The sequence below is a fragment of the Arthrobacter sp. Soil_N43 genome, assembly GCF_057655195.1.
Window position 1 is genome coordinate 1 of record NZ_JBDGML010000065.1, and the last position, 46607, is coordinate 46607.

Annotated in this window: 40 protein-coding genes and 3 tRNA genes; 36 read left to right on the top strand and 7 right to left on the bottom strand. The window is 66.1% G+C overall.

Going from position 1 to position 46607, the window contains the following annotated elements; all coding sequences use genetic code 11:
- The 5 genes from AC3A3W_RS05950 to AC3A3W_RS05970 all read left to right on the top strand — a co-directional run.
- On the top strand, window positions 1-138 hold a 138-nt coding region (locus tag AC3A3W_RS05950; protein ID WP_487441166.1), incomplete at its 5' end, for an aldehyde dehydrogenase family protein.
- Window positions 139-177: 39 nt separating this feature from the next.
- On the top strand, window positions 178-870 hold the full coding sequence (locus AC3A3W_RS05955) for a GntR family transcriptional regulator (protein WP_487441104.1): 693 nt from the start codon (window positions 178-180) through the stop codon (window positions 868-870).
- A gap of 195 nt (window positions 871-1065) precedes the next feature.
- Complete coding sequence (locus AC3A3W_RS05960) at window positions 1066-1716, top strand: GntR family transcriptional regulator (RefSeq protein ID WP_487441105.1); 651 nt, start codon at window positions 1066-1068, stop codon at window positions 1714-1716.
- A gap of 205 nt (window positions 1717-1921) precedes the next feature.
- Complete coding sequence (locus tag AC3A3W_RS05965; RefSeq protein ID WP_487441106.1) at window positions 1922-2959, top strand: hypothetical protein; 1038 nt, start codon at window positions 1922-1924, stop codon at window positions 2957-2959.
- A gap of 373 nt (window positions 2960-3332) precedes the next feature.
- Complete coding sequence (locus tag AC3A3W_RS05970) at window positions 3333-3899, top strand: dihydrofolate reductase family protein (protein ID WP_487441108.1); 567 nt, start codon at window positions 3333-3335, stop codon at window positions 3897-3899.
- 54 nt (window positions 3900-3953) lie between these two features.
- Here AC3A3W_RS05970 and AC3A3W_RS05975 read toward each other — a convergent pair whose 3' ends face one another.
- From AC3A3W_RS05975 to AC3A3W_RS05990, 4 genes are all read right to left on the bottom strand, one after another.
- Window positions 3954-4544: a dihydrofolate reductase family protein gene (locus AC3A3W_RS05975; protein ID WP_487441109.1), complete on the bottom strand. Its 591-nt coding sequence runs from the start codon at window positions 4542-4544 to the stop codon at window positions 3954-3956.
- A 103-nt stretch (window positions 4545-4647) separates the two neighbouring features.
- Window positions 4648-4720, bottom strand: a tRNA-Lys gene (locus AC3A3W_RS05980).
- Window positions 4721-4836: 116 nt separating this feature from the next.
- Window positions 4837-6054, bottom strand: coding sequence for a PQQ-dependent sugar dehydrogenase (locus AC3A3W_RS05985; RefSeq protein ID WP_487441111.1), 1218 nt, complete (start codon window positions 6052-6054; stop codon window positions 4837-4839).
- Between the two features lie 58 nt (window positions 6055-6112).
- On the bottom strand, window positions 6113-7042 hold the full coding sequence (locus AC3A3W_RS05990) for a sunset domain-containing protein (RefSeq protein ID WP_487441113.1): 930 nt from the start codon (window positions 7040-7042) through the stop codon (window positions 6113-6115).
- 154 nt (window positions 7043-7196) lie between these two features.
- Here AC3A3W_RS05990 and AC3A3W_RS05995 point away from each other — a divergent pair, with 154 nt between their 5' ends.
- The 22 genes from AC3A3W_RS05995 to AC3A3W_RS06100 all read left to right on the top strand — a co-directional run bounded on the left by AC3A3W_RS05995 (window position 7197) and on the right by AC3A3W_RS06100 (window position 34627).
- On the top strand, window positions 7197-8117 hold the full coding sequence (locus AC3A3W_RS05995; RefSeq protein WP_487441115.1) for a LysR family transcriptional regulator: 921 nt from the start codon (window positions 7197-7199) through the stop codon (window positions 8115-8117).
- A 146-nt stretch (window positions 8118-8263) separates the two neighbouring features.
- The gene (ilvD, locus tag AC3A3W_RS06000; RefSeq protein ID WP_487441117.1) at window positions 8264-9985 is read left to right on the top strand and encodes a dihydroxy-acid dehydratase; all 1722 of its coding nucleotides are present in this window, start codon (window positions 8264-8266) and stop codon (window positions 9983-9985) included.
- Between the two features lie 418 nt (window positions 9986-10403).
- Window positions 10404-12311 carry an acetolactate synthase large subunit gene (locus AC3A3W_RS06005; protein ID WP_487441119.1) on the top strand — a complete coding sequence of 636 codons (1908 nt, stop codon included), beginning with the start codon at window positions 10404-10406 and terminating at the stop codon, window positions 12309-12311.
- Window positions 12312-12313: 2 nt separating this feature from the next.
- Complete coding sequence (gene ilvN / locus AC3A3W_RS06010) at window positions 12314-12826, top strand: acetolactate synthase small subunit (RefSeq protein WP_055796055.1); 513 nt, start codon at window positions 12314-12316, stop codon at window positions 12824-12826.
- A gap of 82 nt (window positions 12827-12908) precedes the next feature.
- Entirely contained in the window at window positions 12909-13934 is a 1026-nt protein-coding gene (ilvC, locus tag AC3A3W_RS06015) for a ketol-acid reductoisomerase (RefSeq protein ID WP_487441122.1), read from the top strand.
- Window positions 13935-14060: 126 nt separating this feature from the next.
- Complete coding sequence (gene serA / locus AC3A3W_RS06020) at window positions 14061-15650, top strand: phosphoglycerate dehydrogenase (protein WP_487441124.1); 1590 nt, start codon at window positions 14061-14063, stop codon at window positions 15648-15650.
- A gap of 202 nt (window positions 15651-15852) precedes the next feature.
- Window positions 15853-18648, top strand: coding sequence for an ABC transporter permease (locus tag AC3A3W_RS06025; protein WP_487441126.1), 2796 nt, complete (start codon window positions 15853-15855; stop codon window positions 18646-18648).
- Window positions 18645-19400: an ABC transporter ATP-binding protein gene (locus tag AC3A3W_RS06030; RefSeq protein ID WP_487441128.1), complete on the top strand. Its 756-nt coding sequence runs from the start codon at window positions 18645-18647 to the stop codon at window positions 19398-19400. Before AC3A3W_RS06025 ends, AC3A3W_RS06030 begins: the two co-directional genes overlap by 4 nt.
- Window positions 19401-19435: 35 nt before the next feature.
- Entirely contained in the window at window positions 19436-20995 is a 1560-nt protein-coding gene (metG, locus tag AC3A3W_RS06035; RefSeq protein WP_487441129.1) for a methionine--tRNA ligase, read from the top strand.
- Between the two features lie 362 nt (window positions 20996-21357).
- Window positions 21358-22035 carry a hypothetical protein gene (locus tag AC3A3W_RS06040; RefSeq protein WP_487441130.1) on the top strand — a complete coding sequence of 226 codons (678 nt, stop codon included), beginning with the start codon at window positions 21358-21360 and terminating at the stop codon, window positions 22033-22035.
- Between the two features lie 75 nt (window positions 22036-22110).
- Complete coding sequence (locus AC3A3W_RS06045; protein WP_487441131.1) at window positions 22111-22902, top strand: class F sortase; 792 nt, start codon at window positions 22111-22113, stop codon at window positions 22900-22902.
- A 75-nt stretch (window positions 22903-22977) separates the two neighbouring features.
- Window positions 22978-24030 (top strand): 3-isopropylmalate dehydrogenase, encoded by a 1053-nt coding sequence (locus AC3A3W_RS06050; RefSeq protein ID WP_487441132.1) that lies wholly within the window; start codon window positions 22978-22980, stop codon window positions 24028-24030.
- 101 nt (window positions 24031-24131) lie between these two features.
- Entirely contained in the window at window positions 24132-25244 is a 1113-nt protein-coding gene (locus AC3A3W_RS06055; protein ID WP_487441134.1) for a branched-chain amino acid aminotransferase, read from the top strand.
- A gap of 133 nt (window positions 25245-25377) precedes the next feature.
- Entirely contained in the window at window positions 25378-26175 is a 798-nt protein-coding gene (locus tag AC3A3W_RS06060) for an MBL fold metallo-hydrolase (RefSeq protein WP_487441136.1), read from the top strand.
- Between the two features lie 66 nt (window positions 26176-26241).
- Window positions 26242-27018 (top strand): fumarylacetoacetate hydrolase family protein, encoded by a 777-nt coding sequence (locus AC3A3W_RS06065; protein ID WP_487441138.1) that lies wholly within the window; start codon window positions 26242-26244, stop codon window positions 27016-27018.
- A gap of 130 nt (window positions 27019-27148) precedes the next feature.
- Window positions 27149-28672 carry a glutamate--tRNA ligase gene (gltX, locus tag AC3A3W_RS06070; protein ID WP_487441139.1) on the top strand — a complete coding sequence of 508 codons (1524 nt, stop codon included), beginning with the start codon at window positions 27149-27151 and terminating at the stop codon, window positions 28670-28672.
- The gene (locus AC3A3W_RS06075; RefSeq protein ID WP_487441141.1) at window positions 28672-29427 is read left to right on the top strand and encodes an HAD family hydrolase; all 756 of its coding nucleotides are present in this window, start codon (window positions 28672-28674) and stop codon (window positions 29425-29427) included. The genes gltX and AC3A3W_RS06075 overlap by 1 nt, the downstream gene beginning before the upstream one ends.
- Window positions 29428-29758: 331 nt before the next feature.
- A tRNA-Gln gene (locus tag AC3A3W_RS06080) sits at window positions 29759-29830 on the top strand.
- Window positions 29831-29961: 131 nt separating this feature from the next.
- Window positions 29962-30037, top strand: a tRNA-Glu gene (locus AC3A3W_RS06085).
- Between the two features lie 126 nt (window positions 30038-30163).
- Window positions 30164-31219: an acyltransferase family protein gene (locus AC3A3W_RS06090; protein WP_487441143.1), complete on the top strand. Its 1056-nt coding sequence runs from the start codon at window positions 30164-30166 to the stop codon at window positions 31217-31219.
- Window positions 31149-33014 carry a dynamin family protein gene (locus tag AC3A3W_RS06095; RefSeq protein ID WP_487441145.1) on the top strand — a complete coding sequence of 622 codons (1866 nt, stop codon included), beginning with the start codon at window positions 31149-31151 and terminating at the stop codon, window positions 33012-33014. Before AC3A3W_RS06090 ends, AC3A3W_RS06095 begins: the two co-directional genes overlap by 71 nt.
- Window positions 33011-34627: a GTPase gene (locus AC3A3W_RS06100; RefSeq protein WP_487441146.1), complete on the top strand. Its 1617-nt coding sequence runs from the start codon at window positions 33011-33013 to the stop codon at window positions 34625-34627. Before AC3A3W_RS06095 ends, AC3A3W_RS06100 begins: the two co-directional genes overlap by 4 nt.
- A gap of 20 nt (window positions 34628-34647) precedes the next feature.
- On the opposite strand, the gene AC3A3W_RS06105 is transcribed toward AC3A3W_RS06100, so the two are convergent.
- Both AC3A3W_RS06105 and AC3A3W_RS06110 read right to left on the bottom strand, forming a co-directional pair.
- Entirely contained in the window at window positions 34648-35196 is a 549-nt protein-coding gene (locus AC3A3W_RS06105) for a DUF1697 domain-containing protein (RefSeq protein ID WP_487441147.1), read from the bottom strand.
- 67 nt (window positions 35197-35263) lie between these two features.
- Complete coding sequence (locus tag AC3A3W_RS06110) at window positions 35264-35983, bottom strand: IclR family transcriptional regulator (protein WP_043420062.1); 720 nt, start codon at window positions 35981-35983, stop codon at window positions 35264-35266.
- A gap of 111 nt (window positions 35984-36094) precedes the next feature.
- On the opposite strand from AC3A3W_RS06110, the gene leuC reads away from it, so the two are divergent.
- The 6 genes from leuC (at window position 36095) to AC3A3W_RS06140 (ending at window position 42655) form a co-directional block, all read left to right on the top strand.
- The gene (gene leuC, locus AC3A3W_RS06115; RefSeq protein WP_309987158.1) at window positions 36095-37549 is read left to right on the top strand and encodes a 3-isopropylmalate dehydratase large subunit; all 1455 of its coding nucleotides are present in this window, start codon (window positions 36095-36097) and stop codon (window positions 37547-37549) included.
- A 9-nt stretch (window positions 37550-37558) separates the two neighbouring features.
- Window positions 37559-38161, top strand: a complete 603-nt coding sequence (gene leuD, locus AC3A3W_RS06120; RefSeq protein ID WP_487441149.1) for a 3-isopropylmalate dehydratase small subunit — start codon at window positions 37559-37561, stop codon at window positions 38159-38161.
- A 215-nt stretch (window positions 38162-38376) separates the two neighbouring features.
- Window positions 38377-39702: a UDP-N-acetylglucosamine 1-carboxyvinyltransferase gene (murA, locus tag AC3A3W_RS06125; protein ID WP_487441151.1), complete on the top strand. Its 1326-nt coding sequence runs from the start codon at window positions 38377-38379 to the stop codon at window positions 39700-39702.
- 9 nt (window positions 39703-39711) lie between these two features.
- Window positions 39712-40458, top strand: coding sequence for a lysophospholipid acyltransferase family protein (locus AC3A3W_RS06130; protein ID WP_487441153.1), 747 nt, complete (start codon window positions 39712-39714; stop codon window positions 40456-40458).
- Entirely contained in the window at window positions 40455-41507 is a 1053-nt protein-coding gene (locus tag AC3A3W_RS06135; RefSeq protein ID WP_487441154.1) for an NAD(P)H-dependent glycerol-3-phosphate dehydrogenase, read from the top strand. The genes AC3A3W_RS06130 and AC3A3W_RS06135 overlap by 4 nt, the downstream gene beginning before the upstream one ends.
- A 2-nt stretch (window positions 41508-41509) precedes the next feature.
- Window positions 41510-42655: a D-alanine--D-alanine ligase family protein gene (locus AC3A3W_RS06140; RefSeq protein WP_487441156.1), complete on the top strand. Its 1146-nt coding sequence runs from the start codon at window positions 41510-41512 to the stop codon at window positions 42653-42655.
- Window positions 42656-42728: 73 nt separating this feature from the next.
- Here AC3A3W_RS06140 and AC3A3W_RS06145 read toward each other — a convergent pair whose 3' ends face one another.
- Complete coding sequence (locus AC3A3W_RS06145; RefSeq protein ID WP_487441158.1) at window positions 42729-43286, bottom strand: DUF3515 family protein; 558 nt, start codon at window positions 43284-43286, stop codon at window positions 42729-42731.
- Between the two features lie 103 nt (window positions 43287-43389).
- On the opposite strand from AC3A3W_RS06145, the gene AC3A3W_RS06150 reads away from it, so the two are divergent.
- From AC3A3W_RS06150 to AC3A3W_RS06160, 3 genes are all read left to right on the top strand, one after another.
- Window positions 43390-44415 (top strand): thiamine-phosphate kinase, encoded by a 1026-nt coding sequence (locus tag AC3A3W_RS06150; protein WP_487441160.1) that lies wholly within the window; start codon window positions 43390-43392, stop codon window positions 44413-44415.
- Window positions 44416-44437: 22 nt separating this feature from the next.
- Window positions 44438-45475, top strand: a complete 1038-nt coding sequence (locus AC3A3W_RS06155; RefSeq protein ID WP_487441161.1) for a DAK2 domain-containing protein — start codon at window positions 44438-44440, stop codon at window positions 45473-45475.
- Window positions 45472-46607: DEAD/DEAH box helicase (locus AC3A3W_RS06160; protein ID WP_487441163.1), on the top strand; the 1136-nt coding region annotated here is incomplete at its 3' end. The genes AC3A3W_RS06155 and AC3A3W_RS06160, both read left to right, overlap by 4 nt.

Genomic DNA, 46607 nt, shown 5'->3' on the forward strand with positions numbered 1-46607 from the left:
GTCGGACTGAACACCGGCTTGGTTTCCAACCCGGCGGCACCCTTTGGCGGCGTCAAGCAGTCCGGGCTGGGACGCGAAGGCGGCAAGATTGGCATCGAAGAGTTTCTTGAGATCAAATACGCGGCGCTGGCTGTCTAACGAATATGTAGTATGCGATCGCTGATTGAGGGTATATCGATGGCCGCAACGGAAAGACAATTTGTCCTGGAAGGAAGACCCACCGCGCAACTGATCGCCGATCAGCTGCGCGAACAAATCGTCCGCGGGTCCATCCGGCCCGGGCAACAGATCAACGAATCCCTCTTGGCGCGCCAGCTTAACACGTCCAGAGGTCCTCTCCGGGAAGCCCTACAACGCTTGTGCCAGGAAGGGATCCTCATCAGCCGGCGCAACTATGGAGTGTTCGTCTTGGAAGTTGAAAGGCATGACCTGAGAGAGATCTACGAGCTTCGTGAGTCCCTCGAATCCGCCGCCGCCAGCAGGCTGTTGGAGGGCAGCCCGAAGCAGATCCAAGACACCTGCGAACTGCTGAAGGAAGTTGTGGGGGAAATGGCGAAGCACGTGGCCGCTTCCGACTGGCAGACCATTGCAGGGCTTGATATGCAGTTCCATTCATGCCTCGTTGCCGGCATCGGAAATTCTCGTCTTATCCGGATCTACAAGACGCTGGCGGCTGAATCAAGAATGTGTATCCTCAACCTGGAAGTCTCCTACCCAAGGGTGGACCTCCTGGTAGAGGAACACCGCAACATCCTGGACCTATTGGAGGCAGGCGACAGGGATGGACCCCTCAAGGCCATCAAGCGGCACATGCAAAAAGCCGTTGAGGACCTCACCGCAACTCAGCGGGACAAGCCCCTCTATGCCTGAACACTTCTCTTGGCAGCAGCTCCAAACGCCAGGAGGGCGGGCCGTTGGAGTCCGTTGCAGGACTCGAACCTTCTTGAGTTCTGCAACGACCACCGTAGTTGTCGACCATCACAAACCCTGATCCGGCAGTACCGTGGGGCCGCCTAGGCCGGAACGGGCGACCTGTATAATCGACAATCGACAAAGGAGGCGGCGATGGACCGCAAGTTCAAGTGGCAAGAACAGCGGACCACGACGCCCGATGGTGTCTACCGCGTGCTCCGTACTGCCATCCTGGACGGAACTGTGCCTCCCGGCGAACAGCTGCGTGAGACCCACATTGCTACTGATCTCGGGATAAGCCGATCCCCACTACGAGAGGCGCTGACCAAGCTTGAAGAGGAAGGACTAGTCGTAAAGATCCCCTTCCGGGGATCGTTCGTTGTGGAGGTGAGTGCTCGCGACGTCGCCGAGATCGCATCCATCCGCATACTTGTCGAGCCTTACGCTGCTGAGCTCTCTGCAGAAACGCTCCGCGGTCCTGAGCGCCTTCGCTTGAAGCAAACCATCGAGGAACTCTACCGAGCCACAGACACCAACGACATCCCGGCCAGCATTGACGCCCACCTGCGCTTCCACAGGCTCTTCTACGAATTTTCGGGGAACGCCGCCCTGCAAAGCCTTTGGAACGGTTGGGAAAACAAGCTGCGTCTCTACCTCGCGGTCGACCACCGTACTTACAACGACCTCCACGACATCGCTGTTGAGCACGAGAAATTGGCGTCACTTGCTTTAGAGGGTGACATCGAGGGCTTCCGCCAAGAGCTGGTCAATCAATTCCAAAACGCGCTCCGGGCCGAACCCTAACCAGGGATGTAGCACGCCCGGAGATCAACATAACGAGAACCCTGAGGACCGGCGTTCGGTGGTGTGGGCGTGTCCAAGAATGAGGGGCGCGCCGGGAGCCAATGGGAATAGATGATCGATACTTCATTTCTGGAGTGCACGTACGACAGTGTCTTCCCGTCCCGAGGACCTCTGACGACGCGGGAAAAGGTCTAGTCTCGGACGTATGAGCAGCGATCCCGTGCCTGGGACGAGGTTCCCGGACGCTCCGTCTTACGATGTGCACCGCCGCGTCGTGGAGACGTATGCGCGCGACCTCCCGAGCAGCAACAGCCTGCTGGACGCCCTCGCCAAGCGGACAAGCCGCGGGGGGCGCAAGGCCGAGTTCGAGTTCACGGCCACTCCATACAACTTTTGCGAGGTCCTCTGCGTGGTGTCCCCGGAGACTGCGGTGGCCCTGCTCGACGCGGGCGTTACGACGGCGGACGAGGCCGTCGCGTTCCTCGAAAAGCAAGGGCTCGACGACCTCGTCGAGGACAACCACGACGCCGCGGAGGCCGCGCTCCGCTGGTCGGCGATGCCTTCGGAAGTGCTCGACCGCTTCCAGCACTCCCCCCTGTCCTTCTATGAGGACCCGGAGGGCTTCGGGGAGAAGCTGGGGGAGGACCTGCTCGGCAAGCTTCGGAGGAACAAGACGGTCTGGGCCGCCGTGCAGGAGCGCAGGATCGATCTTCGAGACATCCTCCAGATCGGCATCTCGCGGTTCCTCGACGCCGAGGACGACGAAGGTACCCTCAGTGGGCTGCTGGCCAGCCTGAAGTCGGGCTCGGATCAGCCGGTCCGGGCCGAGGACATCGGCGGCTGGATCGAGCGGTTCGGGATTGGGCTGGGGACCCCGAACGAGGTCAAGACGGGCCTCTACCGGCTCGCGGTACGGTTCGGCGGCGACTTCGCCGCGCAGATCCCACGGGATGCCCGCACCATGAGGCTTGCCAGCGGCCTCTCGCGTGCCGCCCACGGCGAGAGGCGCGGTCTCGACTTCGAGCGGCGCCTGATCCTGTTCGGGGCGGAGGTCTTGGCCGGGGCCTCGCGGGCGGTAGGGCTGTCAACCTTGCCGGACGAGCACGGCCTGATGTTGCTTGCCGACGCGGGGATTACGGCCGCGCAGGCAGCCGAGGGGTACCTGAGGGGGATGAGCGCGGCCCAGATGGTCGCGGTGCACCGGGACGGCACTATCCCCGGCGTTTCAGACGGCTGGATCTGAGTTCGCGTCAAACGGAAAAGCGCGCATTATGCATGGTGCAGGCAACGGGTAGCCACGCCCCACACCGTGAGCTCGGCCAGGGCCGGGACGCCTACACTACGGCACCTGGGTCCACGGGTCGCCCGGCGAGGCGCGGTGCCACGTCTGTCGGTGGCCATCCGATTCGCGCGCGACGTCGGTGAGCCAGAGTGTAGTGTCGGGGTCCCATCCTCGCACCATCGAACCCTCAACGGGCGAAGGCTCTATTTGCCTGAAGGAGAACGCACAGGTTAAACCGTCAGCGGCAACGCCCTACTCCGCCGGATCCGGGAGTGCTTCACTGAAAGGTACGACGACGGCCACGCCGCCTTTCTCCGCCACCGGAGGTACTCGAATGCGCAAGATCATCCTCATGATGTCGGTCTCCTTGGACGGATTCTTCGAGACGGCCGACCGGGACATCAGCTGGCACCTCGTGGATGACGAACTCCTCCGCCACTTGAACGAGCAGTTCCGGACGATGGGAGCCTTCATGTTCGGGCGCGTCACCCATGATCTGATGGCAAAGTACTGGCCGACTGCCGACCAAGATCCGGACCTCTCGGCGGAAATGGTTGAGTTCGCCGGGATCTGGCGCGAGATGCCCAAGTTCGTCTTTTCACGGACCCTCACGCAGGCAAACTGGAATACCACGGTGATTCACGACGTCGTGCCGGAACAAATCGCGGAACTGAAGGCGCGGCCCGGCGGCGACATTGCCCTGAGCGGCGCCAATTTGGCCTCCACCTTCATGCGGCACGGCCTGATCGACGAATTCCGGATTCTCGTGCATCCCGTGGTCCTGGGGCAGGGCAAGCCGCTGTTCGCGGCCCCTGATGTCCGGATGGACCTCAGGCTCGAGGAGGCGCGGACATTCGGCAACGGCGTGGTTTTACTCTACTACGCGAACGACGTCGCCTGAGGGGCCCAGCAGCCAGTACCGGCTGAGGCTGCAAGGCTATCGAGCCTCGGCTGTTCAGCGGATGACCCGATAGCGCACGTGGGTGACGAAGCGGGTACCGCGGACTTCCGTCTGCTCCAGTTTGACGTCCCCGACGCCGTCCAGCAGCCGCTCGCCCGCTCCCAGGAGGATGGGCGCGGTGTGGAGCCGGAGCTCGTCGATCAGCCCCGCCGAAAGGTATTGCTGGACGGTCTGCGCTCCTCCGGCAATGGCCACGTCCTTGCTGCCGGCGGCCTTCCGCGCCTGGGCCAGCGCCGATTCGATCCCGTCGTTCACAAAGTTGAACGTGGTCCCGCCCTGCATCTCCAGCGGCTCGCGTGGATGATGGGTCAGAACGAACACGGGCGCGTGATAGGGCGGCTCCTCACCCCACCATCCGCGCCATTCCTCATCCCACGTCCCGGGACCCGCAAACATGTTCCGTCCCATGATGTAGGCGCCGGCCGCGAGGATGCCGTCGAGCTCGGCTGCGTTGGACTCGGCGTCTTCGAACATCCACCTGTGCAGGAGCTCGCCGCCCTCACCCAGGGGGTCCGCCAAAGTTTGGTTCGGCCCGGCGAGGAAGCCGTCGAGGGAGATGGTCAGATCGCACGTGACTCGGCTCATGCGCCCATCATGCCACCACTGTGCGGTCCGGGTCCTGTGGCAATTGGGCAAAACGAAACCCCGCCTTCAAGGCGGTGGCCTTGAAGACGGGGTTTCTCATCTGTGCACCCCCCGGGACTTGAACCCGGAACCCATTGATTAAGAGTCAATTGCTCTGCCAATTGAGCTAGAGGTGCATCTGCTGTTTCGTTCAACCGCGGGCTTTGTTTCCCTCGTTGACCTCCGCAACGACATGAAACTCTACACGAACTTTTGGCCGGTGTGAAATCGGGCCCCGGGCGGCATTGTGCGGCTAGCCGGACAGGCTCAAAATCAGCACAGAATCAGGGTTTCTGTTGTTGGTCAGCGCCCACAGTTCCCCGTTCGGGGCCAACGAAACGTTCCGGATACGGCCATATTGGCGTGTGAAATAGGCCACAGGACTTCCGGCATTTTCGCCCTCCAGCGGAACGGTCCAGATCCGCTGGCCGCGGAGGGCGCCCAGGTACGCCGTGTTGCCGACGATCTCCAGGCCGCTGGGGGACGACTCGGCCGTGGAGGGCCAGACGACTTTGGCGTCGATGAACCCCTGGCGGCCGGGCGCGCCGGTAACTTCGGGCCAGCCGTAGTTTCCGCCTGGCTGGATCAGGTTGAGTTCGTCGTTGACCTCCGGGCCGAACTCGCTGGCCCAGAGCCGGCCCTCGCTGTCCCAGGCGAGGCCTTGGACGTTCCGGTGGCCCAGGCTGTAGACGGGACTGTTGGGGAACGGATTTCCGGGCGCCGGCTTCCCGTCCCTGGTGAGCCGAAGGATCTTCCCGCCCAGGGCGTTCCGGTCCTGCGGCTGTTCGCGGCGCTGCGAATCGCCGGTCCCCACATAGAGGTAGCCGTCGGGGCCAAAGCGGATCCTGCCGCCGTTGTGCGTGGACGCTTTGGAGATGCCGGAGAAAATGACCTGCGGCTCGCCGAGCTGCAGACCGCCGCCTGTTCCGGTGTCCTCGAGGCGCAGCCGGGCGATCCGGTTGTCCTCGGCCGCAGTGAAGTAGACATACAGGAACCTGTCGGAGCCGTAGCTGGGGGACAGGGCCAGGCCCATGAGCCCGCCTTCACCGCCGGGAACGACGTCGGGCACTTCGCCGATGGTGCTGATCTGGCCGTTCCGCACGGATTTCAGGAGTCCGGAATCACGCTCGGATATCACCGCCGTCCCGTCCGGCAGGAACACCGTGGACCAGGGCAGCTGCAGGCCCTCTATCGTGGTGCGGACCCGGGGCACCCCGGGCGTGGTTGCAGCGCCTGTTCCGGGACTCGCCGACGCCGTCCCCGGAGTTCCGGCAGCGCTCGCGGTCCCCGTCCCCGGTGTCACGGCAGGCGACGGGCCGTTCCCTCCCGCGGGCCCGGCGTCTGCTCCGGTGCAGCCCGCGAGCACGAGCACCATAGCCACCGCCGCCGCGCCCACTCCGGCGGGCATTGACCTGCCGGAGCCGGTCTGCTCGGCTCCGGCAGTGGTACTGCGCGTCCTGTTGGTCATCATGGTCCTGCCCGCCCCGGGTTGCCTGGTGTCTATCAGTGGTCCGTCGTGAACCGCGCTGTCAGCGTCTGGTCCTGCGGGGAGCCCGGAACCCTGCAGCCTCGGCGTGCGCGGGGGAGAGGAACCACGTGTCCGCGCGCGCCTCCTCATAGCCTGAACTGTCCTCGTCGTAGTAGGTCATCGATCCGGTATCGGCCTTCACCGTGTAGCCCTCGGGCCCGCTGCCGTCCGCTGCGGAGGCCGCTGACCCCTCACCGTAGGGCTGCCCTGCAGCATCCGCCACCCCTGCGAGCTCCTCGCTGACTGGTACCGTCGCCGCGGCCGCGGCTTCCAGGTGTCCGGCAGGCTCGGCAACGTGGCTGGCGTCGGACTCGGTGGCAGCTGATGACTCCATCCTCTGCCGGGTCTCGGCCTCCGCATCCACATCCTCCGCAGCCGCCGATTCGGCTCCGGGCAGGGTCGGGGCGTGCGGCTCGGTGTACTCAGGGTGATGAGCGGGCGCGGCCTGAGTGGCCGCTGCAGCCTCCGCAGCCGGCGGGTGCGCTGCCGGCGCTGTTCCGGTCCGGGCGCTGGATTCCGACCATTGCGTGTCCCACTCGGCCTTGTCCTCATCGTCCTCCCAGTCATCGACGTCGCCGCCGGAGGGAGCGTGGGTCCCGGCGGCCGGCCGCGGGGTGGCGGCGTCCCAGGATTCGATGTCCGGTTCCACGTCCTCGGGGTTCGCCTGGCCCGGTCCGGGGGATTCCGGCCGGACGGGTGCCTGTTGGGGTGTCGGTGCCGCTGCCGGGGCGGACTCGGCAGCGGCAGGCCCGGCAGCGGCGGGCCATACGCCTGCAGCCGGGGCACTGGATCCCTGGAGCGGAGTGGTATTTACCTGGCCGGTCCCGTTTGCGTCGCTGGCTCCGGCGGCGCTGCCCGAATTGCGGTTCAGCAGCCACCAGACGGCGGCAATGATCAACACGATAACGATGACCCAGATAATCCACTCCATAGCAAAGCCCTTCTGTCGAAAACGCGAGGTTGCCGTTGCTTGACGGTACGTCGCTGTCAACATGGCTGTCTAGGTTTGTCAATGCCGGCCCCGGTCCGGACGGCACCGCCCGGTGGAATTCACCGGTCCACCTGCGGTGACGTAGCCTCGCTTCATGGACTTCAAGCGGCTCCGGATACTGCGGGAACTGGGGGACCGCGGCTCGGTGGGTGCCACGGCCGAGGCTCTTGGAGTAACGCCGTCGGCGGTTTCCCAGCAGCTCAAGACGCTTCAGGACGAACTCGGAGTGGCGCTGATCGCGAAGTCCGGCAGGGGCGTCCGGCTGACCGAGGCAGGCTCCGCCATGGCGCGCGCGGCGGCTGAAGTGGCGCTGGCCATGGCACGGGCCGAAGCGACGGTGGACACCTACCGCAAGGGCTGGCAGACGCAGGTCAAGGCTGCCTTCTTTCCCAGCGCCGCGGAGATGCTGCTTCCGGGCCTCCTGCACCGGGTGGCGGCAATCGGCGGACTGCGGTTTGAAGCCCACCTGGAGGATCCCGGGGTGGCCGGATTCGCCGGGCTTGCGGCGGATTACGACATCGTCCTGGCTCACAGCGTGGACGGCCCGGAGGTCTTTGCGCGGCGCGGTCTGGTGGTGGTGCCGCTGCTGAACGAACCGCTGGACGTGGCTGTCCCGGCCGGCCATGTGCTGGCTGAGAAAGCCAGCCTGACCGCCGAGGACGTTGTGGGATTTCCGTGGATGGGGGTTCCCGAAGGATTCCCGTTCGATACCGTGCTCCGCCAGATTGAGGCGCAGGCCGGCGCGACCGCGTTGCGTGCCCAGCTGTTTGCAGACCTTCGGGTGCTCGAGGCCCTCGTCAGCGCAGGCCACGGACTGTCCCTGCTCCCTCGCTACACGTCGTCGGGAAACCAGGGACGGGGCTTCGTCCTCCGCCCCCTGACCGGCGTCACGGCGCGCCGCAGCATCGTTGCCCTCACCCGGCCGGACGTGGCAGCGCGGACCACCATCCGGCTGGTTCTGGACATGCTCCAGGCGGAGGCGCAGCAACTGGCGGATGAACTGCCGCCCGCGTGACGCCGGCCACGCCGGCGGAAGAACGCCCGCCGCTATTCCATTATTTGAGACGGTAGTCCACCATCTGGGCGAAATATTCCCGGAATTGCGGTGAACGGCCTAGCTCGTGTCGTTGGCCCCCCGATCGGAGTCATAGACTTTGACCCATGAGTGAGGACACCCTGATCGAAACCGACAACAAGCCTGACATTAAGCCCCGGAGCCGGGTTGTCACTGACGGCATTCACGCAGCTCCTGCGCGCGGCATGTTCCGTGCAGTGGGGATGGGCGATGATGACTTCGCCAAGCCCCAGATCGGCGTCGCGAGCTCCTGGAACGAGATCACTCCCTGCAACCTTTCCCTGAACCGGCTGGCCCAGGGCGCCAAGGAAGGCGTCCACGCAGGCGGCGGGTTCCCGATGCAGTTCGGCACCATCTCCGTTTCCGACGGCATTTCCATGGGCCACGAGGGCATGCATTTCTCGCTGGTCTCCCGCGAGGTCATCGCCGACTCCGTGGAAACCGTGATGCAGGCCGAACGCATCGACGGTTCAGTGCTGCTGGCCGGCTGTGACAAGTCGCTGCCGGGCATGCTGATGGCCGCGGCACGCCTGGACCTGGCCAGCGTGTTCCTGTACGCCGGGTCCATCATGCCGGGCTGGGTCAAGCTGGAGGACGGCTCCGAAAAGGAAGTCACCCTGATCGACGCCTTCGAGGCCGTCGGTGCCTGTGCCGCGGGAAAGATGAGCCGCGAGGACCTGGACCGCATCGAAAAGGCTATCTGCCCGGGCGAAGGCGCCTGCGGCGGAATGTACACGGCCAACACCATGGCCTGCATCGGCGAGGCCCTGGGCATGTCCCTGCCCGGCTCGGCTGCCCCGCCCTCGGCAGACCGCCGCCGCGACGAGTTTGCCCGCAAGTCCGGCGAAGCCGTGGTGAACCTGCTGCGCCTGGGCATCACTGCCCGCGACATCATGACCAAGAAGGCGTTCGAGAACGCCATCGCGGTGACCATGGCATTCGGCGGCTCCACCAATGCCGTCCTGCACCTGCTCGCCATCGCCCGCGAGGCCGAGGTCGAGCTGACACTCGATGACTTCAACCGCATCGGGGACAAGATCCCGCACCTGGGCGACCTCAAGCCCTTCGGCCGTTACGTGATGACCGACGTCGACAAGATCGGCGGCGTGCCGGTCATCATGAAGGCACTGCTCGACGCCGGACTGCTGCACGGCGACTGCCTCACCGTGACAGGCAAGACCCTTGCCGAGAACCTCGCCTCCATCAACCCGCCGGACCTGGACGGCAAGATCCTCCGCGCGCTGGACAACCCGATCCACAAGACCGGCGGCATCACCATCCTGCACGGTTCCATGGCGCCGGAAGGCGCCGTCGTCAAGAGCGCCGGCTTCGACGCCGACGTCTTCGAAGGGACGGCGCGCGTGTTCGAGCGCGAACAGGGCGCCCTCGATGCCCTGGACAACGGTGAAATCAAAGCCGGTGACGTCGTGGTGATCCGCTACGAGGGTCCGAAGGGCGGCCCGGGCATGCGCGAGATGCTCGCGATCACCGGCGCCATCAAGGGCGCGGGACTGGGCAAGGATGTCCTCCTCCTGACCGACGGGCGCTTCTCCGGCGGCACCACGGGCCTGTGCATCGGCCACGTCGCTCCCGAAGCCGTCGACGGCGGCCCCATCGCCTTCGTCAAGGACGGTGACCGGATCCGCGTGGACATCGCTGCCCGCAGCTTCGACCTGCTGGTGGACGACGCCGAGCTTGAGTCGCGCAAGGAAGGCTGGGAGCCGCTCCCGGCCAAGTTCACCAAGGGCGTCCTGGCCAAGTACGCCAAGCTGGTGCACAGCGCCTCCACCGGCGCATACTGCGGGTAGCGGGCGATGCCTTCCCCTTGCGTGAGGCGCTGAGCGCCTCACGCAAGGGGCCCCTCGGCATCACCCTCATTAAGCCCTGCCGCCTACGTGGTGAGGCTACGGTCCGGTCCCACCGTTGAAGAGGATCAAAAAGTGGACAATGATGTCCACATGGTGAGATCGCGTTTCGCTTCGTTGACACGCATCCCGCCAGAGGGAAAACTGAACGCATGATCGCATTCGTTACCGTCGGCACCGCTCTGGGTGTATCCGTCGTCCTTACCAAGCGCGTGGCTCCATAGCCCGACTGGTAACGAACTGTCACGCGCAACCCCTCGAAGAGCCGCCAGGCTGAGGGGTTTTTTTATTTTCCAGCGTGGCAGCTGTTTGAGCTTTCATGCAGCACCACCCAATCCAAGATCCACTAAGGAAGAGTCCGATGAGCAAAGGATCGCCGATCAGCCCCTCGCTGATGGCTACTAAGTCCGCTGGAGCCCCCAAGGCTCCGGAACGCGCCGACCGGACGGCTGAAACCGCCGTCGGCGCCGACACTGCTGCAGCCGCCTCTCCTGTCCTTGGGCCGAACAACGTCGTACCCCCGACTGTGATGACCGGCTCAGAAGCAATTGTCCGTTCGCTCGAAGAACTCGGCGTCGACGACATTTTCGGTTTGCCCGGTGGCGCGATCCTGCCCACCTACGACCCCTTGATGGCCTCCAAAATGAACCACGTTCTGGTCCGTCACGAACAGGGAGCCGGCCACGCCGCGCAAGGCTACGCCATGGTCACCGGGCGGGTGGGCGTCTGCATCGCCACCTCAGGCCCCGGTGCCACCAACCTCGTCACCGCCATCATGGATGCGCACATGGATTCCGTTCCGCTCGTGGCCATCACCGGCCAGGTCTCCAGCGGAGTAATCGGCACCGACGCGTTCCAGGAAGCCGACATTGTGGGCATCACCATGCCCATCACCAAGCACTCGTTCCTGGTGACGGACCCCAACGACATTCCCCATGTCATGGCCGAGGCCTTCCACCTCGCCTCGACAGGGCGTCCGGGGCCGGTCCTCGTCGATGTCGCCAAAGACGCCCAGCAGGGCCAGATGACCTTCTCCTGGCCGCCGAAAATCGACCTGCCGGGTTACCGTCCGGTGGTCCGCGGCCACAACAAGCAGGTGCGTGAAGCCGCCAAGCTGATCGCGGCAGCCAGCAAGCCCGTACTGTACGTTGGCGGTGGTGTCGTCAAGGCCCACGCTGCCGCTGAACTGCGTGAACTCGCGGAACTGACCGGCGCCCCCGTGGTCACCACGCTGATGGCCCGCGGCGTCTTCCCGGATTCGCACCCCCAGCACGTCGGCATGCCGGGCATGCACGGCACGGTCTCGGCCGTGACTGCCCTGCAGCAGTCGGACCTCCTGATCACCCTGGGCGCACGCTTCGACGACCGGGTCACCGGCGTGCTGAAGACTTTTGCGCCGAACGCCAAGGTGATCCACGCGGACATCGACCCTGCCGAGATTTCCAAGAACCGCACCGCCGATGTCCCGATCGTCGGCTCGGTGAAGGAAATCATTCCTGAGCTGACCGAAGCTGTCCGGACACAGTTCGGCACATCCGGCACCCCGGACCTGGCCAGCTGGTGGGCCTTCCTGAACAACCTCAAGGAAACCTATCCGCTGGGATGGACCGAGCCCGAGGACGGCCTCAGCGCACCCCAGCGCGTCATTGAGCGCATCGGTGCGCTGACCGGGCCCGAGGGCATCTACGTCGCGGGCGTCGGCCAGCACCAGATGTGGGCGGCGCAGTTCATCAAGTACGAGCGCCCGCACGCCTGGCTGAACTCCGGCGGCGCCGGCACCATGGGCTATGCGGTTCCCGCCGCCATGGGCGCCAAAGTGGGGGAGCCGGACCGCGTGGTCTGGGCCATCGACGGCGACGGCTGCTTCCAGATGACCAACCAGGAACTGGCCACGTGCGCCATCAACAAGATCCCCATCAAGGTTGCTGTCATTAACAACTCCTCGCTGGGCATGGTGCGGCAGTGGCAGACACTCTTCTACGAGGGCCGCTACTCCAACACGGACCTGAACACCGGCCACGAGACCATCCGGATCCCGGACTTCGTCAAACTCGGTGAAGCCTACGGATGCGCGTCTTTCCGGTGCGACCGTGACGAGGACATCGACGCCACCATCCAGAAGGCCCTGGAAATCAATGACCGGCCCGTGGTCATCGACTTCGTGGTCAGCCCCGACTCCATGGTGTGGCCGATGGTGCCCGCCGGGGTCAGCAACGACCAGATCCAGGTTGCCCGCAACATGACCCCGGAATGGGAAGAGGAGGACTGATCATGAGCCGCCACACACTGTCCGTTCTGGTCGAAGACAAGCCCGGTGTGCTGACCCGCGTGGCCAGCCTTTTCGCCCGCCGCGCCTTCAACATCAATTCACTGGCCGTCGGCCCCACGGAAGTTCCGGGCATGTCCCGGATGACCGTCGTCGTCGATGCAGACGGTGACCTGATTGAACAGGTCACCAAGCAGCTCAACAAACTGGTCAACGTGATTAAGATTGTTGAACTGACTTCCGAATCTTCCGTACAGCGCGACCACATCCTGGTCAAGGTACGTGCGGATGCCGCAACTCGTCTGCAGGTGACCCAGGCCGCAGACCTGTTCCGCGCTTCAGTGGTTGACGTCTCCACAGACTCCGTGGTCATTGAAGCTACCGGCCACCCCGAAAAGCTCACGGCACTGCTGTCGGTGCTGGAGCCTTTCGGTATCCGCGAAATTGTGCAGTCCGGCACCCTGGCCGTTGGACGGGGATCCCGCTCCATGAGTGACCGGGCGCTGCGCTCCGCTTAGGCACTGCCCAAGCGGCACGCTTCGCCTGTAACCGCACCACCACACCTATCTACAACAAATCCACTCACGAGGAGTTAAGCAAGTGACTGAAATGTTCTACGACGACGACGCAGACCTGTCGATCATCCAGGGTCGCAAGGTGGCCATTGTCGGCTACGGCTCCCAGGGTCACGCCCACGCGCTGAACCTGCGCGATTCCGGCGTCGACGTTGTGATCGCCCTCAAGGAGGGTTCGAAGTCAATCGCCAAGGCGGAGGAAGCCGGCTTCAAGGTCAAGAACGTTGCGGACGCCGCCGAATGGGCCGACGTCATCATGATCCTGGCACCGGACCAGCACCAGCGCGCGATCTACAACGACTCCATCAAGGACAAGCTGACCCCCGGCAAGGCCCTCGCCTTCGCCCACGGTTTCAACATCCGCTTCGGCTACATCCAGGCTCCGGAGGGCGTTGACGTCATCCTGATCGCCCCGAAGGCTCCGGGCCACACGGTCCGCCGCGAATTCGAGGCCGGCCGCGGCATCCCGGACATCATCGCCGTGGAGCAGGACGCTTCCGGTTCCGCGTGGGAACTGGCCAAGTCCTACGCCAAGGCCATCGGCGGCACCCGCGCCGGTGTCATCAAGACCACCTTCACCGAAGAGACCGAAACGGACCTCTTCGGCGAGCAGTCCGTCCTGTGCGGCGGCGTGTCCCAGCTGGTCCAGTACGGTTTCGAGACCCTGACCGAGGCCGGTTACCAGCCGCAGATCGCCTACTTCGAGGTGCTTCACGAGCTCAAGCTCATCGTTGACCTCATGTGGGAGGGCGGCATCGCCAAGCAGCGCTGGAGCGTTTCCGACACCGCAGAGTACGGCGACTACGTCTCCGGCCCGCGCGTCATCACCCCCGAGGTGAAGGAAAACATGAAGGCTGTCCTCGCCGACATCCAGAGCGGCGCGTTTGCCAAGCGCTTCATCGAAGACCAGGACAACGGCGCCGTCGAGTTCAAGGAACTGCGCGCCAAGGCAGAGCAGCACCCGATCGAGGGTGTCGGCCGCGAGCTGCGTTCCCTGTTCTCCTGGCAGCAGCAGGACCAGGACTACGTAGAAGGCTCCGCAGCCCGCTAAGGCTGCACGCCTGGCGCCATACAGAGCGCAACAGTGAGGCCGGGTTCACACTTAACAATGTGAGCCCGGCCTTTCCGTCAGCCTAGACTTGATTTATCCCCAGGACTGCTATGCAGAGGATCAGCCGTGTCAAAACCCGTAGTACTGCTCGCCGAAGAACTTTCGCCCGCCACCATCGAGGCCCTTGGCCCGGACTTTGAGATCCGCCAGACCGACGGCGCCGATCGTTCCCAGTTGCTCTCTGCCATCGAGGACGTTGACGCCATTCTGGTCCGTTCCGCCACCAAGGTGGACGCTGAGGCCATTGCCGCCGCCAAGAACCTGAAGGTCATCGCCCGTGCCGGCGTCGGCCTCGACAACGTCGACATCAAGGCCGCCACGCAGGCCGGCGTCATGGTGGTCAATGCCCCGACGTCCAACATCGTCTCGGCCGCCGAGCTCACGGTCGGCCATATCCTGAGCCTTGCCCGCCACATTCCACAGGCCAGTGCCGCCCTGAAGGACGGCGAATGGAAGCGCTCCAAGTACACCGGCATCGAGCTCTTCGAGAAGAAGATCGGCATCATCGGCCTGGGCCGCATCGGCGCCCTGGTCGCGGCCCGTCTCCAGGGCTTTGATACGGAAATCCTCGCCTACGACCCCTACATCACCTCCGCCCGTGCCGCCCAGCTCGGCGTGAAGCTGGTGACCCTGGACGAGCTCCTCGCGCAGTCGGACTTCATTACGATCCACATGCCCAAGACTCCTGAGACGGTCGGCATGCTCGGCGCGGATGCCTTCACCAAGATGAAGTCCACCGCATACGTCATCAACGTCGCCCGCGGCGGGCTCGTGGACGAGGAAGCCCTCTACACGGCACTGCAGGACGGTCAGATCGCCGGCGCGGCAGTGGACGTCTTCGTCCAGGAGCCCAGCACCGACCTGCCGTTCTTCAAGCTGGACAACGTAGTGGTGACCCCGCACCTGGGCGCCTCAACCGACGAAGCCCAGGAAAAAGCCGGTGTCTCCGTGGCGAAGTCCGTCCGCCTGGCACTCGCCGGCGAGCTCGTTCCGGATGCCGTGAACGTCGCCGGCGGCGTCATCGCCCCCGACGTCCGCCCGGGCATCCCGCTGATCGAGAAGCTGGGCCGCATCTTCACGGCGCTGACGCACGACTCGCTGACCCAGATCGACGTCGAGGTTGCCGGTGAGATCGCCTCCCTGGACGTCAAGGTCCTGGAACTCGCGGCGCTGAAGGGCATTTTCGCCGACGTCGTCACCGAACAGGTGTCCTACGTCAACGCCCCCGTCATCGCCGAACAGCGCGGCATCAACGCCCGCCTCATCACCACCCCGGATGCCGAGGACTACCGCAACGTCCTGACCCTCCGCGGCGCCCTGAGCGACGGCAGCCAGATCTCCGTTGCCGGAACCCTGACCGGCCCCAAGCAGGTGCAGAAGCTCGTCGGCGTCAACGGCTACGACGTCGAAATCCCCATCAGCGAACACCTCGTGGTGGTCTCCTATGCGGACCGGCCCGGTGTCATCGGCACCATCGGCCACATCCTGGGCATGAACAACATCAACATCGGCGGCATGCAGGTGGCCCGGAACGCAGAAGGCGGCCAGGTCCTGGCGCTGCTGACCATCGACAGCTCCGTCCCGCAGCAGGTGCTGGACGCGATCAAGGCCGGCATCGGTGCCGAGATGGTGCGTGAAGTGGACCTCGAAGACTAGGAAGATGAACACAGGGTGAACTCCACGCCGCGCAGTTCACCCTGCCGAGTATGATTGGCCGGTCTGCGTACAATGGCTAGGTCCGAATTAAGGATCTTGCCGGCAGGCCGGCCAATACTTTTTGTACGCCCGCAAGGGACAAACCTTCACCTCCAGCGGTGATGAGGCGTGCGCACGCCATCCAGGTTTTTCAGGGAGCCCAATGAATGCCGTCCAGAGGTTCATCAGAAGCAAAGTGCTGCTGCTGACCGCTGCCATTTTGATCGCCGCAATGTGTCTGTCCGTCCTGGTTCAAACCCAGTCGCAGGCAGCGCTGAACCGGACCGTGGACGAAAACTCGCGGGGGCTCTACGACATCCTGGTCCAGGCCAAGGCCGGTTCCGGCGGTGCATTGATGCAGCCGGAGATCGCCACCGGCCAGGGCGGCATCAGCTTCGACCAGTTGCAGGGCATCCGGGACCTTCAGGGTGCCTCCGTTGCGGCGCCGATCAGCCTGGTCTCCCGCGTTACCCAGAACCTCGAGGCACCGAGGCTTGAGGCGATGGACTACCTTGGCTTCAACTCCGGACTTGTCGGCACGGCCACGGCCGGAGACCCGAGCGCAACCGATCCCGGCAAATGGCCTGCGGCAGAGTCGGTGCTGGACGAGACCCCCAAGAAGTACCGCCTGACGGCCAGCGCCACGAGTTCGGACGGCTCATCCGAGCAGACGCTCTTCAAGTCCTCGGCCGAGGGAACCCTCGGCAAGGGCCGCCTCGTTGAAGAACAGACCGACGGCGGCACGAGCGTCCGGATCGCGGGACCCGCGGGGGAGACGGGCATCAAGTTCCCGGCACCCGCCGGCGGCTCGGAGCACAACCTTTTCAACCTTACGGTTGCGCTGCCCATGGCGCCGGAAGTCACAGAGTCCGTGGTCGCTGTCGACCCCGTTGCCGAGCGCGCGCTGCTCGGATCCGCAGGAGACTTCCTGGCCCCCCTGGAGAAGGCGCCGCCCGCCGACGCCCGCAACGCCGCTGCAGTTGGCCAGCACTTTGAGAGCCTCTTCACCAGCGGCATCAGCATGAAGGAACTGGAGGAGGGGCCGGACTTCCTCGGCGTCAAGCTCAAGTACTGGGCCCCGCTGATGACCCAGTACCAGCAGGCAAAGATCAGCGGCCAACTGACCGAGGATTCCCAGGCGATTCCGCTGATCGTCCGCTCGGGCACATCCCTTGACCTGAAGTACTCCGTGAAGATCGAGGAAATCGACGACGCCGGAAATGTGGTCAAGGACGTCGGAACCGTTGACCGCTCCCTCGGCAAGGACTACCTGCCGTTCGTTTCAAAGTCGCCCTTCGCCCTCTCCTGGCCCGGGTCCACGGACCACTCCAAGCTGCTGGGCAACCCGGCAAGCTTCGGACGCGGCCTCTACACCCCCGCCACGTGGAGCACCAACTTCGCCTCCGCGCCCAAGTACGCAGACGGCTCCACCGCGGCCAACGGCGCCGTGGACAAGACCGCCACGCCAGGCGAGTGGGTAACCGTCAACCGCCTCCCGGAAAAGACGGCCGCCGGCGAGCCTGTAGACCAGACCCAGCGGAATCCGGTCGATGAGCGCTCCTACCGGGAAAACCTTGACACGGGGGAGAAGCTTGCCTCTCCGCTTGCCATGGTCTACGGAACGTTCGACCCCGCCGCCGTCCAGGAAGCGGCCGGCGACGTCAACAGGCTGCCGCTGGGAGGCTACGACCCCGCCCCGCTGACCCTCACCAAGGATGCCCAGGGCAAGGACGTCCAGGACACAACTCTGAAGCCTTCGCTGAGTGCCACGGGACTGGCCAGCCAGTCGGCCGGCGCCATCACGGACTACTACGGCCTCGCGGCCGCCCGCGGCTACGAGAAGAACGCCTCGGTCATTGACGCAGTGCGTGTGCGCGCCGCCGCACCCGGAAGCTGGAAGCAGGTCCAGCCGGACGTTGAGAAGCTGGCCAACGAGATCCGCGACATGGGCCTGGAAGCCACCATCGTGGCAGGGTCCGCCCGCGAGGACGCCAACATCTTCGTCCCCGGCTACTCAAAGGACGGCGCCGGCAAGGAATCGGCGCTGGGCACTGTCCAGCAGTCATGGGTCAGGCAGGACGCGGCCGACGCCGTGAGCGGGTCGCTGACGGCCACCAACATCACGCTGCTCTTCCTGACTCTCTGCGGCGCGGCGCTGCTGACAGGGGCATCCACCGTGAGCTATGTCCGCCAGCGGCGCCGCGAGGCCGGCACGCTACGCGCCATGGGCTGGACCCAGCGGAGGATCCGCTCGTGGGTCCTGGAGGAATTCGCCGTGGGCGCCGGGCTGCTGGCCTTGGCCGGCATCATCCTGAGCCTGCTGAGCTGGAACCTCGCCACGGTGATTGTTTCGGCATCCGTGCTGGTGCTGTACGCCGCAGCGGCGTTCTTCGCCGCGCAGCAGCTGCGGCACCGCGAGGAGATCGACCAGGAACCGCAGCACGACGAGCGGCTCATCGCTGTTGACTCACCCCTGACGTTTGCCAACCGGCAGCTGACCACCAACCGCTTCAATGCCATCTCGCTCGCGGTGGCGGTCGGCGTGTTCGGCGCGGCAGTCGGCGGCCTGATCGCCCTGCTGATCGACATCCCGCGCGCCGCGGGCGCCAGCGCACTGAGCGGAATGGCCGCTGCCAGCGTTGCCCTGCCGAGCATCATCCTGGGCCTCGCCGGCGTTGCGGTCGGACTGCTTCTGACCCTCGTCACCGGCCGTTTCGAGCTGCAGGCCAAACGCCAGTACCTCGGCACGCTTGAGGCGATGGGCTGGAACCCCGACATGCTTGGACAGGTCCGGTTCTTCGAGAACGTCCTGGTGGGCGCCGTGGCAGTGCCGCTCGGCGTCCTGGGCGCCCTCGGCGTCGGACTGCTCCTCGCTCCCTATGCCGCGCTCTGGGCCGCCGTGGCCGGGCTCGTGGCCGTACTCTGCTGGATTCCGATTGCAACGAAAGTAGTCCAATGACCAACGACCTTAACCTTCGCCGGGCGCGCGGGAACGACGACGGCGAAGGCCCGCTCCAGACGCGCGCCAACACCCTCGTCAAGGCCGCCGATCACGGTACACCGCTCGAGCTGAACAACATCACCATCCGCTACGGCGGCGGCAAAGGCGGAGCCGACGCCGTCAGCGTAGTGGAGGGATTCGACCTGACGCTGCACGCCGGTGAGATGCACTGCGTCGCCGGCCGCAGCGGCTCCGGCAAGACCAGCATCCTGACGGTGGGGGCGGGCCTCACGCTGCCGACGTCGGGCCGGGTGCTGTGGGAGGGCGAGTCGCTCGAAAGCATGGGCGACGACGAGATCGCCGACCGCCGCCGCGCCCTCATCGGCTACGTCGACCAGGGCGGAGCGCTGATTGACGGCATGAGCGCCCTCGAGAACGTCCTGCTGCCGGCTGTTCCCGACGGCGAAGTGGACCAGCGCCGCGACATGGCCAAGGACCTGCTCGACCTGGTGGGCCTGGGGCGCAGGATGCGGCACCGCCCCGCCCAGCTGTCCGGCGGTGAGCGCCAGCGCGTCGCCATTGCCCGCGCCCTCATTCTGGGAACGCGCGTGCTCGTGGTCGATGAGCCCACGGCGAGCCTGGACCGGGCCTCGGCCAACCGCATCATCAGCATCCTGAAGGACACGACCTCCGACGGCATTGCCGTCCTCGTTGCTTCACATGATCACGAACTGGTCCGGCTCAGCGATACGCTGACCGAACTGATCTAGATCCATCCCTCCGCACCAAAGGTAACCTTCCGCCCGTGACTTCCCCAGACAAGAGCCCGTTCTACATCACGACGGCCATCACGTACCCCAACGGTGTGCCGCACATCGGCCATGCCTACGAATACATTGCCACCGATGCAATGGCCCGCTTCAAGCGGCTCGACGGCTACGACGTGATGTTCCTGACCGGCACTGACGAGCACGGGCTGAAGATCGCCCAGGCGGCGGAGAAGGAAGGCCTCGCGCCCAAGGAGCTCGTGGACCGGAACGCGGAAATCTACAAGGCGGCGCACGCGGCCCTGGGCATCTCCTATGACCGGTTCATCCGCACGACGGATGCCGACCACTATGCCGCCTCACAGGCCATCTGGAAGAAGATGGAAGCCAACGGGGACATCTACCTGTCCAAGTACGAGGGCTGGTACTCCGTCCGTGACGAGGCCTACTACGGTGAAGACGACACCGTGGTCAAGGAGGACGGCGCGCGGTACACCAAGGAGACCGACACCCCGGTGACCTGGACGGCCGAGGAAAGCTACTTCTTCCGCCTCTCCAACTACCAGGACAAGCTGCTGGCGCTCTACGAGGCGCAGCCGGAATTCGGAGCCCCGCAATACCGCTTCAACGAGGTCATCAGCTTTGTGAAGCGCGGTTTGGAGGACCTGTCCATCAGCCGCACCACCTTCGACTGGGGCGTTCCCGTGCCAGGCAACGACAAGCACGTCATGTACGTGTGGGTCGACGCCCTCACGAACTACCTGACCGGGGCCGGCTACCCGGACGTTGAATCGGAGTCTTTCAGGAAGTACTGGCCCGCGGACGTCCACATCATCGGCAAGGACATCTCGCGCTTCCATGCCATCTACTGGCCTGCCTTCCTGATGAGCGCCGGCCTGGAGCTGCCGAAGCGCATCATGATCCACGGCTTCCTCAACAACAACGGCGTCAAGATGTCCAAGTCCCTGGGCAACGTGGTGGCCCCCGAGGACTTCGTAGCCCAGTACGGCCTTGACCAGGTCCGGTTCTTCTTCCTGCGCGAAGTTCCCTTCGGTGCCGACGGCAGCTACAACCACGAGGCGATCGTGGGCAGGATGAACTCCGACCTGGCGAACAACTTCGGCAACCTCGCGCAGCGGTCCCTGTCCATGGTGGCGAAGAACTGCGAGGGGCTGGTACCGGTGCCCGGCGCGTTCACCGCCGAGGACCAGGCCATCCTTGCCCAGGCAAACGCCCTGCTTGGCCAGGCGCGTGCCGCCTTCGACAAGCAGGAATTCAGCCGCGCCCTCGAAGCCATCTGGGGCGTCTTGGGCGACACCAATGCATACTTCGCCGAGCAGGCCCCGTGGGTGTTGCGGAAGACCGACGTCGAACGCATGCAGACGGTACTCTACGTGACGCTCGAGGTGCTGCGCGTCGTGGCCATCCTGGCGCAGCCGGTCATGCCGGGCGCCATGGCCACGCTGCTCGGCGCTCTGGGCCAGCCGGAAGGCGACGCCCGGCAGTTCACTGCGATCCCCGTGCCGATCGTGCCCGGGACCAGCCTCCCCGCACCGGTTCCGGTCTTCCCGAAGTACGAGGAACCTGCCGAAGCCTGAGCCTGATTCCCTCCCGGCGGCGGCCGCTGCCGGGAGACCCCCGTGCCCCCGTTATGACCAGGGCACGGGGGTTCTTTTCGTTGTACCCATACCCGCGCCGCCCCTATCCAAGTGGTGGCAGGTACAAACGGGCGCCAGAGCCGGCACCACCAAGTAGAAGGCCCCCGAATAAGGCGTAGTGACTACTCGGGACTGCTGCAGAACCGCATCCTACCCTGAGATTGCAAGCAGACTGACGACGCCTTTGGGAGTATCCACCAACTTCTAGTCCACCGTTTGACCTTCAGACAGTGGTTCGTTGTGAGAGGGAAATGCCGCGAACGGTCCGGTCAGTTTGATCCAGCGGTATGGAGGGACACGAAATGAGACGAACTATCGCGGCGGTGGGGCTTGTGGGTCTCGGACTCTTAGGCACCACACTCCCGGCAATCGCCACGCCGGGCAACGGGCAGGTCGAAGTCTGCCACCAGACCGGCTCAGAGAAGAACCCCGTCATTGAGATCGACGTCAATGAGGAAGGTCATGAGAACGGCAACGGCGGCGACGGCGGGAACGGGAACGGGAACAGCGGCGGTAACGGTGGGGGCAACGGCAACGGCGTCGGCTATGAATGCCCAGACAACGAGGAACCGCCGTACGAGGAGCCACCCGCCGAGGAACCGCCCGCCGAGGAACCGCCGGCCGAGGAGCAGCCTCCGGTTGTGGCACCCCCGGTTGTGGCACCCCCGGTGGTAGCACCACCGGCGGTTGTTGTACCGGAGGCTCCAGTGGTCAAGCCCGTGGTCAAGCCGGTGGTCAAGCCTGCGGCAAAGCCAGTGGCGAAGCCGGCAGCGGCTGCTCCTGCAGCTGCGGCGCCGGTTGCGGCGGTGCCTGTTGCAGCTCCTGCGACCAACGCGGGCTACAACGTGCAGACGGCTGCCGGAGGTGGAACCGAGAGTGGGATTCCTGCTTGGCTGGCCGCCCTGACAGCCCTCTTTACGGGCCTGTCCGCCGTAGTTCTGGCGCGGGGTGGTGCCCGGGCCAGGAAGCTTGGCAGCTAAACGGTAGCGGCTTGAGGGTGCCACGTGGCTGGGACGTGGCACCCTTCTATCCGATTCCCGCCAAAAGGAGGAGCCATGGGCAGCCATCGACATAACAGGGAGGCGGAGCGTGGGGGCAGCCGAAGGCTGCTGCTCAGCTACGTGGACCTGCTTGTGTTGTCATTCTGCTGTCTGGGGATTCTGACTGCCTGGCTCATCTATGGCGCCGCCGGTACCGGCCTGTCAAATGCCTCCGCCGTGGACGCGCCCGTTGTCCGGTATTCACCTGGCGGGCCGGTGACCCAGTTTCCAGAGGGCCTGCAAGCAGGGACGGGCCCGACTCCCGCCGCCACAGCGACGGCTCCCGCTGCAGGCAAGGCAGGCGCTCCCGCAAAACCTGCAGCCCCGAAGCCCTCTGCGGCCCCGAAGCCGCTGGCCATTACCGCCGCACCGCCGGAGCGGATCATCTATCCTGCTGCCGGCATGGACGTCGTAGTGCACCCGCTGAAGCCGGGTGGCGGCGATGTCGACAGCCGGTCCATCGTGCCACCGGAGACCATGGACGGATACTGGCTCACACCGTACGGCCAGCCCGGGGTTGGCTCCGTGAACACCACCTACGTCATCGGGCATAGTTGGGAGGGCCAGGACGCGCCCTTCAACCACCTCAGTTCGGCGGCAGTCCCCGGGGACGTCTTTACCGTCGTTACTGCCAAGGCAAAACTTTCCTACCGGGTTGACTCCGTCACGACCTATACGAAGTCCACCTTGAAGGACAGCCCCATCTGGTCCGTTGTTCCGAACCGCCTCGTGCTGGTCAGTTGCTACACCCAGGACCTCTGGGGCAAGAATGTGGCCGTCGTGGCCTCGCCGGTGCCAGCCAAATGACCCCACCCGGTCCGGGGCGTCTGAATAATGAGACGGTTTGACCAGAATGTGGATCGCTTGGCTACTCTGAAAAACATGAGCGCATCAACGATCAATCTCGCTGTCATTCCCGGCGACGGCATTGGCCCGGAGGTCACCGCCGAAGCCCTCAAGGTCCTCGGGAAGGTGGTCGCCGCCGAGGGCGTCACCCTCGAACAGACCCACTACAAGCTGGGTGCGCAGCACTGGCTCGAGACGGGGGAGACGCTTCCGGACGCGGTTCTGGAGGACCTGCGGACCAGGGACGCCATCCTGTTCGGCGCCGTGGGCGCGGCCCCCGGAGACACCCGGATCCCCTCCGGCATCATTGAGCGCGAGATGCTGCTCAAGCTGCGCTTCAGCCTGGACCACTTCGTGAACCTGCGGCCCTCGAAGCTGTACGGCAGTGTGGGCAGCCCGTTGTCCAACCCGGGGAACATCGATTTCATCGTGGTCCGTGAAGGCACAGAGGGTCCCTATGTGGGCAACGGCGGCACGCTGCGGGGCGGAACGCGCCATGAAGTGGCCACCGAAGTTTCACTGAACACCGCCCACGGCGTGGAGCGTGTGGTTCGCGACGCCTTCCGGCGCGCCAACGAGCGACCGCGCAAGAAGCTGACGCTGGTCCACAAGCACAACGTCCTGGTGTACGCAGGTCATCTGTGGAAGCGCACGGTTGAGGCCGTGGCCAAGGAATTTCCCGAAGTCAGCCACGACTACCTGCACATCGATGCCGCCACCATTTTCATGGTTACGGACCCCGCACGCTTCGATGTGATTGTCACGGACAACCTCTTCGGCGACATCATCACGGACCTTGCGGCGGCCGTCACCGGCGGCATCGGCCTCGCCGCCTCCGGCAACATCAACATGGACCGTACGGCGCCGTCCATGTTCGAGCCCGTCCACGGGTCTGCGCCGGACATCGCCGGGCAGCAGAAGGCGGATCCGACGGCTGCCATCCTGTCGGCGGCGCTCCTGCTGGAGCATCTCGGCTATGCCGCCGCGGCACAACGGATCGAGGCGGCGGTGGTGGCCGACGTCGAAGGCCGCAACGGTGAAGTGCGCAGCACCAGCGCCATCGGGGACGCCATCGCGGCGGCCGTTTAGGCCAGTCCAGCAGGCGTAAGCTTGACCTGGATTACCAATATGCTGCCGTGGTCCGATGCTGAACCACGTTCACATGCCAGGCAGCCGACCGTGGAGGAACCATGACTCAGACTGCCCATGGCGTCGAATTCACCCAGCATCCCTCGGCGACCCCGAAGTCTGCTGAAGAGCGTGCAGCCATCCTGGCGAACCCGGGATTTGGCAACTACTTCACCGACCACACTGCGATCGTTGACTACAAGGTCGACGAACAAGGAAACGGCGGCTGGCACGATGCCCGGATTGAAGCCTACGGACCCATCGCCCTGGACCCGTCGGCCGCCGTGCTCCACTACGGCCAGGAGATCTTCGAGGGGTTGAAGGCCTACCGGCATGCCGACGGCACCATCTGGACCTTCCGCCCCGAGGCCAACGCCGCGCGCCTGAACCAGTCCGCCCGCCGCCTTGCCCTGCCGGAGCTTCCCGCAGAGTACTTCCTCGGCGCCATCCGCGAACTCGTGGCGGCGGACAAGGAATGGGTCCCCTCGGGCGACGGCGAAGCGCTCTATCTTCGTCCGTTCATGATTGCCACCGAGGCGTTCCTGGGGGTCCGTGCCGCCCGTGAGGTGTCTTTCAGGGTCATCGCCTCGCCGGCCGGAAACTACTTCGGCGGCGAGCTCAAGCCGGTCTCCATCTGGATTTCCCGCCAGTACGCCCGGGCGGGCCGCGGCGGCACCGGTGCGGCCAAGTGCGGCGGCAACTACGCGGCATCGCTGATCGCGCAGCAGGAGGCAGAGGCGAACGGCTGCAAGCAGGTGCTGTTCCTGGACCAGTTGAATGACAATGCGGTTGAGGAACTCGGCGGCATGAACGTTTTCTTCGTGATGAAGGACGGTTCGCTCGTCACCCCGGCACTGACGGGCACCATCCTGGAAGGCGTCACGCGGATGTCCGTCATTCAGGTGGCCAAGGACATGGGCCGGGATGTGAGCGAGCGCAAGATCACGCTGGATGAATGGCGGGACGGCGTGGCTTCCGGTGAGATCGCCGAGGTCTTCGCCTGCGGGACGGCAGCAGTCATCACACCCATCGGCGTGCTCAAGGACGAGACTGAATTCATCGGTTCCGAGGATGCCAAAGCGGGCGAGACCACCATGGCCATCCGCGAGCGCCTTCTGGGTATCCAGACCGGAACGGTTGCGGACACGCACGGCTGGCTCACCAGGCTCGCCTGAGGCTTTTTCCACGTACGACGGCGGATGGCCGGCGGGTGCTGTCGAGGCACCTGGCCGGCCACCCGCCGTCGGCGTTTCCGCAGAGCCGGTTTCGGCTCAGTGCAGTTTTCCGCTCAAATGCAAGAATGGGTCTGTGAGTCCGGACACGCCACCAGCCTTCGCCGTCAGCAGCACCCTGACCAGGTACCGCCTGGCCCCGAATCCCGGGCCCATGAGCCTGGACGGCACCAATTCGTACATCATTGCTGCGTCCGGCCACCCGGGCGTCGCCGTCGTGGACCCCGGACCGCTGGACGAGACGCACCTGCAGGAGCTGGCCGGTGCCGGTCCCGTCGAACTCATCCTGATCACGCACCACCATGCTGATCACACCGCCGGCGCTGTCCGCCTCCACGAACTGACGGGTGCTCCCGTCCGCGCAGCCGACCCGGCGCACTGCACCGCGGGGACGCCGCTCCAGCCCGGCGAGGTCATCTCCGTGGCCGGAACCGAGGTCCGGGTCCTGGCCACCCCGGGACACACCTCCGATTCGGTCTGCTTCCACCTGCCCCTCGACGGCCCTGCCGGTTCCGTGCTCACAGGGGACACCATCCTTGGCCGCGGCACCACCGTGCTGGACCACCCGGACGGCCGGCTGGACGATTACCTGTCCTCCCTCGACCGGCTGGAATTGCTGGGACCGGCCACGGTGCTGCCCGCCCACGGGCCTGTCCTGCCGGCCCTGGACGCCGTGGTGCGCGCATACCGCAGCCACCGGCTGGACCGCCTCACCCAGATCCGGACGGCCCTCGCCGGCCTGGGCGCGGACGCCGGTGTCCGGGACGTCACCGACGTCGTCTATTCCGACGTCGACCCGTCCGTGCGGCGCGCGGCCGAGAATTCGGTGGCGGCCCAGCTGGAGTACCTGCGCACCCTGCGCGAGCGGATCTGACGCGGGCGTGCAGCGGGAAGCACGGCTGCGGTGGCCGGTCCCGGGCGAGACTGTAGGCTTGGGGCCATGCGTATTGCCCGGTTTGTAGCTGATTCTGATCCCCTCTACGGCGTCGTTGAAGGCGAGCCAGGCAGTGAGGAAATCACTGTCATCAACGGCGACCCCTTCTTCAACGGTGTGGAACGCACCCACGTCCGCCACAAGCTGGAGGACGTCCGCCTGCTTGCGCCGATCATCCCCCGCAGCAAGGTGATCGGCGTGGGCCGCAACTTCGCGGAACACGCCCGCGAACTCGGGAACGAAGTGCCCCAGTACCCCCTCCTGTTCCTGAAGCCCAACACCTCCGTCGTCGGTCCGAACGACCCCGTCGTGCTTCCGGAGTTCTCCGATGAAGTCTCCTACGAGGCTGAACTCTGCGTGGTGATCGGGCGGATCTGCAAGGACGTCCCGGAAGAGCGCGCAGACGACGTGATCTTCGGATACACCTGCGGCAACGACCTCACCGCCCGGGACGTCCAGAAAACCGATCTGCAGTGGGCCCGTGCCAAAGGCTTCGACACCTCCGCGCCGCTCGGCCCCTGGATCGAGACCGAGCTTGACCCCGAGGACCTGTCCATCAAAGGCAGGCTCAACGGCGAGCTCCGCCAGGACGGCAGCACCAACCAGATGATCCGCGGTGTCCGGGAACTCGTCTCCATCGTTTCCAGCGCGTTCACCCTGCTTCCCGGCGACGTCATTATGACGGGTACCCCGGCGGGCGTGGATCTCGTACAGGCCGGCGACCGCTTCGAAGTCGAAATCGAGGGCATCGGCAGGCTCTCGAACCCCATCGTCCGCCGGTAGCCCCATTCCGCCAGCATTGCCGGCAGCCGCCACGTGGATCCGCGTGGCGGCTGTTCTGTTTCCGGGTGCAGCCAACAAGGGAGATTGCGACGAATTCCCCTCTGAGGCAGGCGGTAAAGTTGGAGTCACTATGACTACTCCTTCTGCGCCCCATGCCGTCTCCAGCTCCGCCCTCCGTGAAGTCACCGCCGACACCCCTGTCCGGGTCCGGTTCTGCCCTTCGCCCACCGGCACCCCGCACGTCGGCCTGATCCGCACGGCCCTCTTCAACTGGGCCCACGCCCGGCACACCGACGGCACGTTCGTGTTCCGCATCGAGGACACGGACGCCGCGCGCGATTCGGAGGAGAGCTACCAGCAGCTGCTCGAAGCTCTGAAATGGCTCGGTATCACCTGGGAGGAAGGCGTTGAAGTCGGCGGGCCGCACGAGCCCTACCGCCAGTCGCAGCGACTCGACCTTTACAAGGACGTGGTGGCCAAGCTCATGGAGGCCGGCTACGCCTACGAGTGCTATTCCTCGCCGGAGGACGTTGAGGCACGGCACCGGGCCGCCGGCCGCGACCCCAAGCTGGGCTATGACAACTTCGACCGCAATCTTTCCGATGAGCAGCTGGCGGCCTTTAAGGCCGAGGGGCGCCAGCCGGTGCTGCGCGTCCGCATGCCGGACGAGGACGTCACCTTCACGGACATGGTGCGCGGCGAAATCACCTTCAAGGCCGGCAGCATCCCGGACTATGTCATTGTCCGCGCCGACGGCTCCCCGCTCTATACCCTGGTCAACCCCGTCGATGACGCCCTGATGGGGATAACCCACGTCCTCCGCGGCGAAGACCTCCTCTCCTCGACCCCCCGCCAGGTGGTGCTGATCCGGGCCCTGATGGACATCGGCGTGGCTAGCTACATGCCCGTCTTCGGGCACCTTCCATACGTCATGGGCGAAGGCAACAAGAAGCTCTCCAAGCGGGATCCGCAGTCCAACCTGTTCCTGCTCCGGGACCGCGGCTTCATCCCCGAAGGCCTGCTGAACTACCTCTCCCTGCTGGGCTGGAGCCTGTCCGCCGACGAGGACATTTTCACCGTGGAGCAGCTGATCGAGCACTTCGACGTCAACGACGTCCTGGCCAACCCGGCCCGCTTCGACATCAAGAAGGCCGAAGCCATCAACGGCACCCACATCCGCATGCTTGAACCGGAGGATTTCCGCGGACGCCTGGTCCCGTACCTCCGGGCCGCGGGACTCGTCGGGGACACGCTGACCGTCCGCGAGGAGGAGATTCTGGCCGAGGCCGCCCCGCTCATCCAGGAGCGCATCTCCCTGCTGGGCGAAGCCCCCGAAATGCTTGCCTTCCTGTTCAAGGCCGACGACGCCATTGACGTCGCTGACGACGCCCGCAAGGGCCTTCCGCAGAACCTGGACGAGGTCCTCGACGCGGCGCTGGCCGCCCTCGAGCCGGTGGGGGACTGGAGCGCGGAAAACATCCAAACCGCCCTGAAGCAGGCGCTGGTGGAGGACCTTGGCATCAAGCCGAGGCTGGCGTTCGGCCCGGTCCGCACTGCCATTTCGGGCCGCCGGATCTCGCCGCCGCTGTTCGAATCCATGGTGATCCTGGGCAGGGAATCGTCACTGGCGCGGCTTCGCGCCTTCCGCGGCTGATGTCCGGACAGGCGGCCGTGGAAGCCGGAACCGTTCTGGACCGCCGGTTCGGTGCTGTGGGCGGCGTCCTTTTCGACATCGACGACACCCTGGTTGACCTGGGATTCGCCATGACAACGGCGCTGCGCGATGTCAGCGAACACCTTCTGCCCGGCCTGGACCAGGCCGGGTGGGAGAAATTCGGCAGGATCTTCACGCACGAAACCACGCACTACTACGACCGCTACCTCGCTGGCGAGCTGACCTTCAACGAGCAGCGGCTGCTGCGGGGGCGTGCGGCACTGGGACACTTCGGCGTCGAACTGGGCGAAGGCGAAGAATCGCATAACTGGCTCAGCTCCTATGCCCGGCTGCAGCCCAGCTACGTCAGGGCGTTCGAAGACGTCACGCCGCTCCTGGACGCGCTGGACGCTGCCGGCGTGCCTTACGGTGCCGTGAGCAACAATGTGCATGACTACCAGCGCGTCAAGCTCGACAGCGCCGGGCTGGAGCGGATCCATGTTCTCGTGGGCACCGACACCGTGGGTGTCCCCAAGCCCGATCCGGCCATCTACCTGGAAGGCGTGCGTCTCCTGGGCAGCACCGCGGACAGCACGCTGTACGTCGGGGACAACCGGCTGCTCGACGCTGAGGGCTCGACGGCGGCTGGCCTGCTGGGCGTTTGGCTGAACCGCGTCGGGGAGTCAGCCCCGGACTTCAAGGGTCACGAGGTGGCCACCCTGCTGGAGCTGCTGGCCCGGGACCAGGCCGCCTAACGCATGCTTTTCCTGCGCGCCGCCCGGCACCCCCGTGGACGTGATGCAGCTAACAGGCAAAAGGTGACGGCGTGCGGGCCTCCGCGGGGAGCCTCGGCGGTGCGTCGCCGGGCGTTATCCTCGCGGGTGCCCGCGGCAACTTCCGCATAATGCCGGGGGTTTTGGCGCTATGGCAGGGCCCGTGCCGTGCGGAAAGTGGCCGGGGCGGGTCATCTTCTGCGGGGTTCGGGGGCCGATTTGTGCAGGGCAAATCTCTCGGGTAAAGTAATTACTCGTGCTGAGGCGCTCGGAGCGCAGGATTGATCCTGCGAAACCGGCCCGAAAGTGCCATTGGGATATGGTGTAATTGGCAACACTACGGTTTCTGGTACCGTCATTCTAGGTTCGAGTCCTGGTATCCCAGCTCTGAAATATCCGCGGAATTCCGCAGGTTTTTCGGAAGTTTCAAAGCGAATTACCGATTTGAAACAGCTGCTAAGTGTGTGAAACAATCACTTAGCCCGAATGGCAGAGATGCCGATCGGAAAAGTACTCGGCCCCATCGTATAGCGGCCTAGTACGCCGCCCTCTCACGGCGGTAACGCGGGTTCGAATCCCGCTGGGGTCACCAATATCCCCCGGAGCTTAGGCTCCGGGGGATTTTTGTTGTCTGGCCCCTTTTCGTCCTGACGGCGCTATGGCCAACATGTGACCACTGCCATACCCTGAACCCAGTCAAACTCATTGGGGGACATCCATGCTGGGGGACAGGTTCGCAGAGGGCAAGAATTCGCTCAACGCCCTCAGGCTGGTACTGGCCGCAATGGTTATCGTGTCCCACTCGTGGTGGTTGGGCGGATACGGGCCCGAACCGCAGCCAGGGGGTGTGAAGCTGGGGACGTGGGCCGTCATCGGATTCTTCGGAATTTCCGGATACCTGATTACCCAGAGCAGGATGCAGGCGAGGTCCGCCGGGACCTACGCCCGGGCGAGGTTCCTGCGGATCTATCCGGGACTCATCGTGTGCGTCGCCGTGGTGGCCTTCGTGATAGCGCCGCTGACGGCTGCCGTAGCCGGCAGGCGGTTCGCATGGCCGGACGTGCTGATGTACTTCGCCACGAACCTGAGTGCAGGGATGCCGCAGGTAGCACTTGCAGGCATCCCGGGAACGCTGGACGGTCTGCCGGATCCCATGTCATGGAATGGCCCGCTCTGGACCCTGTTTTGGGAGATCGTCTGCTACGTCCTGGTTGGCGTGGTCTTCGGAATCGGCCGCCCGGAGCTTGCCCGCCTGACTCTGCTTAGCCTCTTCATTCTCGGTTCCGTAGTCGTTTTTGCCGTTGATGCCGGATGGCTTGTCTCTCCCGCGCCCTACGACTGGCCCTTGGTGCCGGTCTTGACATTCCTGGCGGGTTCGCTGGCATACCTCTTCCGGGACCGGATTCCTGCGGGTCGCGGTGCTATCGGTGTCTGCGCTGTCCTGGTGGCTGTCATTGCCGGTCTGGGATTTGCCCCGTCGTTGATACACCTGCCCTTGTGTGTTCTTCTGCTGGCCGGGTCCTTGCAGCTGCCGCTTTCCGCGGTGGGGTCCCGCTACGACATTTCCTACGGCGTCTACATCTACGGCTGGCCCGTGCAGCAGGTCCTTGCCTCCCTCGGAATCCATAACGCGGTACCGCCACTCATTTTCGCCGGAGCCGCATTGCTCATCGTGGCACCCCTGGCCTGGTTGTCCTGCCGCTATGTTGAGGTTCCGGCCCGGCGCTGGCGCCGGTCCAAGGACGCGTTGCGTAGGCTCCGCGAACTGGCATGATGAAGCTGTGACCCCATCCCACGTGCCAGAGCCGCCCAGCCGCCGGCCAAAGTCACCCGCCGAGCAGTCGGCCGGGGCTGTGGCGCTGCTCGAGGCCGTGCACCGCGACCTGGCGTCCGTGTCGTTGCCGCTGGCCCTGCCCGGCGCGGAACAAACCAGGCTCGAGATCCGCAATGCGGTGGCCCAGCTCGATGACTACATCCTCCCGCGCTACCGGAGCCTCGATGCCCCGCTGCTGGCCGTCGTCGGCGGTTCCACGGGCGCCGGCAAATCGACGCTCGTCAACGCCCTGGTGGGCCACCCGGTGACACGGGCAGGGGCAATCCGTCCCACCACCAGGCAGCCCATACTCCTGCACCATCCGGCGGACGGAGCATGGTTTGAGGACCTGCGCGTCCTGCCGGGCCTCAGCCGCATTCGGGGTGTCGTCGTCCCTGCCGAGGTCCCGGCCAGCCAGGCCGGCCCCGCGCCGGACGCCGCCGCCGTCTCGTCGCTGGTCCTGGTGGGGGACACCGCGGTACCGCAGGGCGTGGCACTCCTTGATGCCCCCGACGTCGATTCCATTTCCGATGACAACCGCAAGCTGGCTGGCCAGCTGCTGGCGGCCGCTGACCTGTGGGTCTTTGTGACCACCGCCAACCGCTACGCCGACGCCGTCCCCTGGAAACTGCTGCTGAACGCGGCGTCCCGGGACATCATGGTTGCGGTCGTACTCGACCGGGTCCCGCCGGCGGCCGAAGCCGAAGTCAGCGAGGACTTGCGTGCGATGCTGGCGCGCGAGGGCCTCGGGGAAGCTGCACTGTTCGTCGTTCCGGAAGTCTCCCTCAACCCGCTCGGCATGCTTCCGGCCGCCGCCGTCGAGCCCCTCAGGGCCTGGCTGGGAAACCTGGCGGCCGACGCCGCCGGGAGGGCGGACATTGCCCGCCGCACGCTCAACGGCACGGTGAAGGCACTGGGCCAGCGTGTCCAGCTGGTGGCGGAGGCCGCGAGCGAACAGGCGCGGGCGGCCGGGGTGCTGGGCGACGATGCCCGCAGCGCCTACCAGGACGCGCTGGTCCGGATCCTGAACGCCACCAAAGACGGAGCCCTGCTGCGGGGTGAGGTACTGGCGCGCTGGCAGGATTTCGTGGGTACGGGTGAATTCTTCCGGAGCGTGGAACAGAATATCGGCCGCTTCCGGGACCGCATGGGCGCGTTCTTCCGCGGCGAACCCGCCCCCGCGGTCAAGGTGGAAACCGCGATCGAAACCGGGCTGCAGGCGGTCATTGTCGATGAAGCAGCCAATGCTGCCGAGGACACGGACCGGCGCTGGCGCTCGGACCCGGCCGGCCGCCAGCTGCTCGGCACGGACGACCTCTCGGGAACCACGCCGGGCTTTGCAGAGGACGTAGCCGCGGAGATCCGGGCCTGGCAGGGGAGCCTGATGGAACTGATCCGGACCGAGGGCCAGGACAAGCGAACGCAGGCGAGGTGGCTGTCCTTCGGCATCAACGGACTCGGAGCCGCCCTGATGGTGGTGGTCTTCTCCATGACTGCAGGCCTGACGGGACTGGAAGTCGGAATCGCAGGCGGCACGGCCGTCGTCGGCCAGAGACTGCTCGAGGCCTTTTTCGGCGAGGATGCCGTGCGCCGGCTCGCCCGGACTGCCCGTGAGGACCTCCAGGCCCGCTGCCAGCGGCTGCTGCAGGCTGAACAGCAGCGTTTCCTGGAGCGGCTGGCGTTTGATCAGGGCGCATCAGCCGACGTGCTGGCGGGCCAAGCCCGGCTGCTTGCCCGGCTGGCGGACGCCGCGTGAGCCGCCACGGCCTGGCCAAGGAAGCGACCCGGCTGCAGACCCGCCTTGAGGCCCTGAACGATGCCCGTGAACTGGCGGAGGGCGTCCTTCCGGACGACGCGCTCGGTGAAGTTCTCCACGTTCTGGAACGGGCAAGCTCGCGGCGGTCCCTTTCGGCGGACCACACCGTGGTGGGCTTCTTCGGTGCCACGGGAAGCGGCAAGTCAACCCTGTTCAATGCCGTCAACGGCGCTGAAATTGCGACGGCGGCAGCCCGCCGGCCCACCACGTCGGAACCGCTGGCGAGTGTCTGGGGAGTGGAAGGCAGCGAGGCGCTGCTGGACTGGCTGGACGTGCGGCAGCGCCATCATGCCGGGCCTGTGCCGGACTTCGCGGATGAATCCAGCGGGCTCATCCTCCTTGACCTGCCGGACTTCGATTCGACCAGGACCGCAAACCGCGAGACGGTGCAGCGCCTCGTGGGCATGGTGGACGTCCTCGTCTGGGTGCTGGATCCGCAGAAATATGCCGACGCCGCCGTACACAACGATTTCCTGGCCCCGCTGGCCTCGCACGCCGCCGTCACGCTCGTGGTGCTGAACCAGATCGACAGACTTCCCGAAGCCGACGTGCCGCCGGTGCTGGAATCGCTCAAAGGAATCCTTGCCCGCGACGGCCTCGGCACAGTCCAGGTCATGGGCGCTTCCGCCCTGACCGGTGCCGGAGTGGACAAGGTCCGCGCCGCCATCCGCCAGGTTGTGGCCCGGAAGGCAGCCCATTTCCTCCGGCTCTCGGCCGATGTCTCCAGGGCTTCTGCCCGGCTGTTGGAGGCGTCAGGGGCAGGCGAGGCAGCCGGGGTGAAGGGCGGATCGAAGGCGCGGCTGGCGGAGGAGCTCGCCATCGCGGCCAACGTTCCTCTCGTGGTCGATGCCGTAGGCCGCTCCTACAGGCTGGAGTCCACCCGCAGCACAGGCTGGCCGGTAACGCGGTGGCTCGTCCGGTTCAGGCCGGATCCGCTGCGGCGCCTGAACCTGCGGCGCGCCGCCAACCCCGAAGTGAACAGGACCTCCCTGCCCCCGGCCAGCGCACCCGAGCGGGCCCGGACAGACGCCGCGGTCCGTGAATTCGCCGATGCAGCGAGCGACGGCGCACCCGGCCCATGGCGGGCGTCCATCCGGAACGCAGCCCGCGAAGGCAGGGAGCAGCTACCGGATGCCCTGGACCAGGCCATCGCCGGCACTGACCTGAAAGCCGGCCGGAAGTCCTGGTGGTGGGGCGTCTTCAACGTGATCCAGTGGCTGGCCCTGCTGACCGCCGTCGGCGGGCTGGGGTGGCTGGGCGTGCTGGCCGTCCTCGGCTACCTCCAGCTTCCGGTCCCGGACGTGCCCCGCGTGGAGGGCTGGCCTGTTCCCACCCTCATGATCGCCGGGGGAGCCGCGCTGGGCATCCTCCTCGCGGTCACCGCGAAGTTCATCACGGCAGCGGCGGCTCGCATGCGGGCCTCGGCTGCGAGGAAGCGGCTCACGTCAGCCGTCGCCGACGTCGCCGGAGACCTTGTAGTGGAGCCCGTGGAGGTGGAAATCAGCCGCCTGAAAGCCTTCAACTCCGCGGTGAAGGCCGCAGCAGCGGCTTAGGGCGAACTGGCTGAGTGCACTCAGCCGCCGGGCTCGAGAGCCGCCGCCGCGTCCCGGACCTTGACCATGGTCCGGAGATTCCGCGTTGTGGTCGAAGACTTGTACTTCGGCTTGGCCGACAGCTTGCTGAAGGGGCTGTCCAGGGTCCCGCCTGCCGGGGCGAGCCAGGCCGACGCCTCCGGACCCAGCCGGGTCTGTTCCACCCCGCCGAGCGCCTCCCCGGCGGTGAACAGCTCGTCAAGCGCTGCCGTGTCCGAGGCCAGCGTGATGTAGGTGTGTGTGGCCTTATCGTCCGCCGGGTAGCGGCACGCCTCGACGAGCTCCGCCACGCGCGAGCCCGTCAGCACCACCACCCAGGCGTCGTAGCCGAAGGCTTCCCGCAGGCAGGCCTCGAATTCCTTCTTGACGGCTGCCGGTTCCAGGTCGCTGGTCAGCACCACGTTGCCGCTGGCCAGGAGCGTCTTCACGCCGTCGAAGGGGCGGGACTTGAGGGCTTCCTTGAGATCCGCCATTTTGATGGTGATGCCGCCCACGTTGATGCCGCGAAGGAAGACTGCATAGCTGGTCATCGGCCCAGAATACTGCCCGCGGCCGCGGCTCCCGGGCAACGCCGCCGACGGCCGGAGCCGGGAAGCGTCAGTCGTTGTTCTTGCGGAGCGCCTCTGTCAGGACCCGGGCTGCGTTGCAGACGACTTCCGCGTGCAGCCGGCCGGGCTGGCGGGTGAGCCGCTCAATGGGACCGGAGATGGAGACGGCGGCGATTACCCGTCCGGAGGGTCCGCGGACCGGCGCCGACACCGAGGCGACCCCCGGTTCACGTTCGCCGAGGCTCTGGCCCCAACCCCGCCGTCGTACTCCTGCCAAAACAGTGGGCGTAAAGCGGGCTGACTGCAGGCCTTCCAGCAGGCGGTCATGGTCTTCCCACGCGAGCAGGACCTGGGCTGCGGAGCCCGCCTTCATGGAAAGCTGCGTGCCGACAGGGATGGTGTCGCGGAGGCCAATCGGCCGCTCGGCGGAGGCGACGCAGACGCGCCAGTCGCCCTGGCGGCGGAAGATCTGGGCACTCTCGCCGGTGGCGTCGCGCAGCTGCATCAGCACCGGGCCGGCCGACGCGATGAGGCGGTCCTCGCCGGCCGCCGAGGCAAGTTCCACCAGGCGGCTGCCCAGCACGAAACGGCCCTGAATGTCCCGGCTCACCAGGCGGTGGTGAACGAGCGCCAGCGCGAGCCGGTGCACGGTGGGCCTTGCCAGCCCCGTGGCGGCGACGAGCTGCGCCAGAGTCGTGGGTCCGGCCTCGAGTGCATCGAGCACCTGGGCCGCTTTATCAATGACACCGACTCCACTAGAATTGTCCATGTAATGATATTGCCGTCTCATTATCTGAGATGCAAATCTTTGGACTGGCGTATTACACGGCTCTGCTGTTTCAGTGGAACCAACAATCAACAGCTGTGAAGGGAGAAGGCCATGGCGAACACATTGGCCGAGAAAGTCTGGGACGCGCACGTGGTGCGCAAAGGCGACGGCGATGGCGCCAACGCTCAGCCGGACCTTCTCTACATCGACCTTCACCTCGTCCACGAGGTGACCTCGCCGCAGGCCTTCGAGGGACTGCGCCTGGCCGGCCGCAAGCTGCGCCGCCCGGACCTCACCATCGCAACTGAGGACCACAACACTCCCACGCTGGACATCGACAAGCCAATTGCCGACCTCACCAGCCGCACCCAGATCCAGACCCTGCGCAACAACTGCCAGGAGTTCGGTGTGCGCCTCCACTCGCTCGGCGACGCCGAACAGGGCATCGTGCACGTGGTGGGCCCGCAGCTGGGCCTGACCCAGCCGGGCATGACCGTGGTCTGCGGCGACTCGCACACGTCCACGCACGGCGCATTCGGCGCGCTCGCCATGGGCATCGGCACGTCCGAGGTGGAGCACGTCATGGCCACCCAGACACTGTCCCTCAAGCCGTTCAAGACCATGGCCATCAACGTCGAGGGCACGCTCCGTCCCGGCGTCACGGCCAAGGACATCATCCTCGCGGTGATCGCCAAGATCGGCACCGGCGGCGGCCAGGGCTACGTCCTGGAGTACCGCGGCTCGGCCATCCGGGCCCTGTCCATGGAAGCGCGGATGACCATCTGCAACATGTCCATCGAAGCCGGTGCCCGCGCCGGCCTGGTGGCCCCGGACGAAACCACCTACGCCTACATGAAGGGCCGCCCGCACGCGCCCGAAGGCGCCGACTGGGACGCCGCCGTCGAGTACTGGAACACGCTCCGCAGCGACGACGACGCCGTCTTCGACGCCCAGGTGGACCTCGACGCCGACACGCTCGAGCCGTTCGTGACCTGGGGCACCAACCCCGGCCAGGGTGTCTCGCTCTCGGACAAGGTGCCCTCGCCCAACGACTTCGGCGACGAGAACGCCAAGGCGGCGGCGGAACGCGCCCTGCAGTACATGGGACTGGAGGCCGGAACCCGCATGAAGGACATCCGGGTTGACACGGTTTTCCTGGGTTCCTGCACGAACTCACGCATCGAGGACCTCCGGGCCGCGGCGGATGTCATCCGCGGCCGCCAGAAGGATCCCCAGGTCCGCATGCTCGTGGTCCCGGGTTCGGCGAGGGTCCGCCTTGAAGCGGAGGCCGAAGGCCTGGACAGGGTCTTCAAGGACTTCGGCGCGGAATGGCGTTTCGCCGGATGCTCCATGTGCCTGGGTATGAACCCGGACCAGCTGGAACCGGGGGAGCGCTGCGCCTCCACGTCCAACCGCAACTTCGAAGGGCGCCAGGGCAAGGGCGGACGCACCCACCTCGTGTCGCCGGTGGTGGCGGCAGCGACCGCCGTGCGCGGAACGCTGAGTTCGCCGTCGGACCTTGACCCGGCACCGGAATCCGCAGCCCTCCACACCGACGCAGCCTAGGAAGACCTCATGGAAAAGTTCACCACCCACACCGGCATCGGCGTGCCGCTGCGCCAGAGCAACGTCGACACGGACCAGATCATCCCCGCTGTCTACCTCAAGCGGATTACCCGCACCGGCTTCGAGGACGCGCTGTTTTCGGCCTGGCGGAAGGACCCCTCGTTCATCCTGAACCAGGCGCCGTTCAACGCCGGCTCCGTCCTTGTGGCCGGTCCGGACTTCGGCACGGGCTCCTCCCGTGAGCACGCCGTGTGGGCGCTCAAGGACTATGGCTTCAAGACCGTGCTGTCATCCCGGTTCGCTGACATTTTCCGCGGCAACTCCGGCAAGCAGGGCCTGCTGGCCGCCGAGCTCGCCCAGGATGTCATCGAGCTGATCTGGAAGACACTGGAAAATGCCCCGGGCACGGAGGTGACGGTGGACCTCGTGTCCAAAACCGTCACCTGCGGCAACCTGGTCGCCCCGTTCGCGATCGACGACTACACACGGTGGCGCCTGCTCGAAGGCCTGGACGACATCGGCCTGACCCTGAAGCACGAGGAAGACATCACCGCTTACGAGGCCACGCGGCCGGCCTTCAAGCCGAAGACCCTGCCGGCCAAACTGTCCTAGGCAGCCTCGGCAGCAAGGGCCTGGCCCGAGAGCAAGGCCGGAAGGCCCCAAGGGAGGCCCGTCGCAAGCAATGCGGCGGGCCTTTTACCGTGCCCCGCCGGCCATTGTGCCTGCGGCGGAACAGGGCGTATTTCGGTTCGGTAACGCAAGCTCATATGCTTAGCTGGTGCCTTTGTAAGGATTTGGGGGGCGAGTAGTCGTGAGGAAACCGGTAAATGAGTAGTGTTCTGACAATCCGCGGAGGCGTCCCGCTTACTGGCCGTGTCCACGTCCGCGGTGCCAAGAACCTTGTACCCAAGGCCATGGTGGCGGCGTTGCTGGGCAACGAGCCGTCAGTGCTCCGGAACGTTCCGGAAATCAAGGACGTCGAGGTTGTCACCAGCCTGCTTCAGCTGCACGGCGTCACGGTCGAGAAGGATCCCGTCAGTGGTGACCTCACCCTGGATCCAACGGACGCCAAGACGGCCTCCAGCACGGCCATCGACGCGCATGCCGGCGATTCCCGCATCCCGATCCTGCTGTGCGGGCCCCTGATCCACGCCATCGGCGAGGCCTTCATTCCGGACCTCGGCGGCTGCAAGATCGGCGACCGCCCCATCGACTTCCACCTGGACGTGCTGCGCCAGTTCGGCGCCGTCGTGGAGAAGCGCCCGGGCGGCATTCACATCTCCGCGCCGAAGGGACTCCAGGGGGCCAAGATTTCCCTGCCGTATCCCTCGGTCGGTGCCACGGAGCAGGTCCTGCTCAGCGCGACGCGAGCCGAGGGCATCACGGAACTCTCCGGCGCGGCCACCGAGCCCGAGATCGTCGACCTGATTGCCGTGCTGCAGAAGATGGGCGCCATCATCAGCGTCCAGACGGACCGCACGATCCGCATTGAAGGGGTCCGTGACCTTGGCGGCTACAACCACCGGGCTCTCGCTGACCGCAACGAATCGGCCTCCTGGGCGTCCGCTGCACTGGTGACCCGCGGCGACATCTTCGTCGAAGGCGCTTCCCAGCGCGACATGATGACGTTCCTGAACACCTTCCGCAAGGTGGGCGGCGGCATGGACATCGGCGACGACGGCATCCGCTTCTACCACCGTGGCGGCAAGCTCTCGCCGCTGGTGCTTGAGACCGATGTCCACCCGGGCTTCATGACGGACTGGCAGCAGCCGCTCGTGGTGGCATTGACGCAGGCCGAGGGCGTGTCGATTGTGCACGAGACCGTGTATGAGAACCGCTTCGGCTTCACCGACGCCCTGATCCGCATGGGCGCCAGCATCCAGGTCCACCGGGAATGCCTGGGCAGCGTGCCGTGCCGCTTTGGCCAGCGCAATTTCCGGCATTCAGCCGTCATCTCCGGTCCGATGCAGCTCAAGGGCACGGACATCGATGTGCCGGACCTGCGCGGCGGTTTCAGCCACCTCATCGCCGCCCTGGCGGCCACAGGCACGTCCCGGGTGACGGGCATCGACATCATCAACCGCGGCTACGAGCGCTTCACCGAAAAGCTGGCAGGCCTCGGGGCGGACTTCGACATCACTGCTGCGAAGTAGCGTGGCCCGGTGAAGGAATCGGCTAAAAGCCACATCACCTTTGTGATCATTGCCGGAATTGCCCGGCCCCTGCTGAACCTGATGATGAACAAGAAGTGGGAAGGCACCGAAAAACTGCCCGCCGGCGGTTTCATTGCCGCACCCAATCACTGCACAGAGATCGATCCGGTGGTGATCGGGCACATGCTGTACAACCAGAAGCGGGCACCGCACTTCCTTGCGAAGGCCGGCCTGTTCAAGGTGCCGGTGCTGGGCAGCGTGCTCCACGCCGTCAAACAGATTCCGGTGGAACGCTCGACGGCGGGAGCGAACCGCTCGCTGCAGCTCGCCAAGGAGATTGTGGCCGAGGGCGGGGCGATTGTCATCTACCCGGAGGGCACGCTGACACGCGACCCCGACCTCTGGCCCATGAAGGGCCACACCGGGGCCGCGCGGCTGGCGCTCGAGGGCGGCATCCCCGTGGTGCCCATGGCCCACTGGGGCGCCCACGAGGTCTTCCCCCGGTATGCGAAGCGGTTCCACCTGTTTCCGCGGAAAACGTCCAGAATCCTGGTCGGGGATCCCGTGGACCTCTCCCGTTTCGAGGGGCGGCCGAGGGACAAGGCCACCCTCATGGAGGCCACCGAGGTCATCATGGACGCCGTTACCGCCCTCCTCGCCGAGCTCCGCGGCGAGCAGGCCCCTGCCAACCGCTGGGATCCTGCCGCGCACAACCAGACCAAGCACGGCCGCGATGTTGAGCGGGGCGGCAAGTGACGCCTGGGCAGTCCCGGAATGGCTCCGCCGTGTCGGTAGCGGTCCTCGGCGCCGGATCCTGGGGAACTACGTTCGCCAAGATCCTCGCCGATGCCGCCGCCGCCTCTGGCGTTGACCGCCGCATCCGGATATGGGGCCGGCGCCCGGAGGTGGTGGAGCAGATCAACAGTTTGCACCGCAATCCCCAGTACCTGGCCGACGTCGAACTGCCGCCGAGCATTTCGGCGTCCACCGACGTCGCAGAAGTGCTCGCCGGTGCCGACCTGGTAGTGCTCGCCGTGCCGGCGCAGTCACTGCGACTGCAGCTGCGCGAGTGGAAGGGCCTGCTGGAACCGGGCGCCCTGGTGGTGTCCCTCATGAAGGGCCTCGAGCTGAGCACCGACGCGCGCATGAGCGAGGTCATCAGGGAGGAGCTGGATATCCCGGATGACAGCATTGCCGTCGTCTCCGGGCCGAACCTGGCCATGGAAATCGCCCGCGAGGAGCCCACGGCCTCAGTCGTGGCCTGCTCGGACTCCGCGGCGGCCGGCTGGATCGCGCGGAGCTGCACCGCACCGTACTTCCGCCCCTACACCACCTCGGATGTCGTCGGCGTCGAAATCGGCGGCATCGTCAAGAACGTCATCGCCCTGGCCGTGGGAATCTGTGAAGGAAAGCAGATGGGGGACAACACCAAGGCCTCGGTGATCACCCGCGGGCTCGCCGAGACCTCCCGGCTGGCGCTCGCCCTGGGCGGGGAGGCACAGACCATGGCCGGCCTGGCCGGCCTCGGTGACCTTGTGGCTACGTGCTCGTCGCCGCTCTCGCGGAACCACACCGCCGGCCGCCTGCTGGGCCAGGGCCTCACCCTGGACGAAGTGGCGGAAAAGATGACACAAACCGCCGAAGGCATCAAGTCCGGCCAGGCAGTCCATGAACTAGCCGGTAAGCTCGGTGTCGAAATGCCCATCACCGCGGCCGTGGTCGCGGTGCTGGCCGGAAAATTGTCCGTTGACCAACTGGGGCCGCTCCTGCTGGCCCGGGAACTGAAACCCGAAGGCGATTACTGACAGTGTCGGAAGAAAACTTGACCGCAGCGGACAACGCCACCACGCGCAAACCCCGCATTGCGGTGCTCTTCGGTGGCCGCTCCAGCGAACACGCTGTCAGCTGCGTCACCGCAGCCGGCGTGCTGGGAGCGATCGACCGCAGCAAATACGATGTCATTCCGATCGGGATCGCGAAGTCCGGCCAATGGGTCCTCGCCGCGGGCGACACCGGGCAATGGTCGCTCGCGTCATCCTCGCTGCCCGAGGTGGCGCCGTCGGACCAGACGGTGACACTGGCCCAAATCGGCGGGGAGCACCAGCTCATCGTGGCGTCGCCCAACGAGGTTCCCCGGGAACTCGGGACAGTGGACGTCGTCTTCCCCCTGCTGCACGGCCCGTTCGGTGAGGACGGCACCATCCAGGGGCTCCTGGAGCTGTCGGACACCCGCTACGTCGGCGCCGGGGTGCTGGCATCGGCCGTGGGCATGGACAAGCACTTCATGAAGGTTGTGTTCGAGGCCGCAGGCCTGCAGGTGGGCCCCTACATCGCCGTGACGGACCGGCAGTGGCGCATCGACCCGGAATCTGTGCGCAAGCGCGTGGACCTTCTCGGCTACCCCGTGTTCGTCAAGCCGGCGCGCGCCGGATCATCCATGGGCATCTCCAAGGTGGATTCGCTCGATGACCTTGACGCGGCGATTGAAGCCGCCCGCGAACACGACCCCAAGCTCGTCATTGAGGCGGGCATCGTCGGCAGGGAAATCGAATGCGCGGTGCTGGAAGGCCGCGGCTCCGACGCGCCCCGGACGTCCCTGCCTGGCGAGATCACGGTGGCCGCCGGCGACCACGAGTTCTACGACTTCAACGCCAAGTACGTCGATGACGCCGCGGCACTGAGCTGCCCCGCCGACATGCCCGAGGAAGCCATAGCGCGGGTTCGAGAGCTCGCCGCCGTGGCGTTCGACGCCGTCGGAGCCGAAGGCCTGAGCCGGGTGGACTTCTTCTACACCCCTGACGGAGCGGTCATCATCAACGAGATCAACACCATGCCCGGGTTTACGCCGAAGAGCATGTATCCGCAGATGTGGGCTGCTTCCGGCCTGAGTTATCCGGACCTGATCGACGAACTGATCCAGCTGGCCCTCACGCGCAAGACCGGACTCCGCTAGTCCCCACCGGCACCCTAACCTCGCTCCGCTTCGGCCAGGGAACCCTGCCGGCGTGGGCCCAGCACCTGGCCCGTTACTTGCTGCTGGGCAGGTCCTGGAGGTCCTCCTGGCCCACGCAATTGCGGCTCGCCTTGATCTTCGCGGCTGCGGCGGAGAGATCAGCGAGCACGGTGGCCGAACTGATCTTTTCGGGGTCCATCAGGATTTCGGTGGCCGGCTCCCGCCCGAACGTGGTCAGTGTCCACACGGGATTGCCCTCCTTGATGACCCAGTCCACGTCGTTGACGCTGACACAGCGGTCCGTCGTGGGCCCCGGGACGTTGACGCCACAGCGCAGGATGACCCGGGACGGATCTCCCCACGCGGCCGTCGCCTGACTGTTGGTTTTGCGGAGCCGGTGATCGCCGATGGCGTCCGGGAGCGCCACCATCATGGGTGCGCAACCCGGGTCCGCCGCATCCGCGGCGGGCGCAACGTCGACGGCCGGGGCGCAGCCGGCCAGGGCAAGCGCGGCGGCTGCCGTCACGGCGAGGACAGCCGCGGTGCGCCGTCGTCCGTCCGGTCCGCGGAGCCAAAGGCTTCGAGCTGATCTGTTTCCAGCTGGTTCACGGGCGGGGGAGGGGCAATGCATAAGTTAACCCTATCCCGGAGCGGCCGCCGGAATTGCCTGAATCGTAACCGGGCGGCGGACTCCCGCAGGAAACAATGTCGGCCCGCCGCGGTAGCGTAGTGGCGTGCCACAAACACCACTGACTGTCGCAGAACTGTCCGAAGCCGAACTGCTCACGCGGATTTTTCCGCGGCTGGAGCTCGGCGCGGCACACAGCGCTGCGGTTCTGCTTGGGCCCGGGGACGATGCCGCCGTCGTCGCCGCGCCGGACGGCCGGACGGTCGTGAGCATCGATACGCAGGTGCAGGACCAGGATTTCCGGCTCCGATGGAACAACGGCTACCGGACCACCGGCTATGACGTCGGATGGAAGGCCGCCGCCCAGAACCTCAGCGACATCAATGCCATGGGAGCTGCCGCAACCTCGATGGTGGTGAGCCTGACCATGCCGGCGGATACCCCGGTGGACTGGGTCGAGGACCTGGCGGACGGACTCTCCGCCGCCATCGGAAAGCTCGGTGCGGGATCATGCTCCGTCGCGGGCGGGGACCTGGGCCGCGGCGGCGAGCTGTCTGTCACGGTGGCGGTCCTCGGCACCCTCAGCGGAGGGCGGCCTGTGCTCCGGTCGGGGGCGGCCGCGGGCAATACACTGGCGATCGCAGGGAATGCCGGCCGGGCCGCAGCGGGGCTGGCCCTACTGGAGTCGCAGCACCCGGTGGAGTCGCTCGGTCCGGACCTGCGGCAGCTCCTTGACCTTCAATGCCGCCCGGAGCCGCCGCTGGAGGCCGGACCGCTGGCCCGGATATCGGGGGCCACCGCCATGATGGACATCTCCGACGGCCTCGTGCGGGACGGCACCAGGCTGGCCATCGCGAGCGGCGTGGTTCTCGACCTGGACCCCGGGATGCTGAGGACGCTGACAGCGCCGCTGCAGCCTGCCGCCGCGCTGCTCGGCGCCGATCCGCTGGCCTGGGTGCTGGGCGGCGGCGAGGACCACGGCCTGCTCGCCACATTTCCCCCGGACGTTCAGCTGCCGCCCGGCTTCACTGGGATAGGCTCAGTACAGGCCCGCGGCACGCATGAAGCGGCGGGCGTAAAGATCGCGGGACGGCCCGCCGACTCCGTGGGATGGGATCACTTTGCAGACTAAGATTGCCGCCAACGCGCTAGCGATGAAGCGTTGGTTGGGCAAGGCAGAGACCGCCCTGGGGAACCACAGCGACCGCCTCAATGCGATCAACATCTTCCCGGTGGCGGACGGCGACACCGGCACCAACCTCTACCTGACCGTTCGGGCGGCCACCCGTGCGCTGCAGGAATCCCCGCCGGAAGGCACGGTCCAGAACGACGTCGGCGCAGTCCTCGCCACAGCAGGCCAGGCCGCGATGGAGCAGGCCAGGGGAAACTCGGGCACGCTTTTTTCGGTTTTCCTGTGCGCCGCCGCCGAGCCCCTGTCCGGGCACACCCGGCTCACTGCCACGCTGCTGGCCGCAGCGCTGAACCGGGCACAAATCCGGGCCTGGTCGGCCCTCAGCGATCCCGTTCCCGGAACCATGCTCTCCGTCATGGAGGCAGCGGCGCGGGCAGCGGCCGCGGTCGACGCCGCCCAGAACGGAAATGACAGCAACCAGGCCCTGGGCATGGTGCTGGACGCGGCGGTGGGGGCCGCCCTCGACGCCGTCATCCGCACCGAGGCGCAGCTGGATGCCCTGCAGGCCGCCCACGTCGTGGACGCCGGCGGGGTGGGAATGCTCCTGATCCTCGATTGCCTGCGGTCGGCGGTGCTCGGCGGGGAACTCCAGAACGAGCTGCTGGACGGTCTGCACGGCTACGATGTGCAGGATCCCCACATCCATACCGACCTGCCGGACGACGACGGCGTGGAGGTCATGTGCACCGTCACCCTGTCGCCGCTGGACGCCGCCACCCTCCGGCAGCGCCTCGATGAACTTGGGGATTCGGTGATCATGAGCCAGGTGGACCGGTCGCCGGATCCGGAGGGCCGGTACCGCTGGCGCGTTCACGCCCATGTCCTGGATTCCGGCCCCGCCCTCGAGATGATCCGTACCCTCGGGCAGCCCACGGACGTCTCTGTCAGCGAGCTTGCCCTGCCGCGGGACCCCGATCCGCTGGTGGCAGATGCCCAGAGCCTTGATGCCCACAGCCTCGACGCCCGGAGCCTTGAAGCCCGGAGCCTTGATGGACGATGAGCACCGAGCTTGAACTGGGCCTGGAGCGCCGGATCGGCAAGCGCTCCGCCGCCGTCGTCGAAAAACACCTGGGCATCACCACGGTGGGCGGACTGCTCAACTACTTTCCGCGCCGATACCTGAGCCGGGGAGAGCTCACGCCCATCAGCGAGGTGCCGCTTGATGAGGAAGTGACGCTCATCGCACGGGTCATCTCCAACAGCACCCGGCAGATGCGCGCCCGGCGCGGCTCCCTGACCGACGTCGTGATTTCCGACGACGCCGGCAGCCCGCCACGGCAGGGCCACCCCGGCGCCGGGATTCCGGGAACGTTGAAGGTCAGCTTCTTCAACGGCTACCGCGCCAGGGCCGAGCTGCAGCCCGGCCGCCGCGCGATGTTCTCCGGCAAGGTCACCCGTTACGGCGGGTCGCTGGGACTGACCAACCCGGATTTCCTGCTGCTCGACGAAGACCCCGACACTCCCGGCATCGATCCGGAAAAGCTTGCGGCGATGCCCATCCCCGTGTATCCGGCCACCGCCAAGCTCACCAGCTGGTCCATCCAGAAGGTCATCTCCACGCTGCTGGACACCGTGGACCTCGGTGCTCTGGCGGACCCGCTGCCGGCCGCCATTTCGGCCCGTGAGAAGTTCCTGCCCATGCCGGAGGCGTACCGCCTGATCCACGCCCCGCAGACACCCGAGGACTGGCGCCGGGCACGTGACCGGTTCCGCTACCAGGAGGCGCTGGTTCTGCAGTCGGCCCTGGCACGCCGGCGAGCCCAGCTGGCTGCCGAGGAAGCAACGGCCCGGAGACCGGTGCCTGACGGGCTGTTGGCCGCCTTTGACCGCCAGCTTCCGTTTACCCTGACCGCGGGCCAGTCCGCCGTGGGCAAGACCCTCGCCGGCGAGCTGTCGCAGGACGGCCCCATGAACAGGCTGCTGCAGGGCGAAGTTGGTTCCGGCAAGACCATCGTGGCGCTCCGGGCCATGCTCCAGGTGGTGGATGCCGGAGGACAAGCCGCACTGCTGGCGCCCACGGAAGTCCTCGCCGCACAGCACTTTGACTCCATCCGGCGGACGCTCGGCCCTCTCGCCAGCGACGGACTGCTCGGCGGCCTGGGCGACCACACCGTCCAGGTGAGCCTGCTCAC

Bases quoted from the DNA above. Each gene is read 5' to 3' on its own strand.
- AC3A3W_RS05955 (WP_487441104.1), top strand. From the start codon at position 178: ATGGCCGCAACGGAAAGACAATTTGTCCTGGAAGGAAGACCCACCGCG.
- AC3A3W_RS05960 (WP_487441105.1), top strand. From the start codon at position 1,066: ATGGACCGCAAGTTCAAGTGGCAAGAACAGCGGACCACGACGCCCGAT.
- AC3A3W_RS05965 (WP_487441106.1), top strand. From the start codon at position 1,922: ATGAGCAGCGATCCCGTGCCTGGGACGAGGTTCCCGGACGCTCCGTCT.
- AC3A3W_RS05970 (WP_487441108.1), top strand. From the start codon at position 3,333: ATGCGCAAGATCATCCTCATGATGTCGGTCTCCTTGGACGGATTCTTC.
- AC3A3W_RS05975 (WP_487441109.1), bottom strand. From the start codon at position 4,544: ATGAGCCGAGTCACGTGCGATCTGACCATCTCCCTCGACGGCTTCCTC.
- AC3A3W_RS05985 (WP_487441111.1), bottom strand. From the start codon at position 6,054: ATGATGACCAACAGGACGCGCAGTACCACTGCCGGAGCCGAGCAGACC.
- AC3A3W_RS05990 (WP_487441113.1), bottom strand. From the start codon at position 7,042: ATGGAGTGGATTATCTGGGTCATCGTTATCGTGTTGATCATTGCCGCC.
- AC3A3W_RS05995 (WP_487441115.1), top strand. From the start codon at position 7,197: ATGGACTTCAAGCGGCTCCGGATACTGCGGGAACTGGGGGACCGCGGC.
- ilvD (WP_487441117.1), top strand. From the start codon at position 8,264: ATGAGTGAGGACACCCTGATCGAAACCGACAACAAGCCTGACATTAAG.
- AC3A3W_RS06005 (WP_487441119.1), top strand. From the start codon at position 10,404: ATGAGCAAAGGATCGCCGATCAGCCCCTCGCTGATGGCTACTAAGTCC.
- ilvN (WP_055796055.1), top strand. From the start codon at position 12,314: ATGAGCCGCCACACACTGTCCGTTCTGGTCGAAGACAAGCCCGGTGTG.
- AC3A3W_RS06025 (WP_487441126.1), top strand. From the start codon at position 15,853: ATGAATGCCGTCCAGAGGTTCATCAGAAGCAAAGTGCTGCTGCTGACC.
- AC3A3W_RS06030 (WP_487441128.1), top strand. From the start codon at position 18,645: ATGACCAACGACCTTAACCTTCGCCGGGCGCGCGGGAACGACGACGGC.
- AC3A3W_RS06040 (WP_487441130.1), top strand. From the start codon at position 21,358: ATGAGACGAACTATCGCGGCGGTGGGGCTTGTGGGTCTCGGACTCTTA.
- AC3A3W_RS06045 (WP_487441131.1), top strand. From the start codon at position 22,111: ATGGGCAGCCATCGACATAACAGGGAGGCGGAGCGTGGGGGCAGCCGA.
- AC3A3W_RS06050 (WP_487441132.1), top strand. From the start codon at position 22,978: ATGAGCGCATCAACGATCAATCTCGCTGTCATTCCCGGCGACGGCATT.
- AC3A3W_RS06055 (WP_487441134.1), top strand. From the start codon at position 24,132: ATGACTCAGACTGCCCATGGCGTCGAATTCACCCAGCATCCCTCGGCG.
- AC3A3W_RS06065 (WP_487441138.1), top strand. From the start codon at position 26,242: ATGCGTATTGCCCGGTTTGTAGCTGATTCTGATCCCCTCTACGGCGTC.
- gltX (WP_487441139.1), top strand. From the start codon at position 27,149: ATGACTACTCCTTCTGCGCCCCATGCCGTCTCCAGCTCCGCCCTCCGT.
- AC3A3W_RS06075 (WP_487441141.1), top strand. From the start codon at position 28,672: ATGTCCGGACAGGCGGCCGTGGAAGCCGGAACCGTTCTGGACCGCCGG.
- AC3A3W_RS06090 (WP_487441143.1), top strand. From the start codon at position 30,164: ATGCTGGGGGACAGGTTCGCAGAGGGCAAGAATTCGCTCAACGCCCTC.
- AC3A3W_RS06095 (WP_487441145.1), top strand. From the start codon at position 31,149: ATGTTGAGGTTCCGGCCCGGCGCTGGCGCCGGTCCAAGGACGCGTTGC.
- AC3A3W_RS06105 (WP_487441147.1), bottom strand. From the start codon at position 35,196: ATGACCAGCTATGCAGTCTTCCTTCGCGGCATCAACGTGGGCGGCATC.
- AC3A3W_RS06110 (WP_043420062.1), bottom strand. From the start codon at position 35,983: ATGGACAATTCTAGTGGAGTCGGTGTCATTGATAAAGCGGCCCAGGTG.
- leuC (WP_309987158.1), top strand. From the start codon at position 36,095: ATGGCGAACACATTGGCCGAGAAAGTCTGGGACGCGCACGTGGTGCGC.
- leuD (WP_487441149.1), top strand. From the start codon at position 37,559: ATGGAAAAGTTCACCACCCACACCGGCATCGGCGTGCCGCTGCGCCAG.
- murA (WP_487441151.1), top strand. From the start codon at position 38,377: ATGAGTAGTGTTCTGACAATCCGCGGAGGCGTCCCGCTTACTGGCCGT.
- AC3A3W_RS06145 (WP_487441158.1), bottom strand. From the start codon at position 43,286: ATGCATTGCCCCTCCCCCGCCCGTGAACCAGCTGGAAACAGATCAGCT.
- AC3A3W_RS06155 (WP_487441161.1), top strand. From the start codon at position 44,438: ATGAAGCGTTGGTTGGGCAAGGCAGAGACCGCCCTGGGGAACCACAGC.